General features: G+C 47.2%; 31 protein-coding genes and 1 riboswitch. Of the genes, 28 read left to right on the top strand and 3 right to left on the bottom strand.

Features of this window, described 5'->3' with window-relative positions:
- Positions 1–406 precede the first annotated feature (406 nt).
- The 5 genes from IEX62_RS22600 (at position 407) to IEX62_RS22580 (ending at position 7,680) form a co-directional block, all read left to right on the top strand.
- Entirely contained in the window at positions 407–1,393 is a 987-nt protein-coding gene (locus tag IEX62_RS22600; protein WP_188778555.1) for a LacI family DNA-binding transcriptional regulator, read from the top strand.
- 504 nt (positions 1,394–1,897) lie between these two features.
- Positions 1,898–3,403, top strand: coding sequence for a glycoside hydrolase family 32 protein (locus tag IEX62_RS22595; protein WP_188778553.1), 1,506 nt, complete (start codon positions 1,898–1,900; stop codon positions 3,401–3,403).
- A gap of 46 nt (positions 3,404–3,449) precedes the next feature.
- Entirely contained in the window at positions 3,450–4,862 is a 1,413-nt protein-coding gene (locus IEX62_RS22590) for a sucrose-specific PTS transporter subunit IIBC (protein ID WP_188778551.1), read from the top strand.
- Between the two features lie 477 nt (positions 4,863–5,339).
- Positions 5,340–6,953 carry a maltose/glucose-specific PTS transporter subunit IIC gene (locus IEX62_RS22585; RefSeq protein ID WP_188778549.1) on the top strand — a complete coding sequence of 538 codons (1,614 nt, stop codon included), beginning with the start codon at positions 5,340–5,342 and terminating at the stop codon, positions 6,951–6,953.
- Positions 6,954–6,960: 7 nt separating this feature from the next.
- Positions 6,961–7,680, top strand: a complete 720-nt coding sequence (locus IEX62_RS22580) for an N-acetylmannosamine-6-phosphate 2-epimerase (protein WP_188778547.1) — start codon at positions 6,961–6,963, stop codon at positions 7,678–7,680.
- A gap of 162 nt (positions 7,681–7,842) precedes the next feature.
- On the opposite strand, the gene IEX62_RS22575 is transcribed toward IEX62_RS22580, so the two are convergent.
- On the bottom strand, positions 7,843–8,652 hold the full coding sequence (locus IEX62_RS22575; protein ID WP_188778545.1) for a MurR/RpiR family transcriptional regulator: 810 nt from the start codon (positions 8,650–8,652) through the stop codon (positions 7,843–7,845).
- 303 nt (positions 8,653–8,955) lie between these two features.
- Between IEX62_RS22575 and IEX62_RS22570 the strand changes: the two genes are divergently transcribed.
- Both IEX62_RS22570 and IEX62_RS22565 read left to right on the top strand, forming a co-directional pair.
- A complete protein-coding gene (locus IEX62_RS22570) occupies positions 8,956–11,154 on the top strand; it encodes an alpha-galactosidase (protein WP_188778543.1) in 2,199 nt (732 codons plus the stop codon).
- 284 nt (positions 11,155–11,438) lie between these two features.
- Positions 11,439–11,726, top strand: coding sequence for a DUF1294 domain-containing protein (locus tag IEX62_RS22565; protein ID WP_188778541.1), 288 nt, complete (start codon positions 11,439–11,441; stop codon positions 11,724–11,726).
- A gap of 232 nt (positions 11,727–11,958) precedes the next feature.
- On the opposite strand, the gene IEX62_RS22560 is transcribed toward IEX62_RS22565, so the two are convergent.
- Positions 11,959–12,948: an AraC family transcriptional regulator gene (locus IEX62_RS22560; RefSeq protein ID WP_188778539.1), complete on the bottom strand. Its 990-nt coding sequence runs from the start codon at positions 12,946–12,948 to the stop codon at positions 11,959–11,961.
- A 486-nt stretch (positions 12,949–13,434) separates the two neighbouring features.
- On the opposite strand from IEX62_RS22560, the gene IEX62_RS22555 reads away from it, so the two are divergent.
- The 10 genes from IEX62_RS22555 to purF all read left to right on the top strand — a co-directional run bounded on the left by IEX62_RS22555 (position 13,435) and on the right by purF (position 25,055).
- Positions 13,435–13,875, top strand: coding sequence for a universal stress protein (locus IEX62_RS22555; RefSeq protein ID WP_188778537.1), 441 nt, complete (start codon positions 13,435–13,437; stop codon positions 13,873–13,875).
- 315 nt (positions 13,876–14,190) lie between these two features.
- Positions 14,191–15,624: a phosphopantetheine-binding protein gene (locus IEX62_RS22550; protein WP_188778535.1), complete on the top strand. Its 1,434-nt coding sequence runs from the start codon at positions 14,191–14,193 to the stop codon at positions 15,622–15,624.
- A 334-nt stretch (positions 15,625–15,958) separates the two neighbouring features.
- Positions 15,959–16,060, top strand: a riboswitch (purine riboswitch).
- 305 nt (positions 16,061–16,365) lie between these two features.
- Positions 16,366–16,863, top strand: a complete 498-nt coding sequence (gene purE / locus IEX62_RS22545; protein WP_188778533.1) for a 5-(carboxyamino)imidazole ribonucleotide mutase — start codon at positions 16,366–16,368, stop codon at positions 16,861–16,863.
- Positions 16,860–18,053 (top strand): 5-(carboxyamino)imidazole ribonucleotide synthase, encoded by a 1,194-nt coding sequence (purK, locus tag IEX62_RS22540; RefSeq protein WP_373289183.1) that lies wholly within the window; start codon positions 16,860–16,862, stop codon positions 18,051–18,053. Before purE ends, purK begins: the two co-directional genes overlap by 4 nt.
- Positions 18,046–19,341 carry an adenylosuccinate lyase gene (gene purB, locus IEX62_RS22535; RefSeq protein WP_188778531.1) on the top strand — a complete coding sequence of 432 codons (1,296 nt, stop codon included), beginning with the start codon at positions 18,046–18,048 and terminating at the stop codon, positions 19,339–19,341. The genes purK and purB overlap by 8 nt, the downstream gene beginning before the upstream one ends.
- A 69-nt stretch (positions 19,342–19,410) precedes the next feature.
- Complete coding sequence (locus tag IEX62_RS22530) at positions 19,411–20,304, top strand: phosphoribosylaminoimidazolesuccinocarboxamide synthase (RefSeq protein WP_188778529.1); 894 nt, start codon at positions 19,411–19,413, stop codon at positions 20,302–20,304.
- Positions 20,305–20,422: 118 nt separating this feature from the next.
- Complete coding sequence (gene purS, locus IEX62_RS22525) at positions 20,423–20,668, top strand: phosphoribosylformylglycinamidine synthase subunit PurS (protein ID WP_188778527.1); 246 nt, start codon at positions 20,423–20,425, stop codon at positions 20,666–20,668.
- A 4-nt stretch (positions 20,669–20,672) separates the two neighbouring features.
- Positions 20,673–21,362, top strand: coding sequence for a phosphoribosylformylglycinamidine synthase subunit PurQ (gene purQ / locus IEX62_RS22520; protein WP_188778525.1), 690 nt, complete (start codon positions 20,673–20,675; stop codon positions 21,360–21,362).
- Positions 21,340–23,589 (top strand): phosphoribosylformylglycinamidine synthase subunit PurL, encoded by a 2,250-nt coding sequence (gene purL, locus IEX62_RS22515; protein WP_188778523.1) that lies wholly within the window; start codon positions 21,340–21,342, stop codon positions 23,587–23,589. The genes purQ and purL overlap by 23 nt, the downstream gene beginning before the upstream one ends.
- Positions 23,574–25,055 carry an amidophosphoribosyltransferase gene (purF, locus tag IEX62_RS22510; protein ID WP_188778520.1) on the top strand — a complete coding sequence of 494 codons (1,482 nt, stop codon included), beginning with the start codon at positions 23,574–23,576 and terminating at the stop codon, positions 25,053–25,055. Before purL ends, purF begins: the two co-directional genes overlap by 16 nt.
- Positions 25,056–25,803: 748 nt before the next feature.
- Here the strand turns inward: purF and IEX62_RS22505 are convergent.
- On the bottom strand, positions 25,804–25,944 hold the full coding sequence (locus IEX62_RS22505) for a hypothetical protein (protein WP_188778518.1): 141 nt from the start codon (positions 25,942–25,944) through the stop codon (positions 25,804–25,806).
- 65 nt (positions 25,945–26,009) lie between these two features.
- On the opposite strand from IEX62_RS22505, the gene purM reads away from it, so the two are divergent.
- From purM to IEX62_RS22450, 11 genes are all read left to right on the top strand, one after another.
- Entirely contained in the window at positions 26,010–27,053 is a 1,044-nt protein-coding gene (gene purM / locus IEX62_RS22500; RefSeq protein WP_188778556.1) for a phosphoribosylformylglycinamidine cyclo-ligase, read from the top strand.
- Entirely contained in the window at positions 27,053–27,673 is a 621-nt protein-coding gene (gene purN / locus IEX62_RS22495; RefSeq protein WP_188778516.1) for a phosphoribosylglycinamide formyltransferase, read from the top strand. The genes purM and purN overlap by 1 nt, the downstream gene beginning before the upstream one ends.
- Before the next feature lie 349 nt (positions 27,674–28,022).
- A complete protein-coding gene (purH, locus tag IEX62_RS22490) occupies positions 28,023–29,570 on the top strand; it encodes a bifunctional phosphoribosylaminoimidazolecarboxamide formyltransferase/IMP cyclohydrolase (protein WP_188778515.1) in 1,548 nt (515 codons plus the stop codon).
- 95 nt (positions 29,571–29,665) lie between these two features.
- Positions 29,666–30,943, top strand: coding sequence for a phosphoribosylamine--glycine ligase (gene purD, locus IEX62_RS22485; RefSeq protein WP_188778513.1), 1,278 nt, complete (start codon positions 29,666–29,668; stop codon positions 30,941–30,943).
- A 919-nt stretch (positions 30,944–31,862) separates the two neighbouring features.
- On the top strand, positions 31,863–32,636 hold the full coding sequence (locus IEX62_RS22480; protein WP_188778511.1) for an RHS repeat domain-containing protein: 774 nt from the start codon (positions 31,863–31,865) through the stop codon (positions 32,634–32,636).
- Positions 32,633–41,161: a polymorphic toxin-type HINT domain-containing protein gene (locus tag IEX62_RS22475; RefSeq protein WP_188778509.1), complete on the top strand. Its 8,529-nt coding sequence runs from the start codon at positions 32,633–32,635 to the stop codon at positions 41,159–41,161. The genes IEX62_RS22480 and IEX62_RS22475 overlap by 4 nt, the downstream gene beginning before the upstream one ends.
- 2 nt (positions 41,162–41,163) lie before the next feature.
- Positions 41,164–41,643, top strand: coding sequence for a DUF2247 family protein (locus IEX62_RS22470; protein WP_188778507.1), 480 nt, complete (start codon positions 41,164–41,166; stop codon positions 41,641–41,643).
- 200 nt (positions 41,644–41,843) lie between these two features.
- Positions 41,844–42,260 (top strand): hypothetical protein, encoded by a 417-nt coding sequence (locus IEX62_RS22465; protein WP_188778505.1) that lies wholly within the window; start codon positions 41,844–41,846, stop codon positions 42,258–42,260.
- Positions 42,261–42,366: 106 nt separating this feature from the next.
- Entirely contained in the window at positions 42,367–42,612 is a 246-nt protein-coding gene (locus tag IEX62_RS22460) for a hypothetical protein (RefSeq protein WP_188778503.1), read from the top strand.
- Positions 42,613–42,626: 14 nt separating this feature from the next.
- Positions 42,627–42,830 (top strand): hypothetical protein, encoded by a 204-nt coding sequence (locus tag IEX62_RS22455; RefSeq protein WP_188778501.1) that lies wholly within the window; start codon positions 42,627–42,629, stop codon positions 42,828–42,830.
- Between the two features lie 103 nt (positions 42,831–42,933).
- The coding region (locus IEX62_RS22450; protein WP_188778499.1) for a helix-turn-helix domain-containing protein at positions 42,934–43,042 on the top strand (109 nt) is incomplete at its 3' end.

Genomic DNA, 43,042 nt, shown 5'->3' with positions numbered 1-43,042 from the left:
GGAGAACCGCTCACGAATCCTTTTCAGAGGAACTGTCGCACTTGGCTTGACAATCCGTCACAGAAAAATGTTCATTTATAGCTAGTATTGCTTGCCTATGCAAGTAGAAGCTTTGATTCAGGCAGGGATTTGACGATAAAAGTCGTATATATAAGCATCAGGGAAATGGAAATTCATTGGAGGGGATAGGGTACTGGATAGCCTATAGCTGAACAGTTGCTTCTCTGAGATGAGTTGTAGTTTGAATACAATGGTAATACCCGTAATTAGGAGTATTAATTCCTGTAGTTTAGAAGCATTAATTTAAAATAATTGGAAGATGGAATTCTAATTTCTGGATGATTCATAACAGGCGAATAGCCGATCACACGGGCGCTTCACATGGAGCGTCCTTATGGAGGTTAACATGAGCAAGACAATTGCAGATATTGCCCGAATTGCCGGTGTGGCGAAAAGTACTGTGTCGCGCTATTTGAACGGTGGCTCGGTCAGTGTCGCCACACGGAATAAAATTGAGCAGGTGATCAAGGAAACAGGCTATGTACCGAACACGTTTGCGCAGAGCCTGAAAGCTAAAACAGCCAATATTATCGGCACGATCGTTCCTCGTCTGGATTCATTTGCGACCTCGCATACCTTAATGGGAATCGATGATCAGCTGCGTAATCAAGGTTGCCGTATGCTCATTACGAATACGAGTCAGGATATGAACCGGGAAATTGAAGCGATCTATGAGCTGGCTCGTCAGAAAATATCCGGTATTATTTTATTAGCTGCGCGTATTACAGAGGAGCATCTGGAGGCGATTCAGACTACGGATATTCCGGTACTGCTTGTCGGACAGCAGCATGAGCAGATTCACAGCCTGATCCATAATGATTATGATGCAGGCTATGAGCTGGGACGCTATGTACTGGATCGTGGGCATCGTCGTCTTGCATATCTGGGTGTAACCGAGCAGGATATTGCAGTAGGGGTACGCCGGAAGCAGGGCTTTGCACGGGCGGTAGAGGAAACGGGAGAATGCACTGTAGCTTATTATGAAACAAGCTTTCGGATGTCGGATGCACGTCAATATGCGCTACAGCTATTACAGGAGCCGCTGGATGCTACAATTATCGTATGTGCAACCGACAATATTGCGCTTGGGGTGATGAAGGCGGCGCATGAGCTTGGAATCGATATCCCTGCACAGCTATCGATAACTGGATTCGGTGGCTATGATGTGACTGAGGTCGTTCATCCAGCCCTAACAACGATTCGGTATCCCTATCAAGAAGCTGGTAAAATTGCTGCTCAGGACATCGTGAAGCTGGTGCATCGTCAGCATGTGCAAATGGTTACCGTGATGGACTACGAATTATTACAGCGAGAAAGCGTTGACAAATGCTGATAGCGGTTTTATAATAACTTTGGAATCGGTTCCAAAAACTGCAACCGGATACAAAATCGGATTTGAGGATGTATACGATCAGCAGAGTTGGAAGCTATTCTAAGAATGTTCAATAAATACTTTTGAATATATGTTAAATATACATGATGATCAACAGCTGATCTCCAATAGGAATCAGTTGTTATTTCAAACATTTTGGAACCGGTTCCTAAATAGAATGTATACCTAATGTGCTTTCCCGTGTAATCGTGATTGAAGCATAGTGTGGAAAGAACAGAAAGAACGGCTGAATTGTAATAGGATTAGATCGTAGCATTTTACACGTAATACATTTCAGTCTGATGCATAAATTGAAGTGTAAGGGACGAAGCTATGCGTCAGTCTGGAGCATAGATTGAAGTATAAAGTATAGCGGACGGCATGATAGATCAGGCTGTATCTAAACTGACAGGTATTATTTTTTTAATCAAATTGGAACCGGTTCCTTTAATATGGAGAATACGAATGAAAATGACGAGAGAACAGAAATATCGACTACTAGAGAACGTTTCGCCGCAGGAGATTGAACAGCTACTACAGCAGAGTGAGTCTTCTCCGTGGCGTCAGCAGTATCATATTCAGCCCACGATGGGGCTGCTCAATGATCCGAATGGATTTGCTTATTATGACGGGTATTACCATTTATTTTATCAATGGTTCCCACTCGGTACGGATCATGGCATGAAATACTGGTATCACCTAAAATCAACCGATCTGGTGAATTGGATCGATTGTGGCATCGGTGTGAAGCCGGGGGATTGGTTTGATTCTCATGGGGCATATTCCGGTAGCGGCATAGAGCATGAGGGCAAGCTATACCTGATGTATACGGGCAATACACGGGACAGCGAATGGCAGCGGCATCCTTATCAGTGCATGGCGATCATGGATGAGGAGGGTCATATCCATAAGCTGGAACAGCCGGTTATTGCTAGCGTACCTGCTGGCTATACAGAGCATTTTCGTGATCCAAAGGTATGGAAGGATGGCGACTGGTTCTACTGTGTGATCGGCGCACAGCGAGATGATCTGACTGGCGCGATCGTGATGTATCGTTCACACAATATGCTGGACTGGGAGTTACTGGGCGAATTGCAGACAGCGCTTCCGCAGTTTGGATACATGTGGGAATGCCCGGATTATTTTGAAATGAACGGGCAGGCGGTACTGTTGTTCTGTCCCCAGGGAGTTGCTGCTGAGGGAGAACAGTATCGCAATATTTACCAGTCTGGCTATATCAGTGCTGCCCCACTTCCATTACCTGAGCTACAGCTGGAGCATGGGCCATTTCGCGAATTGGATCATGGATTTGACTTCTATGCTCCGCAGACTGCGATTGGCCCGAAGGGTAGACGCATTCTAGTAGGCTGGATGGGCTTACCCGATACGGTGTATCCAACCGACAGTCATGGATGGGCGCATTGCCTGACCTTACCACGCGAGCTGGAGCTGCGCGAGGATGGCGTGTTATTGCAACGACCGGTACAGGAGCTAGCATTGCGGCGTGGGGAAAAGGCAATGTTTGCAGGTATTCTACCCGAAGGGCGCAGCAGCTATGTCGGCTTCGACGGTGTAGCGTACGAGCTGGATTGTCGCTTTGACCGGGCTTCTAATGAGATTGGCGCAGCGGCGAAAGTCTTTGGCATCGAACTACGAGTAGGAGAGCAGCAGCGTACGACCATTCGCTATGAAGCAGAGCATCGGCGTATCATACTGGATCGTTCCGAAGCAGGACAGCCGCTCGCCGAGGATTATGGTACGACACGCAGCTATGAGCTGGAGCGTCCGCTGGAGCGATTGCAGATTTTTGTAGATGTATCATCGGTAGAGATTTTTGCAAATGATGGAGAGGCTGTATTTACGAGCCGGATTTTCCCAGAGCCAGAGAGTCGGGGCATTGTATTTTTCGCAGAGGCTGGACAGGTGAAGCTTCATGCTGAAAAATGGGAGTATCCCTCCAGGCAGCAGTAATACATGTGCCGTAATGGCAGATATGGATATGAGAGGATGAATCAAGATGGCGCAAAATCATGAAATTGCCAATGAAGTACTGGAGGCTGTAGGAGGAAGGGACAATATCGCTTCCTTCGCGCATTGTGCTACCCGACTTCGTATTATGGTCAATGACAAGGAAAAAATCGATCAGAACAAGGTCGAAAATATAGAGAAGGTCAAAGGAGCGTTTTTCAACTCCGGACAATATCAGATCATCTTCGGCACAGGCACGGTGAATCAGATCTATGAGGAAATGGAAAAGATGGGTCTGGACGGCTCTACCAAGGAGGAAGTGAAAAACCAGGCGAAAAAGCAGGGAGGAAGCTTCCAGCGTGCGATTCGTACATTTGGCGATGTGTTCGTACCGATCATTCCAGTACTCGTTGCGACAGGCTTATTCATGGGTCTACGTGGCTTGCTGACACAGCCTGAAATTCTAGCGCTGTTCGGTATGACCAAGGAGACGATCTCGCCGAACTTCCTGCTATATACGCAGGTACTGACAGATACAGCCTTCGCCTTCTTACCAGCGCTGGTAGCATGGTCGGCGTTCCGCGTATTTGGCGGCAGTCCGGTGCTTGGGATTATTCTCGGTCTGATGCTGGTGAACCCGGCGTTACCGAATGCATATTCCGTCGCAGATGGTTCAGCGCAAGCGCTTCGCTTCTTTGATTTTATTCCGGTTGTTGGTTATCAGGGTTCAGTGATTCCGGCATTCGTCGTGGGTCTGCTCGGTGCGAAGCTAGAACGCTTTTTACGTAAGCGCATTCCGGAAGCGCTTGATCTGATTTTGACACCGTTCCTAACGCTACTTATTATGATCACACTGGGTCTATTTGCGATTGGCCCGATCTTCCACTCGCTGGAAGAGGTTGTGTTAAATGCAACAACGGCTGTACTGAATCTGCCATATGGTATTGCGGGGATCGTGATCGGTGGTCTGCATCAGATCGTCGTGGTTACCGGCGTGCATCATATCTTCAACCTACTGGAAATTCAGCTACTGGAGCGCACTGGAGCCAATCCGTTTAACGCGATTATTACCTGTGCGATGGCTGCTCAAGCCGCTGCTTGTCTGGCAGTAGGTCTGAAAACAAAGGACAAAAAGCTCAAAGCACTCGCACTGCCATCGTCACTGTCTGCATTCCTCGGTATTACTGAGCCAGCGATCTTCGGTGTGAATCTGCGCTATATGAAGCCATTCGTGATGGGACTGATCGGTGGAGCGGCAGGTGGATTCCTGGCTTCGCTGTTCCATCTTGCGGGTACAGGTATGGCGATTACGGTGTTGCCAGGTACGCTACTGTACCTGAATTCGCAGCTGCCGATGTACATTTTGTGTAATGGTGTAGCGATTGCAGTTGGTTTTGTACTGACCTGGTTGTTCGGGTTCAGTGATAAAATGCTGAACGATATGAAAATCTCAGGTAAATAAGAGTTTTCGTTTAGCTATGCAGGATAGCGCTCTATTTCTTGTAAAGCATGGATGGAATGATGCAGTACTGGAATAATGCAGTATATGATGGGGATAGCTATATAATAGTTCTACGCTATGCCGTATGTTTAAATCTATTGTAGTGTAATATCGGGTGATCATGAATCGTATAATCATGAAAGATGTATAATTGTGGATCGAAAAAGCAGGTAGCCATGGAATCGAGGGCTACCTGCTTTTTGATGTGAATTTTTGCTATAGTAGGCATACAAACTACGATATGGAATCGGGATCACTCACATCGCTTGTTGAAGTAGCCTGTTATAGAGCCGTTACATAGTGAGCATTCACTGTAAAGATGTCATCCTAAAATTAAATCGTATAAAAAAGAAAATAAGAATATATACCATATCCATTGACGAAAATGGTTTTCTTAATATATGTTTAAAAGAAAATATTTTCAGGTGGTGGGCACAGATGAAAACGTTTTTCGAAAAGGCACAGCGATTTGGCAAATCGTTTATGTTACCGATTGCTGTATTGCCAGCGGCAGGATTGTTACTCGGTATTGGTGGGGCATTATCCAATCCAAACACGGTAAGCACGTATCCGTTACTGCAAATCGAATGGCTACAGCATATTTTCAAGGTGATGAGTAGTGCGGGTAGTATTGCCTTTGACAATCTGGCGTTGATCTTTGCGATTGGTGTGGCTGTAGGGCTGGCACGTTCAGATAAAGGAACCGCAGGTCTGGCGGCGGCGCTGGCATATCTCGTCATGAACGCGTCCATGAATGCGATGCTGATTAATGCAGGCAAACTGGCTGAGGATAATCCGGCAGCGGTAGGGCAGGGCATGATTCTCGGTATTCAGTCGCTGCAAACGGGTGTGCTGGGCGGGATTATTATCGGTCTAGTTACAGCGGCGCTGCATAATCGCTACAATAAGATCGAATTGCCCCAGTTTCTGGGCTTTTTCGGAGGGTCGCGTTTTATTCCCATCATCTCCTCCTTTGCTGCGATCTTCGTCGGGCTGCTGCTCTTTCTAGTGTGGCCAACGATTCAGCTAGGTATTACTAAGCTGGGTGGGATTGTGGATGCTACTGGATATGTAGGAACACTGTTTTATGGATTTTTCCTGCGGATGCTGGGTCCGCTCGGTCTGCACCATATTTTTTATTTACCATTCTGGCAAACCGGGCTTGGCGGAACGTTGGAAGTATCTGGTAAGATATATGAAGGTACACAAAATATTTTCTTTGCTCAGCTAGGCGATCCGAGTACACAAAAGTTCTTTATTGGCACCTCGCGCTTTATGTCCGGTCGCTTCATTACGATGATGTTCGGGCTGCTCGGTGCAGCGCTGGCGATCTATCATACAGCGCGTCCAGAGCGGAAAAAGATCGTTGGCGGTCTGATGCTGTCCGCGGCATTAACATCATTCCTGACGGGCATTACTGAGCCGCTGGAGTTCTCGTTCCTGTTCGTAGCTCCACTGCTGTATGTGATGCATGCGGCATTTGACGGGTTGGCATTTATGCTGGCGCATATGTTCCAGATTACGATTGGGCAGACCTTTTCCGGTGGTCTGATCGACTTTATCCTGTTCGGTATTTTACAGGGCAATGCGAAAACGAACTGGGTGATCGTGCCGATCATCGGAGTCGTGTGGTTTTGCCTGTATTACTTTACCTTCCGCTTCCTGATCGTGAAGTTTAACTTCAAAACGCCGGGACGTGAGGATGAGGGTGGAGGAGTCGCAGATGGTGCAACTGGCGCAGTGAAAAGCTCAGATGGCGAGGATGGTATAGCAGCGACAACGATGTCCACGTCCACAGCACCTGCTTTACAGGCATCGCGCTCGGAGATCATTCTGCATGCCCTTGGTGGAACGAACAATATTAAAGATCTGGATTGCTGTGCGACAAGGCTGCGTGTATCGGTGTATGATCCCGGTCAGGTGAACAAGGAGGCTTTCCCAGCGACTGGCGCGAAAGGTGTGCTGGTGAATGGCAATGGCGTACAGGTCATCTATGGGCCACAGGTGAGCGTGATTAAAAACGAAATCGAAGAATATATGGAAGGTGAGTGATTGACGAATGGAGCTGGATTCCCTCGGACTACAACACAAACTGATCGTATCCTGTCAGGCGCTTCCCGACGAACCCCTGCACAGTTCATGGATTATGGGAAAAATGGCTCTGGCTGCCAAGCAAGGCGGCGCAGCAGGCGTTCGTGCCAATTCGGTCGATGATATTATGGAGATTCGCAAGCAGGTCGAGCTGCCAGTGATCGGTATTATTAAACGGAATTATGGTGAGCATCCAGTATTTATCACCCCGACGCTGCGAGAGATCGACGAGCTGGCGACGACAGGCTGTGAGATTGTGGCGCTGGATGCGACGAGTCGCCCACGCCCAGATGGCATGGAGCTAGCGGAGCTGGTACGGCAAATTCGGCTACGTTATCCGCAACTGCTATTGATGGCAGATGTATCGACGGTGGAGGAAGGAGTCGAGGCGCAGCGGCTAGGCTTTGATCTGGTGTCTGCTACACTGGTCGGGTATACCGAATATACGCAGGGACAGAAGGTATATGCAGATGATTTTGCTATTTTAAAAGAAATGGTTCGGCAGATTCGTACACCGATCGTGGCAGAGGGGAATATTCTGACACCGGAGATGGCGGCGCGCTGTCTGGAAATTGGCGTGTATAGCGTCGTTGTAGGTGGGGCGATTACGCGTCCGCAGCAGATTACAGGGCGGTTCGTGGAGCAGATGAATGGGGTGCAGTCGGCTTCGGTGACGGGACAGGAGTAGAAGGCTTAATAAATTTTTGGGGAATTGCTGAAAAACTAAAATTAAAAGCTTATATCCAAAATAGAACGGTTCTGTTTAAAACACAAATGGAAAAAAGTGGCATATGGACAGAAATAAAACTGACATTTAGCTGAATAGCAGTGTCAGTTTTATTTCTATTTACTATTCCTGCTCCATCCGATATAACGCATCCAGCGTCTGTTGCCGCGCCGCCTTCATCCCCTCATCCTCCAGCAGTAGCATCGAAATCATATCCAGCACATAAATAATCGCCAGCTGGCTATTCACAAACTGTACATCACCGACTCGCTGTAATCCCGGTGTGAACAGGCACAGATCAGTCGTCTCTGTAAAAGGAGTATGATCAAAGTTCGTAATCCCGATAATATAAGCACCGCGGCTGCGAGCGGTTGTCAGCGCGGTCGTCACTTCATCGGTATGGCCGGAATTGGATAATCCGATCACGACATCCTGCTCATCTGTTAGCGCTGCATTCATCAGCATCATATGCGAGTCACTGATCGCATCAATCGTAATATTCATGCGCATCAGCCGATATTTGAATTCCAGTGCGGACAGCCCGGAGCTGCCAATACCGTATACATATACGCGCCTTGCCTTCATGATCTGCCTTACGACCTGCTGTACCAGCTCAGGCTGGATCATCTCAGCAGTCGCGCTAATCATCTCATTATAAATATGCTGTGTCTGGGCAAACACATTCATATTATCGCGTGGCTGAGCTGCTTCGCGGTTCAGATTGATTTTAAAATCTACAAAGCTGGAAAAGCCGACCTTTCGGCAAAAGCGCGTAATCGTCGACATGGATGCCTGCGTTAAGGTGGACAGATCGCGAATATTGATGTTTTGAATCGAGCTTCGATGACGGATCACATAGTCTGCGATTTCCTTTTCCTTGGCGGACAGTTGCTGGTATTTCAACTGGAGCTCGTCTAGCACACTGAGAGCCATGGTCTTTCCTCCTTTTGCTTTCTCTGTATGTAACATTATACGGACATGAATGAACGCAAGGAACCATGAAAATCATGGATCATGCCATTTTTTTTTGACGGCAATCGTCCTACAATTAGAATGTAAGCGTTATAGTAGAAATCGGACAGTATCGCCCTGATGTCATTGTAGCAGATATGGAGCTATCATATGGCATCATTCAATATGCATGCCAGGCTTCTGGTAGTGGTTATGAATAGCCTTCCTGCATAATCCTATGAAGGCGGCATACTGTACAGGTCATGATTTGGGAGGAAGAGAAACATGCCAATTTTATTCGATAAACAACAACAGCTTTTCCATTTGCAAACGAATGCGACGAGCTATGTGATTCAGCTTGTTCATGACCGTCATCCTGCACATCTATACTGGGGCCCGCGTTTGCGTCAGTCTTCGGTTAGTAGTCTGCTCTACCAGGTAGAGCGTTGCTCGTTCAGCCCGAACTATCATGCAGAGGATCGGACATTTGCTTTTGATACATTGCCTCAAGAATATCCAGGCTATGGACGCGGTGATTATCGCGAGCCAGCCTTTGAAATTGCTCTGCCTAACGGATCGACGATCAGCGATCTGCACTATGTGAGCCACCGAATTACGTCAGGTAAGCCGAAGCTGGAAGGTCTGCCCGCGACCTATGTGGAGCAGGATGCAGAAGCCGATACACTGGAGATCGTACTCAAGGATGAGCTGACTGGCATGGAAGCGGTCATGCAGTATTCGGTCTTCAACGAGCTGAATGCGATTACGCGTGCAGTGCGTTTCACGAATCAGGGTACAGCAGCGTTATCGATCGAGCGTGCACTGAGCAGTAGCGTGGACTTTGGCGGCGATCAATTCGAGATGCTGCATCTGTCCGGTGCATGGGTGCGTGAGCGTCATATGCATTACCGTAAGCTGGCACCTGGCTTACAGCGTGTCGAAAGTAAGCGCGGCTCCAGTAGCCACCAGCATAATCCATTTATTGCGCTGCTGGAAAAGGGAGCAAATGAGGAGCATGGCGGTGTGTACGGTATGAGCCTTGTGTATAGCGGTAACTTTGTTGCACAGGTAGAAGTTGAGCAATTCGGTACAACTCGAATGCAGATCGGAATGTCGCCATTTGATTTTAACTGGAAGCTGGAGCCAGGCGCATCGTTCCATACACCGGAGGCTGTGCTCGTGTATTCGCATAACGGTCTGGGCGAATTGTCACGTACGTATCACCGGCTGTATCGTACACGTCTGAGTCGTGGTGAGCATCGCGATCGTGTACGTCCAATTCTGATCAACAACTGGGAAGCGACCTATTTTGATTTTGACGCGCCTAAGATTAAAAATATTGCCGCAGCAGGCAAAGAGCTGGGCATCGAGCTATTCGTACTGGATGATGGCTGGTTCGGTCATCGGGATAACGATCGTTCTTCACTCGGCGACTGGGTAGAGGATCGCCGCAAGCTACCAGAAGGTCTGGGCAAGCTAGCACAGGATATCGTAGATACGGGCATGCAGTTTGGACTCTGGTTCGAGCCAGAAATGATCTCGCCGGATAGCGATCTGTATCGTGCGCATCCAGACTGGTGTCTGCATGTACCGGATCGTAGCCGTACAATGGGACGTGAACAGCTTATTCTCGATCTGTCACGCGAGGATGTGTGTGATTACATCGTGGATTCGGTGAGCAAGGTACTGTCTTCTGCACCGATCACCTATGTAAAATGGGATATGAACCGTAATATGACAGAGATCGGCTCAGCCTTGCTGCCTGCGGAGCGCCAGCGTGAAACGGCACACCGTTATATGCTGGGTCTGTACAATGTGCTGGAGCGCATCACGACTGCCTTCCCGCATGTACTGTTTGAAAGCTGCTCTGGTGGCGGTGGACGCTTTGATCCGGGTATGCTCTACTATATGCCACAAACGTGGACAAGTGATGATACCGATGCGATCGAGCGCCTGAAAATCCAATACGGCACAAGTGTCGTTTACCCAGCGAGTGCAATGGGCTCGCACGTATCGGCAGTGCCAAATCATCAGGTGGGACGCATTACCTCGATTGCCACACGCGGTCATGTAGCGATGTCGGGTAACTTTGGTTATGAACTGGATTTGACTCGTCTGACCGATGAGGAGAAGCAGGAGGTTCGCGATCAGGTTAAGCAGTATAAGGAGCTGCGTGAGCTGATTCAGTTTGGTGACTTCTATCGTCTGCTCAGTCCATTTGAAGGCGATCAGACGGCATGGATGTTTGTATCGGGTGATCGCAGTGAAGCATTTGCTGGTTATTTCAAAGTGCTGGCTGAGCCGAACCCGCCGCTACGCAGATTGAAGCTGCAAGGACTTGATCCAGAGCGTCAATATCGGATGAGCATCAACGGGACTGCTGAAGGGCTATATTATGGCGATGAGCTGATGTATCATGGCATTGCATTGCCAGAACGCTATGGTGACTTCCAGAGCACACTGTTTTCGTTTCGTGCAGAGTAATTGAGGTTGGCATGACAGATAGCTATGATGAACATAAACGATGGATCGCGCATAGCAATGAATTACAGGAGTGCTTATCGAAATGCAGACTATGATCCATCCTAAAACCGATCCTATCGTTAAAAAGAACATCAACAAAGAGAACGCCATCACAGGCGTTCTCTTTGTTTGTCGTGTCATCTTTTGCAGGGTATACTGTTCATAGTTCTGTTGCCTGTACTGGTTAACTGGTGAGGGCTTTCGATAGTAAGGACGAGTATATGTGCTGGAATGAGGGATTAATTATGATCGAGCTGATTCTCGGCATCTGGCTGATAATCATTAATGGGATTGCTTATGGCACGATGGCATTGGATAAAAGTCGGGCTGTACGTGGACGCAGTCGTCAACGTATTCCTGAAAAGACATTATTTACGTTAGCCGCTATCGGCGGTGCGGCGGGCGTTTGGCTGGCGATGATCAGCCGCCGTCACAAAACAAAGCATCGTTCCTTTGTGCTTGGCGTGCCTGCGCTGCTGGTACTAAATGTACTGGTATACGGGTATATTTTCTACCGTTTACGGATGGGATAAAATTAAAATAGGAGCAACGCTATCGTTATGGATACCGCATCGATAGCATGCACACAGCAAAGAACCGGAACAACGCTAATGATGTGCGTTCTTCCGGTTCTTTGCTGTGTGCAGTCTATTTTGATATATGCATTTGATATGGGTGGGAAATGTGGCGCTGTTTTCGTACCTGTAGGAGTTATCCAGCTGGCATGCTGCTTGCACCTAAGCGAAATGGCGGTTTACCCGTATATTAACTACGCATATGCTGACGATAGCTGCTCGGCGTCGATCCAAAATACTCCTTGAATTTTTTATGAAAAAAGGACGGGCTGGAATAGCCAACCTCCTCAGCAATCGCGGGAATGGGCATCTCGGAGTTGGTCAGAAATAAGGCTGCTTTGTTCAGACGTTCCATTTGCAGTAAATCCATGAAGGAGTGTCCGGTTTCCTTTTTCAAAAAGGCAGAGACATAGTTCGGATGATAGCCGAATTGCTCAGCAAGCTCGACCAGATTGCAATCACGATAATGCTCACGTATATAACGCAGCATCTCCAGCACCATCCGATCACGAGGCTCGTGCTGTTCCTGCTGACTGCCTGTGCTGCTATGACGTACAAGCTCAGTGAACAAAATAAAGCAATACGAATCAATCAGCTCTGCCGAGCAGAAATCCCGATCAAAGTATTCGCACATCATGCGCACTAGTGTATCGCGAATCGTCATCGCTGGCTTAGCTTCAAAATACAGATAGCTATTCATCTGGCGGCTATCGAGTAACGAATGGATAAGGAACTGACTCGTCGTGTTCATACTGGCAAAGCGGCTTAAAAAGCTGGAAGACAGATAATCGCGTTTGAGCTTCACATCGATAATAATATCCTCGTTCCCCGTCTCGTTCACGGTATGTGGTGTCTGCTTATCAATCAAAATGATATCGCCCTCGTTCATCATGATCTGCTGATTCAGTAGCGAGATCGTACATTGTCCACGATAGACATAGATCAGCTCGATATATTGATGCATATGAAATGGAATATATGCGCCGGGCAGCTGCTGAGAGATCGCAATACTATCCTCGATCGGCACAGGGGTCATATTCAGACTGAGATCGAACAGATAGACCTGCTGTCCCTGTACGATCACAGATGGAGGCTGATCATCCTCGATAATTTGTTGCCAGTCTGGCTTAGGACGCTGATTGTTTTCGAGCAGAAAGGTATCCAGCTGATTCTGATTCATCGGCGTACTCCTTTCATCAGAATTGATATGTGAGAGGAAGTCATGAAAATGGAAAGCTTCTACTGTGTAAACGTCATATCTATATGGTTATTATACAGCCCGTTCATGAATAAAAAATGAATAGCAGTTAAATATAAGACTATCATTCAGTGAAGTAATGCGAATCCAGTGTAAAGCCTATGCTGTCAAAGTATGCCCACACCAGAATCTGCTTGCTGAGTAGTTACGCATGCTTCTCTCGTTTCAGCAGGAAAGTGTTGCGGGTAATTCATTGTACAGGCATCGAATAGCATCTGTAGCTGCGTATTGCTTGAGTAGAAAAAGGGTTTGGTCTATCGCTAGATGCTGTTCATATGTTAACAGTGATATAATAGGGATGTGCCAGAGAATTGCCCGAACCTGTACATAACCGTCTGCGGCACGAATAATCGGGCAGCGGCTATCATTTTGAAGTCAGCATCACGCTGAGAAGAGAGGGGAACAAACATGCTATTTTCTAACATTTTGCTTGCTTATGATGGTTCTAAGGCTTCTAATAAGGCACTTAATCGTGCTATTGAGCTAGCTCAGGCGAATCCAGAGGCACATATCGACGCGATCCATGTGTTTGATTTTCCACGTTACTTTATGGGCGAGGGCATTGTACCGGTGCCAACGACGTCGAATGAAGAGCTGTACGAGATGGCGATGCAGACCGCGAAGGAAGCGAAGCGTCGCCTGGATGAGTCAGGTATTACAAACAAATATGATGTGGAAATGATTCAAGGCTCTGCTGCACAGAGCATTCTTGAATTCGCTGACAGCCATAACTCTGATGTGATCATCATCGGTAGCCGCGGACTGGGCAGCATTCGTGAATTTGTACTTGGTAGTGTGAGCCACAATGTGGTGCAGCACGCTCGTATCCCGGTATTGATCGTAAAATAAAGCAACCTACTACAATAGCATCAAGCAGTCGGATAGCCAGTACGCTTCCTAGGAAGTGTACTGGCTATTTTTTGTATAATCCTACCAAATTACTACAAATAAAATAGCGGAAACAGCCGATAACATCTATACGTTGTGTATTGTGTTTAAGAAAATGAACAGATTTAGCTTGATCCAAAAGTATCATTTATTCGTTAAACAGGTTAATAACTAAGATGTACGGAACGATTACTGAGCTCATCATTTACTTTTAAATTCTGAAGGTATGGCTCTGATAACAATAAGATGATGCAATAGAGAAGGGAGCAATAATAGATGGAAATACAGCTGCAAGTATCTGAATCGATGTTAGGCAAGCTCGACCTGCTCATGGAGCGCATTCCCTATCTAGCCGAAACGATTACAGGCGTTACCTATATGGAAACGGATCACACCGTTGTCGTCGCTCTGGATACAGAGGAGAGTGCGGAAGCAGAGGAGCTGCGCGAAGACTATGCTGCCCTGTGTGATAGCCTGATGCAAACCCGTGTCATTAGTAAAACCGTCGTGCGCAGCAATCAATCGGACTCGGATCGGTCAGTGATGTCATCTCCATCGGTATCCAGTGAAGCGTCGGTATCTGCTCCCTATCTGGATGAAACGGATATTACGTTACTGGAGCAGCTGGATCGTTCCTTTATCGAGATTGCGCGACGTCATGGCGCTGTTCTTCGTGAGTATCCTTCTACATTTACCAAAGCCAATATGGCACGCAACCAGTACCATATTAATTTCCCACAAAATATTGTCGGTGTGGCAACTGTGCCGCATCAATTTAAAACGATTAATCGTTTCCGCGAGCAAGCGGCTTCGCATTCGCATCATCAATCACTTGTTCCAACCGGTGAAATTTTGCAGCCTTGTATTTGCTATCATTGCTATGAGGAGCAGCAGGGTAGTCGTTCAGGCAGTCGTCGCATTATGACAGCGAAAGGGAAATGCTTCCGTAACGAGATCGCCTGGCGCAAGGATGAATTCCGTCGCACTGAATTCATGATGCGCGAGATTGTATTCGTCGGTGATCAGCAGTGGGTTATGGATACACGCAATGCGATTATGGATGAGGTGTGGGAGCTATTTACGGGGCTTGGCTTAACAGGCAAAATTGAAACAGCGACAGACCCGTTCTTTTTCAGCCAGGATGTGAAAACAAAGGGCGCCTATCAAATGGTCAGCAATGCGAAGTATGAGCTTGCAGCCATGCGCAATAATGGGCAGGAAAGCTCGATTGCTTCGTTTAACTATTGTGAGGATGTACTGTGCGGCAAATATGATATTCGCGATGAGGACGGCAATGGAATGTACTCAGGCTGTGTTGCATTTGGTATGGATCGCTGGAAGGAAGCCTTTCTGGAGCGCTATGGACGCGATCAGAGCCAGTGGCCGACCTTTACGATTCAAGCGCCAAAGCAAGAGCAGATGGTAGCCGTAGCTGCTACTCCTGTCGCACATAGAGGCTGTAGCGAGGACGCAGAGCAAGCTATCATGCACGTATTACACGATATTTTCCAGACCGAAGTAAACCTGGAGCCAGATGAAGACCTGAATCAAGCAGGGCTCGACTCGATCACCACGATTGATCTGATTGTCGGTCTCGAAGAACGGCTCGGTATTCGCATTCAGGATCAAGACCTGACCGTAGCGAATCTATCCTCGATTCGTACGATTACGGAGATGTTGAACAATAAATACTGTGCAGTGGTCGGTTAAGCACCATCTATCTCATCGTAGATTCCTGTGTCCTCCCCATGCTAAAGGATATCCGCTGATTTCTTCAGCAAGGGGATAAAGCCGTAGGGATTCGGCTACATGTAATCCCCTTTTCTAAACGAAGACGCACTGTTATCACCAGACTCTCTGTCATCCAAAGGGTCTAAGGCGATAACGATGCGTTTTTTTTGCTGTTTTCAAGCTTTACAGCAGTTATGTAGTGAAATAAACCATCAAAATACGAACAATGAAAAATGTGAACTTTTTAACGTTCGCCTTTTAAGTTGACATACCATGGAACTCATTGGTACACTGTGTAACGAAGCTTATAAATAACGTGAATTGTGATTTGACTCGTATAACGCTGGGAATAAGGCCCGGAAGTATCTACCCGAAAACCGTAAATTTTCGGACTACGAGAGCAGGGAATGAACAGGTAGTACAGCCATCAGGCTGTCTACATGCTGTTGCTACATCCGGTACGATCCTCCATGCAAGCGAGGAAGCCGGCGTGTCAGGCACCCGCATTTCATCCGTTCGGTGCTCGGTAGTCCGGAAATCCTGGAAAACAACTGTTTTCTCATGGGTTTGCGGATTTTTTTCTGACTGGAAATCGAAACGTCGATAAATAGTCATTCATTTCCAGTCGCTAACATTGCGCGAACAAGCGAATGCTATGCTTGATAGATAGAGTAGCTAGACTATTGAACCTTTATCCTTTCACAGAAAGTAGGTAATGTCATGTCAGTACAGATCGCTGTCGTGATGGGCAGCAAGTCAGATTGGGAAACGATGCAGCATGCCTGTCAGGTGCTGGACGAGCTGAGCATCCCTTATGAAAAGCAGGTTGTGTCTGCACATCGCACACCAGATTTGATGTTTCGTTTTGCCGAAGAAGCACAGGATCGCGGCATTAAGGTAATTATCGCTGGTGCCGGAGGCGCAGCGCATCTGCCGGGAATGATCGCTTCCAAAACATTGCTTCCCGTTATTGGCGTACCGGTCAAATCGGCTGCGCTGAACGGACTCGATTCTCTGCTGTCGATCGTACAAATGCCAGGCGGCATTCCGGTTGCTACCGTAGCGATTGGTAAAGCGGGCGCGATTAACGCTGGACTGCTAGCAGGTCAGATGCTCGGTGCATTTGATCGTTCCATTCTAGAGCGCCTGAACGAGCGCCGTGAGCGCATTAAGCAGGAAGTGCTGGAATCCAGCGAGACACTGGGAGCTGATGAATGATGAACCCATCTGTACAGGGACGCAAGGGTCGTATCATTGAGCCAGGCTCGACGATTGGGATACTTGGCGGTGGACAGCTTGGACGGATGATGGTGCTACAGGGTGCGCCGCTTGGCTACCGTTTCGTTACACTGGATCCGGCAGACAACGCACCGTGCGGACAGGTGAGCAGCCAGATCGTTGCGCATTATGATGATGTGGAAGCGGCCAAGCAGCTTGCAGAGCAAGCGGATGTGATCACGTATGAATTTGAAAATGTGGATGCTGGTGTTGCCGCATTGCTGGAAGATCAGTCCTACGTGCCGCAGGGCAGTAAGCTACTCTACACCACACAGCATCGTTTGCGTGAGAAACGAGCGATTGAGGCAGCAGGCGCAACCGTTGCCCCGTATGCTGAGGTGAAAAGTGCAGAGCAGACGCTGGAGGCGGTACGCCGTTTTGGTACACCGTGTGTGATGAAGACAGCAACCGGCGGCTATGATGGCAAAGGGCAATTCGTCATTCGGAGTGAGGAGCAGGCTGCACAGGCATACGAGGAGCTTAGCGCAGCAGGAACCGATCTGGTCGTAGAGCAATTTATCGACTTCGCGTGTGAGCTGTCTGTCGTCGCTGCTCGTAGCAGCAATGGGGAGATCAAGACTTTCCCGGTCGCTGAAAATATTCATATCGATAATATTTTACATCTGTCGATTGTGCCTGCACGTGTAGCGGATGAGGTACAGCGCCGTGCAGAGCAGATGGCAGCAGCGATTGCCGAATCGATGGATGCGGTCGGCTTGCTGGCAGTAGAGCTATTTTGCACAGCGGGTGGCGAGCTATATGTGAATGAATTAGCACCAAGACCGCATAATTCGGGACATTATACAATGGAAGCCTGCGCGACCTCACAGTTTGAGCAGCATGTACGAGCGATTTGCGGCTTGCCACTTGGTAGTACAAAGCTGCATATGCCCGTCGTGATGGTGAACATTCTTGGCGAGCATGTGCCGGAGGTACAGCAGCGTATGCTGGTGGCAGATACGGAAGCAGAGCGATTGAATGTCATACCGAAGTACCATTTATATGGTAAAGAAGAGGCCAAACACAAACGTAAGATGGGACATATCAATGTGCTGTGTCATAATAGTGAAGACGCTCTGAATTGGATAGAGCAAACCAACATATGGAGGACGAGAACATATCATGATTGAACGTTATAGCAGACCGGAGATGCGCAACATCTGGAGTGAGGAAAACAAATTCAAGGCATGGCTTGAAGTGGAAATTTGCGCATGTGAAGCATGGGCAGATCTGGGTGTGATTCCGAAGGAAGACGTAGAGAAGCTGCGTGCGAATGCAAGCTTTGATATCGACCGCATTTATGAGATTGAGCAGGAGACACGTCATGATGTGATCGCCTTTACACGTGCCGTATCCGAAAGTCTGGGCGAGGAACGTAAATGGGTGCATTATGGTCTGACTTCTACCGATGTGGTGGATACTGCACTCGGTTACCTGCTGCGTCAGGCGAATGAAATTTTGGAACGCGATATTATCAATTTTATTGAAATTTTGAAGGAAAAAGCACTGGCTTACAAAAATACGCCGATGATGGGACGTACTCATGGCGTACACGCGGAGCCAACGACATTCGGTCTGAAAATGGCGCTGTGGCATGAGGAAATGAAGCGTAATCTGGAGCGTTTCCGTCATGCGGCTGACAATGTGCAGTACGGTAAAATTTCCGGTGCGGTCGGTACATATGCCAACATCGATCCAGCGGTAGAAGAATTCGTATGTAACAAGCTGGGTACGAAGGCGGCGCCGATCTCCACGCAAACTTTGCAGCGTGATCGTCATGCCGAGTATATGGCCACACTGGCACTGGTAGCAACATCGCTCGACAAATTTGCAACCGAGATTCGCGCCCTGCAAAAGAGCGAATTCCGCGAGGTGGAAGAAGCATTTGCTAAGGGTCAAAAAGGCTCGTCTGCGATGCCACACAAGCGTAACCCGATCGGCTCGGAGAACATTTCCGGTCTATCGCGTGTGATCCGTGGTCATATGGTGTCCGCGTATGAAAATGTAACGCTGTGGCATGAGCGCGATATCTCGCACTCATCCGTAGAGCGTATCATTTTGCCAGATGCGACGATGCTGCTGAACTACATGCTGAACCGTTTTGGCAATATCGTGAAAAACCTGACTGTATTCCCAGAAAATATGCAGCGTAACATCCAGCGCACGTATGGCGTACCGTTCTCCGGTCGTGTGATGACCAAGCTGATCGACAAAGGCATGAGCCGTGAGCAAGCATACGATACGGTACAGCCGCGTGCGATGCAGGCGTGGGAAGAACAGCGTTCGTTTAAAGATATTATTTCGGAGACACCGGAGATCACCTCGCAGCTGAGCAGTGAAGAGATCGAGGATGCGTTTAATCCAGCATGGCATCTGAAGCATGTAGATACGATTTTCAAAAAGCTCGGTCTGGACTGAGATAACGGAAGATCAGATCAACCAGAAGGCATACATGTATATACCAACCTGAGGGAGAGGGAACGCAATATGGCAGCACAGGCATTAGCTACGGCAGCGGATCTGATCGATGCGCCGCTCATTTATAAAGGTAAGGTACGAGAGCTCTACGATCTGGGCGAGCATTTTCTGATCGTTGTGACGGATCGTATCTCGGCATTCGACTATGTGCTTGATCCGCCTGTACCACATAAGGGTGAGGTGCTGAATCGTCTGAGCGCCTACTGGTTTGGCGAGACCAAGCATCTGATCGACAATCATGTGGTGCATATCGATGTGGATCAGCTCGGTGATATCGTGCGTGATCGTGAAGCGCTGCGTAACCGGATCATGGTGACACGCAAGGCGGAGCGGATCGATATGGAATGTGTCGTACGCGGCTATATTACCGGTGGCGGCTGGCGTCAATATGAGCAGACAGGCGAGGTCAATGGTATCGCCCTGCCGCAGGGCTTGCGCAAAAATGGTGAGTTCCCTCAACCTATTTTTACACCGGCAGCGAAAAATGATGTCGGACATGATGAGGATATTTCATTCGAGCAGATGAAGCAGCAGGTTGGCGAGGAGCTCGCCGTTCAGTTGCGCGACAAAAGCATTGAGCTGTATGAGTTCGCACGCAAGCAGTGCTTGCAGCACGATATTATTTTAGCGGATTGCAAATTTGAATTTGGACTCATCGATGGCAAGCTGATTCTGATCGATGAAATTTTCACCCCGGATTCCTCGCGCTTCTGGGCCAAATCGAATTATGCCCTCGATATTGAGATTGACAGTATGGATAAGGAGCCCGTGCGTACGTATCTGGCAGGCACCGACTGGGATAAAAACAGTCAGCCCGATCCCCTTCCAGCTGAGGTTGTACAGGCGACAGCGGATCGTTATCTGGCGATTTACGAAAAGCTTACCGGTTCCAAACTTTCGTAATGCCACCGCTAGCTATCGACTCGTTTCATTGATTGGTTAGGTAATACGAATGATTTTGCAGGTGCTATACGATATGAAATGCAAGCTATTCACCATTCCAAGGAGGAACAATGAACCCATGATCAAAGCGACTGTCCATGTGACCATTAAAGAAAGCGTACTTGACCCACAAGGAGCAACTGTACAAGGAGCACTGCATTCTCTCGGATTCAATGAAGTAGAGAGTCTGCGCATCGGCAAATTTATGGAGATTGAGCTGGATACCGACAACCGTGAGGAAGCGGAGCAGCGCCTGAAAGTAATGTGTGAGAAACTACTGGCTAATACGGTGGTTGAAGACTATCGATTCGAACTGGAGGGTTAATTCCATGAAATTTGCAGTACTCGTATTTCCTGGCTCCAACTGTGATATCGACTGCTTCAAGGCAGTAGAGGAAACACTGGGCGAGCCGGTTGATTATGTATGGCACACGGCAACCGACCTGTCGGCTTATGATTGTATTCTTGTACCTGGTGGCTTCTCCTATGGTGACTACCTGCGCTGTGGCGCGATTTCCCGCTTCGCACCTGTAATGAATGAGGTTGTCAAAGCAGCAGAGCAAGGCAAATACGTACTTGGCATTTGCAATGGATTCCAGATTCTGACGGAAGCGCGTCTGCTGCCTGGAGCCTTGCTACGTAACGAATCGATGAAGTTCCGTTGTCATGATACGGTACTCACCGTAACGAATAATGAAACGCCGTTCACACTGGATTATGCAAAGGATGAAGAGATCGTGATCCCGATTGCGCATGGTGAAGGCAATTACTACTGTGATGAAGCGACACTGGAGCAGCTGAAGGCGAATAACCAGATCGTGTTCCAATATGGTGACAATCCGAACGGCTCGCTGCACGATATTGCAGGCATCTGTAATGAGCGTGGTAATGTAGTTGGCATGATGCCACACCCTGAGCGTGCGGTGAATGAACTGCTCGGCAGCACAGACGGCAAGAAAATGTTCACATCTATTTTGAAAGCCTGGAGGGATCAACATGACGCAGCAAACATCCGTTAAGGAACCGACGGCGGAGCAAGTCGCAGAACAGAAATTGTATCAGCAAATGGGCGTATCGGATACCGAATTCGACCTGATCTGCGGTTTCCTCGGACGTAAACCAAACTACACGGAAATCGGCGTATTCAGCGTAATGTGGTCGGAGCATTGTGCCTACAAAAACTCCAAGCCACTGCTGAGACGCTTTCCGACGGATGGCCCGCGCGTATTGATGGGCCCGGGTGAAGGCGCTGGTATCGTAGATATCGGCGACAACCAGGCGGTTGTATTCAAAATTGAAAGTCATAACCATCCATCTGCGGTTGAGCCGTATCAGGGCGCAGCTACCGGTGTGGGCGGGATCATTCGTGACATTTTCTCGATGGGCGCACGCCCAATCGCATCGCTGAACTCTCTGCGCTTCGGTAAGCTGGAGAGCGAGCGTGTGAAGTATTTGTTTGAGCATGTGGTTGCTGGTATTGCAGGCTACGGCAACTGTATCGGTATTCCGACGGTTGGCGGCGAAGTGATGTTTGATGAGAGCTATGAAGGCAATCCACTCGTCAATGCGATGTGTGTCGGTCTGATCGATCACGATAAAATTCAGCGTGGTGTGGCGAAAGGTGTAGGGAATCCGGTATTTTACGTGGGCCCTCCAACTGGACGCGATGGTATCCACGGTGCTACTTTCGCATCCGAGGAGCTGACAGAAGAATCCGAAGCACGCAAAACAGCGGTACAGGTGGGCGATCCATTTATGGAGAAGCTCGTCATGGAATCGTGTCTGGAACTGATCGATAGCGGCATCGTGCTCGGGATTCAGGATATGGGCGCAGCCGGTCTGACCTGCTCCAGCTCGGAGATGGCAAGTAAAGCAGGTAACGGTCTGGAGCTGTATCTGGATCAGGTGCCACAACGTGAATCCGGTATGACTCCTTATGAAATGATGCTGTCGGAATCCCAGGAGCGTATGCTGTTCGTGGTCGAGCCGAAGGATGAAGCACAAGCGATGGAGATTTTCGAGCGCTGGGGCGTTATCTGTGCCAAGGTGGGTAAAGTTACGGACGATGGTCGTCTGAAGCTGTTCCATCACGGCGAGCTGGTTGGCGATATGCCGGTGCACGCTCTCGTTGATGAATGTCCGGTATATAACAAGCCATCCGCAGTGCCTGCTTATTACGAGCAAATGGAAGGCGTAGATACAACTGGATATAACGAAGTAACCGATCTGTCTGGCGCTCTCAAATCCGTACTCGCTTCTCCGACGGTAGCGAGCAAGGCATGGGTATACGATCAGTACGATTACATGGTACGTACGAGTACAGCGGTTCGCCCGGGCTCAGATGCAGCAGTCGTTACCGTGCCAGGTACACGTAAGGCGCTGGCCATGACGACGGACTGTAACTCACGCTTCGTCTATCTTGATCCAGAAGTGGGAGGCAAAATTGCAGTCAGCGAAGCGGCACGCAATATCGTGTGCTCCGGTGCAGAGCCACTGGCGATTACGGATAACCTGAACTTCGGTAGTCCGGAAAAGCCAGAGATTTTCTGGCAAATGGAAAAATCGGTTGACGGTATGGCAACAGCTTGCCGTGCGCTGGAAACACCGGTTATCGGCGGTAACGTCAGCCTTTACAATGAAAATGCACGTGGTTCGATCTATCCGACACCGGTTGTTGGTATGGTGGGTCTCGTTCACGATACAGATCACATCACGACACAGGCATTCAAGCAAGCAGGCGATGTACTGTTCCTGCTGGGTGAAACGAAGGCTGAGCTGGGCGGTAGCGAATTCCAATATATCGTACACGGCAAAACCGAAGGACGTCCCCCTGCACTGGATCTCGTTATTGAAAAGCAATTGCTGGATGGCGTGCTAGGCGCGATTCAAGGCGGTCTGGTACAATCTGCACATGATCTGTCCGAGGGTGGTCTGGCTGTGGCGCTGGCAGAATCCTGCATTAGCGGCAAGCTAGGCGCAGATGTTGAGCTAGCATCGAATGGTCTGCGTAATGATCTGCTGCTGTTCAGCGAATCGCAATCGCGTATTCTATTGTCGGCAACAGCAGACAATGCCGATGCACTCGCGAGTAAGCTGGAAGCAGCAGGCGTACCGGTAACACGAATCGGACAGGTGGCAGCAACAAAAAATCTTACTATTCAAGTGGACGGCAAGCAAGTCCTGGCAGAAGAGGTAGACGCACTTCGCCAGGTCTGGGAGGATGCGATTCCATGTCTGATGAATTAAATGGATTACAGCTTTGGACTGGTGACTATTACAATCAGGGAACCGGACCGAATGATATTTTCGATACGTTAAAGGAGGAATGCGGCGTTTTCGGTGTCTACGGACACTCGGGGGCCGCTTCCCTGTCTTATTACGGGCTGCACGCCCTTCAGCATCGCGGCGAGGAAAGCTGCGGAATTTGTGTGAGTGATCGCAACCAGTTCAACTATCATCGTGGGATGGGTCTGGTGAAGGAAGTATTCGATAAGGATATTATGAGCACACTTAACGGTGATATCTCGGTAGGGCATGTACGCTATTCGACGAGCGGTAGCAGTCATCTCGGTAATGCACAGCCGCTCGTATTCCGCTATCGTGCAGGTGAACTGGCGCTGGCGACCAATGGCAATATCGTGAACGCACCGCAAATTCGGCGTGAGCTGGAGGAAGCAGGTTCGATTTTCCAGACGACCAGTGATACAGAGGTTGTCGCGCATCTGATCGCACGCTCATCCAAGCCGCTGGTGGAAGCGGTGAAGGATGCGTTTCGCCGTATTGTCGGTGGATTTGCCTTTCTCGTGATGACGAACGAGCAACTGATCGTAGCCAGTGATCCGAACGGTCTGCGTCCGCTTACGATGGGACGCCTTGGCGATGCGTACATCTTCACATCAGAAACCTGTGCGCTGGAAACGATCGGCGCGGAAGCGATTCGTGATGTGAAGCCAGGCGAGCTGCTCGTACTGGATGAGAATGGACTGCATGAAGATTCGTATGTAGATGAGCCACAGCGCAAGGCGCTATGCTCGATGGAATATATTTATTTTGCCCGCCCGGATAGCGATATGAACGGTTCTAATCTGCATTCAGCACGTAAACGGATGGGCTCGGTCATGGCGCGCGAAGCGTTCGTCGATGCCGATCTCGTCACTGGCGTACCGGATTCCAGTATCTCAGCAGCGATCGGTTACGCTGAGCAGACCGGTATCCCTTACGAACTCGGTATGATCAAAAACAAATACACCGGACGTACCTTCATCCAGCCGAGTCAGGAGCTGCGTGAGCAGGGTGTGAAAATGAAGCTGAGTGCTGTACGCCGTGTAGTTGAGGGTAAACGCGTCGTCATGATCGACGACTCCATCGTACGTGGTACAACCTCACGCCGAATCGTAAACATGCTACGCGATGCGGGTGCAACAGAAGTGCATGTACGCATCACATCGCCACCTTTTAAAAATCCATGCTTCTACGGCATCGATACACCAGATCGTCGTGACCTGATCGCTTCGTCCAAGTCGGTTGAAGAAATCCGCGAGGAGATCAACGCCGATTCACTGGCTTTTTTGAGTCATACTGGGTTGGTGGAAGCAGTCGCTGGGGATAACAAGCATGACTACAAGGGCGGCATGTGCATGGCGTGCTTCGACAACGACTATCCGACGCAGGTAGACTTCGGTGGCGAAGAACAATTCGGATGTGGGTGTTGAGAAATGGTTTTCTGGGTGGTGGAAAAGAGAATGTGGAGTGGTGCTGAGGACGCTCCGGGCGAGGAATAGGTCGCCGATCGCGGGTTGAACTCGGGTGCCTTGGATTGGGTAACCTCTTGTAGAGGTCGGCACCCGAGTTCAAAGGCGATCTTTGACCTATCTCCTCGCCCTCCGCTCCGCACACTCTCCATCCATTTTCCAACGGAGAAAAGCCCTTCTCGTGGGTAGTAGCAGGGAAGGATTAGAACTTTAAACATTAGATATTCAAACCTCAGACCTCAAACATTCGAGTATTAGGGCTTTGAGACTTTGATTTTTAAGACAAGACTTAGGTCGTTATAGCTCTGATTTTTGGAGTAGGCAGGTTTATGTTCTTTGGGAAATATTAATGTGGGTTAAGTGCGGTGACATCGTACATGTACGATGTGATTGGAGTAAGGGCAGGGCAAGGGCAATGAGGGCGTATAGGGATTGAATGCATGAGACACTCAATCTAAAAATAAAACAAAGCAAAAAAGAAAACAATACGACACACTATGTACAGTGACAGACTGCGTACAACAATCAATACGAATAACGATACAATACAACAAACAACTCAAAACATCTCAAAACATCTCAAAACATCTCAAAACATCTCCCAGCAATCAACACAGGATTCACCCTAATAACCCGACAATGTAGCAGTTACAGTGTTTATCCTGCTACTCCCCCTAATGAGGCGGGAATGGTTTTGGAGCGTAGGAGCTTACTGCACCAAGCGGAGGGGATGGAATCGATCGGGCGCAGCATTTGTAGCTGGCTTTTGACCGCTAAGCGGTCGTTCAAAAAAGCCAGCTACAACGGCGAAGCCCGACCGATCCATCCCCGCAGCGCCCGTAGCAGTCAAAGCACCCCCCCGCTCCACCCCCATCCCCGCCAAACATTTTAACATTTGAAAGAGGTGCGATGGCAGTGTCAGAAGCGTATAAAAAGGCCGGCGTCGATATCGCGGCAGGTAATGAAGCGGTCGAGCGAATGAAGAAGCATGTGAAAACTACGTTTCGTCCAGAGGTGATGACGGATCTGGGTGGTTTTGGTGCGTTGTTCGGTCTGAACAAGGATAAATACGAGGAGCCTGTACTCGTATCCGGTACGGACGGTGTAGGAACGAAGCTGAAGCTGGCTTTTGCGATGGATAAGCATGATACGATCGGGATCGATGCAGTAGCGATGTGCGTGAACGATATTGTGGTACAGGGCGCAGAACCGTTATTTTTCCTCGATTATCTAGCTTGTGATCGTGTTATTCCTGAAAAGATTGAAGCGATCGTGTCCGGTATCGCGGATGGCTGTCGCCAGGCAGGCTGTGCGTTGATCGGTGGCGAGACGGCGGAAATGCCGGGTATGTATTCGGAGGGTGAATATGATATCGCTGGTTTTACCGTTGGAATCGTAGATAAGCCTAAGGTGATCACAGGTAGTGAGATTGCGGCGGGTGACGTGGTGATCGGCCTAGCTTCTAGCGGCGTGCACAGTAACGGATTCTCTCTTGTGCGCAAGCTACTGCTGGAGGATGGTGGCTATGAGCTGACAGCGCAGGTTGCTGAGCTGGATCATGCCGTACTGGGTGATGTACTGCTGGAGCCAACACGTATTTATGTTAAGTCCTCGCTGGCACTGCAAGAGGTGGTACAGGTGAAGGGCATGGCGCATATTACAGGTGGCGGCTTTATCGAAAATATTCCACGTATGCTGCCAGAGAATGTGAATGTCGATATCGAATATGGTAGCTGGCCGATTCTGCCGATTTTCCAGCTGATGCAAGCAAAAGGTGCGATCAGCAATCGCGATATGTTTACAACATTTAATATGGGTATCGGTATGGTGATCGTCGTACCTGCGGAGCAAGCAGAACAGGCGCTTGCTGTATTGGAGCAGCATGGGGAGCAGGCGTATCGTATCGGTACGGTTACAGAAGGCGAGCGTATCGTTACCTTTACCGGAGCGGATGTATAATGAAGCCTGTAGCCATTGCCATATTTGCATCTGGACAGGGCAGTAACTTTCAGGCGATGGTCGATGCGCAGCGTAGTGGGCTGCTCGGTCTGGCTGAGGTTAAGCTGCTTGTGTGCGATAAGCCGAATGCGCCGGTGATTGAACGGGCGCAGCGTGCAGGTGTAGAAACATTTGTGTTCCAACCGAAAGAATATAGCAGCCGTGAGCAATACGAAATGGAGATTGTGAGCGAGCTACAGCAGCGAAGCATCGATTATGTGGTGCTGGCAGGCTATATGCGGCTACTCACACCAACGATGGTCAATCCTTACATGGGAAGGATGATCAATATTCATCCTTCCCTGCTGCCTGCATTTCCGGGTAAGGATGCGATTGGTCAGGCACTGGATTATGGTGTGAAGCTGACCGGAGTAACGGTTCATTTTGTCGATAATGGCATGGATACCGGGGCGATTATCGCACAGCAGCCTGCACCGATTCATCCTGATGACACCGCCGACACGCTGGCTGAACGTATTCATCATATTGAACAAACGCTGTATCCGCGCGTTGTTTCTCAGCTTGCTGCGGGCAAGATTCGTCTGGCAAATGATGGACGGCATGTTACAGTGGAGCAGTAACAGGGACGTTGTAGTATAGTTACGTTTATAAAAGTGTGGTCTTATATGAATCAGTGATAGGTGCAGTTCATGATTGCCTTATACGTGAACAGGTGTAGGCACATTAAATATTTCGGTTTGATTTGAGAAAAGGGAGTACCTTGATCAAGTTAAATTATAGATTTGATTGTGTACTGGCGTATTTGTAGCTCAGGATTTAAAGTTACACTCGGTCAATATCGTAGTAGATAGCGTAGAGTACCGATGTTGCTACGGGTATTGATGGTATTCATGGATGCCATGCTGTTTTGCCGATTACGTTACATGGATCTATTCAAGCTGTACCCATTTGAAGGAGGAATCCCTAATTATGAGTATCAAACGAGCGCTCGTCAGCGTATCCGATAAAACTGGTGTCGTCGATTTCTGTCGCGAGCTATCCGAGCTAGGCGTGGAGATCATTTCGACCGGAGGAACGAAAAATCTACTGGCAGATGCAGGTGTACCGGTTATCGGTATTTCCGACGTGACGGGCTTTCCAGAAATTCTGGATGGACGTGTAAAAACATTGCATCCTGCTGTACATAGCGGTTTGCTGGCGATTCGCGATAGTGAAGAGCATCAGAAGCAGATGGACGAGCTTGGACTTGGCTATATCGACCTGGTTGTCGTTAACCTGTACCCATTCCAGGAAACGGTAGCAAAACCGAATGTGGCATACGAGGATGCGATTGAAAATATCGATATCGGTGGCCCAACGATGCTGCGCAGTGCGGCGAAAAACCATGCTTTTGTAACGGTTGTTGTGGATGCAGACGATTATGCGAACGTACTGGACGAAGTGCGCTCAGGTGGCGATACGACACTGGCAACACGTAAAGGACTAGCTGCCAAGGTGTTCCGTCATACAGCAGCTTATGACTCTCTCATCTCTGACTATCTGGCAGGCGTACTGGAAACACCATATCCAGAGCGTTACACTGTAACCTATGAGAAAATTCAAGACCTGCGCTACGGAGAAAACCCGCACCAGACCGCAGCCTTTTATCGTAAGCCGCTGGCGCCAGCAGGCACGCTGACTACGGCTGAGCAGCTGCACGGCAAAGAGCTATCGTATAACAACATCAATGATGCGAACGCTGCGCTACAGATCGTGAAGGAATTTACGGAGCCAGCTGTTGTAGCGGTGAAGCATATGAATCCTTGCGGTGTAGGCGTAGGTGCAACGATTGCCGAAGCGTACAACAAGGCATATACCGCAGATCCAACATCGATCTTCGGCGGTATCGTAGCGGCTAACCGTGTGATCGATGCGGACACAGCGCAGCCGCTGAGCGAGATTTTCCTGGAGATCATTCTGGCACCAGACTTCACACCGGAAGCGCTGGACATTTTAACGAAAAAGAAAAATATCCGTCTGCTGAAAATGGGCGAGCTGGCTCCGACTGGTGAGCGTAAAGCACAGCCGATCGTAACAATGGTGGAAGGTGGCATGGTCGTACAGGATAGCGATGTACATGCGATCACCGAGGCTGATCTGAACATCGTTACCGATCGTGCACCGTCTGCTGAAGAAATGAAGCAGCTTCTGTTCGGATGGAAAGTCGTGAAGCATGTCAAATCGAACGCGATTGTACTTGCCGCAGACGATATGACTGTTGGCGTAGGCGCTGGACAGATGAACCGTGTAGGTGCAGCCAAAATTGCGATCGAGCAAGCAGCAGACAAAGCCAAAGGTGCGATTCTCGCCTCCGATGCCTTTTTCCCAATGGGCGATACCGTCGAAGCCGCTGCCAAAGCAGGCATTACGGCGATCATTCAGCCGGGTGGCTCGGTCAAAGATGAGGAATCGATCAAAGCAGCCAACGAGCATGGTATCGCAATGGTATTTACCGGAGTGCGTCACTTCAAGCATTAAAAACATGTATAAACTTTCAACCTGCACAGATGCTGTATCGGATACAGCACTTCTGTTGCAGGTTGTATTCCATTTAAATGAACGGAGAGTGACCTATGGATATTCTCGTTATCGGCAGTGGCGGACGCGAGCACGCGATCATCTGGGCGCTAGCAAAAAGTCCACAAGCCGACCGCATCTACTGTGCACCTGGCAATGCAGGCATCGGACAGATTGCCGAATGTGTGCCAATTGCCGTACATGAATTTGAAAAGCTGGCAGACTTTGCGGCTGAGCGTAAGGTCGGTCTGGTCATGGTTGGCCCGGACGATCCACTGGCAGAGGGCATTGTGGATGTATTTGAAGCGCGTAACATTCCTGTATACGGCCCGCGCAAAAATGCCGCGATCATTGAAGGTAGCAAAACATTTATGAAAGACCTGCTACACAAATACAATATCCCAACAGCCGCCTATGCTAAATTCGATACGTACGAAGCAGCGCTGGATTACCTGCAACAGCAGCCGATTCCAGTCGTGATCAAGGCGGATGGACTTGCCGCTGGTAAAGGGGTCACCGTAGCGCGTAGTATGGATGAAGCGATCGATGCGTTGCAGGCGATTATGCAGGATAAAGTGTTTGGCGAGGCAGGTAGCCGCGTGATCATCGAGGAGTTCATGGAGGGACAGGAAATGTCCATTCTTGCCTTTGTCGATGGTGAAACGGTGCGTGCGATGCCAGCTGCACAGGATCATAAGCCAGTATACGATAATGATGAAGGCCCGAATACAGGCGGCATGGGGACGTATTCTCCGCTTCCGCATATCGATGAAGCGATCATCGACGAAGCAATGGAGACGATCGTCATTCCAACCGCTAAGGCGATGGTAGCAGAAGGTCGTCCTTTCCGCGGTGTACTATTCGCTGGTCTCATGATCACACCAGATGGTAAACCGAAAACGGTCGAGTTTAACGCCCGTTTTGGCGATCCAGAAACCCAGGTTGTCTTACCACGTCTCAAAACGGATCTGCTGGACATTTTTCTTGCCAGCGTAAACGGCACACTCGCTGAGCTGGAGATCGAATGGTCAGATGAAGCCGCTGTGTGCGTGATTCTGGCTTCCGGCGGTTATCCGGCTTCGTATCCGAAGGGAGTACCGATTCATGGTGTGGATGCTGTGGATCGCTCTAAGGCACTCGTATTCCACGCAGGCACAGGCACGAGCGCCACAGGCGAACTGGTGACTAACGGTGGTCGCGTTCTCGGCGTAGTCGGTCTGGGCGCAGACATTGCTTCTGCCCGTACAGCCGCTTATGCAGAAGCGGAGAAGATTACGTTTGAAGGTAAGCACCAGCGGAGTGATATTGCGGCGAAGGCGCTGGTTCGTGGGTAAGATCGGGCGAGCTGCTTGTAATGTTGGTTATACATTAATTTAGATAAATAAAGTAATACGAACTATATTGAATCCTCTATACTCTGATAAGATAAAGTATGGAGTAAAAGCATGTTATATTGCTTTTACTCTGTATTGAGGCTGAACAGTAGTATGGGGGATTTTTTGAGTTTGATCAAAGGCTTTGTTAAAGGACAATGTTGATATTATTAATAAATGAACTTTTGGACGCATTATCTTTTGCAGGATCACCGCATTCATAAACACACGATTCTGTATTGGGCGATGCTGGATGAAGAAGATATGAGCAATGTTTATGCGGTAACACCATTTATGAGAGAGATTGCTCATCTATTCAATTGATACATAAATAGACTGGCTACAATAGTAGCGATGAATATATTGAATCATTTAACACCAGCAAGCTATGATCGATTTCTGGTAATTGAATTGGATAAAAATAATATTTTTATATATTTTTCTATACGTTGAGCAATGCTTCCTTCTGGATATACGTAGTATTCAACTACCATTTACCAGAGGATAGATCTGATCAAATGTGTAGGATTTTTTGCGTTGTTTATTGCTCACATAATCATATGGAATGTTCTGCATGCAATAAAAAACTAGCTTGAATTTACTAAGAAAGTCTATAGCTTGTTAACATAAATGCAGGTAACATGCACTAAATTTATAGCCCTTATGGTTCATTTGCCTGTCAAACTACCAAAATTTAAAGATTGTTATCCGATATAAACAGAACGTTCTTCCAATAATCTATAAAAATAACGAAAGCTTCAAAATAAGGAGGGATCTGCAATAGCTTAAAATGGATAAAGCAATGTGTAGTTTTTGGGAATAAGGAAGTTGAAGCGATGTAGTTTTACATTAGCAAGAAAAGGATAAGGGAGCGAATGTAATGAATAGATTTACCGCTAGAACCGTCGCAGCTGTTCTACTATGTACTGCGATGTTTAGTCATGTAGCTATAACGAAAGCAGCAGATTATCAGTATGATGGACTGGATCGTGTAACCTCTGCACAACGAGGCGATCAAACAACGACCTATACGTATGATCACGGGGGGAACCTGCTCAGCGTAACCTCAACGAGTACGCCAGCTGTACAAAAGAGCAATATTATTCAAGGCTGGACCGCTTATATGACCAGAGGAATGAAGTCACACTACGAAACTGCAACGGCCAATGTATATAGCAATAACGATGCGCCTGTTCACTATTTCACCTCTTCTGTAGCGAATGATGTGTATAGCGATAACAGACCCGTAACGGTAACGGAGGAAGTGTACAGCTCACCAGAGCCCATGCTAACCGCACAATGGATTACACTGGATGCAAAACGAACCGGCGGCGCTAATATTTACCGAGATATTCCTGTACAAGGCGGCACCCTTTATACATATGAAGGTTGGGTCAAATCGGACGAAATGAAAGATGCGGTCGTGCAAGTAATCGTCAACTACTACGATAACAATAAGCGTCTAATTCGTTACGATAATCTACTGAATCTCAAGCAAAATACAGATTGGAAAAGCTATAATGCTAGACTGGTCGCCCCAGCTGGAGCGGTCAAGGCTAGAGTTCATTTACAGATTGTACTGCTCAAGGCTAACGGACATGCCAAGGCAGGCTTTGCCGACCGCACGTTTGAAAAGGCAGGTGGCGCACAGTGAGGCGATTCGCTATGTTTTTGCGCTGGAGTATGCTGGTCGCTGTACTGGTTGCGGTTGGATATGGATTGACAACGCATGTGGCCAAAGCGGCAGTATCCAATACATATAGTATTGCGCCAGGACAAACTATTACTTTTCAACACTATTATTCAAGTGGGGTAACTGTATTCTTAGAAGGTAATTCTTATGAGTATGCTATTTATAAATCGAATCGTGATGTATCTAGTTATGGCATGTATTCTGCTCGTAGGTCAATTAATCTGGCTCCAAGCAATATACTGGTTGTAGCTAATAGCTCCAGTACAACAATGATTGTCGATTCAAAGGCTAAAGTTCTTAATGTTGCTGATAGTGCATCTGGTTTAGTTGCGCTGCAACACTATACTGTCTCTCCAGGTGGCAGTGTATTGGTGTCTAATTACGATGATAATAATAGCCAAACAATTCAGGTTGGCGGAGTTAATGCCAATGTGAATATTAATGCGTCAGGACAATATAGTACATTTACATCTAAAAAATCTGGTGGAACAGAGACTCTAGTTAAAGGTGGCTCGGTTATTATTACAAATCGAGATACATCTTCTTATGATATTTATGGAGCTGCTCGAGTAATCGGAATTAATAGCTCATCTGTACCAGCTAACTTTTTGTACAATGTACAACCGAAACAAGCCGTTCAAGCTATTAATAAATCCGACCAAAGTGGCTATGTTTATATTGAGGGCGGCTCTTACGAATTTGTACTCTACGATGAAGATGACTCGATCGCCTCTTCAGGTAAAACAACATCAGCAACGAAGTATGTTCAATCGGGTCAACGCATCGTTATTACCAATCCCAATACTTCCAATCTGGTAGTAAGCGGCCCGTATCATATTTTTGCAGCTTCCGATCAGGTCGAGCCACCAACAGTGACCAAGACATTAGGCGCTGGGGCAAGTATCAAGGTGCATAACAGCTCTGCTGAACAGATCAAGCTACTCATGAACGGCACCTATGATTATGCCGAGTATGATGCTTCCGGCGATGTGGCAGACTATCGCAGTGGCAGCACATTATCGAATTATTTGTTGCCGATCGGACATACAGTGGTTTTCACCAATACTAGTAGTCCTAATCCAGTTACAGTAAAAATTCCAAAGGAACAATCTCAGATTTCCGATTCTGCTAATCCAGCGCTCTACCGCTATAACCTGCCTCCGGGCGGATCACTGGAAGCAAACAATCTGACGCACAATAATGCAACGATTCAGACGAATGGACGTTATGACTATGCGTTCTACGATAGTCTGGGCATTATGAAATATGGCACGTATGTGTCCAATAGCAGCTTCCTTTTACAAAATGGTCAACGTGTTGCCTTTACGAATGTAGGTGTGACGACAGATACGATCTATGCGCCGTATGAAGCATTCCGCTTCTCCTTCCGTTCGCAGCCGATTACATTCACACGTACACTCGAACCCGGGCAAACGATCAAAGCGCTCAATATATCGCGCTATAGCTTCCCTGTCCTAACCAATGGACAGCATCATTATGTAGTGTATGATCAAGCGGATAATCGTGTGGCGAGCTATGGTAATCCGATCAAGGCAGAGAATCATACAGTCACCAAGGATCAAAAGGCGATTATTACGAATAGCTACAATACACCGCTTACCGTTACAGGCCCTGCGGATGCTTTTGATTGGAGTAATCGTACAGAGCCTGCCCTGTATAAAGGCTATCTGAACGCAGGACAAAGTCTGAAGCTATCTAACACTAGCCCTGCTAACTTTAACCTGTATACCGAAGGAACCTATGATCAAGCGAGCTATAAGGCAGATCAATCGCTGCGTTCACTGGATCATAATCGTACGCAAACCAGTCTTCCTTTGTACACTGGAGAGCGCACAACAATCACCAATTCGGCAAGCACGCAGTTTGTACTGTTGACTCCATATGATGTGACAACTGTACAAGCCAGCGCGAATCCTGCATTGCTGATCAAGCAGCTCGCTATTAATCAGAGTATGGACTTTATTAATCGGGCACAGACAAGCGAAACGGTCTATTTTACAGGTCGTCACGATCTGATGGACTACACAGCCGCAGGTGCGCCTGATAACTATCTGTATCATACGACTACCACCTATCGCGCAACCGATGCAGGTCAGAGGTTAGGTGTAATGAATACCGATGAACAACCGATTGAAGCTTATGCTGCCTTTGAGTTGTTTACAGGAGCGGATCGTGAGCATCCTGTCACCTTCCATAAAGTATTAAATAACGGCCAAAGTCTGAACATGACCAATACAGCAGATAAGCTGTTTAATCTCTATTCAGTTGGCGACGTATACGACTATGTCGAGCGTAAGCCAGGTGGTGAAGTAAACGAATTAGAATTAATGCATGATGACAAGATTAATGCTATAACTGCTGGCTATAAGCTTGCTGTGACCGGTTCAGGAGCAGCGCCTTCGATCATAGAAGGGCCTTATGATGCCTTTGATATTCAGGCGAGAACGAATCCAGCCCTGATCAAGCGCACATTGAAGGCTGATGAATATGTGGATGCGGTTAATATCGAAGCTGTTGATTCGATCGTTCGCATTAAAGGAGATTATGGCTATGCTCGTTATGGAAATGACGGCACGCTGACGAATTATACTTACCGTGTGACGGCCGCAAGCAAGCAGGAGCTTCCATCGGGTGGACGAATCGGTATTCAAAATAGCGATGAGAGCGACATTATCGTCTATGCGCCGTTTGAGTCGTTCAAGCTACAGAACCGTCAGCATCCTGTAACGTTCAAAACGGTACTGTCATCTGACCAAACAATAGCGTATCAGCAAACGATTCTCAATCCAGCAACACTATATACAGAGGGAACGTATGACTATGCACGTTACAAGACCGATGGCAATCCTGAGGATTATGCAGTAAACGAAACGACTCGCGCTACGTATCTCTCTAAAACAGATCGCTATGTCATCTCTGCTGCGCCAAATCAACAGGTGACCGTATCCGGTTCCTACGATGCGTTTAACGCAACAACGGTACAGGGACGTCCTGTCACAACCAAAATGCTAGAGCCTGGCGAGAGCTATTCTGTTCGTAATATCTCACCGGGTAGCTTCAATCTAAAAGTAGAAGGTACACATGCCTACCAGATCTATAACGAGGATGGCACGCTAACCTCTAGCGGCGATAATAATACATGGAGTGCGCATACCGTATTGTCTGGAGCCCGTATTGTCATTACCAATGTAGATACCAAGCCAGCAACTGTATGGGCACCAGCAGAAGCAATTCGTGTTACGCAGGGTAACGATCTGCTGAACAAGTCTTTATCTAATGGACAGAGCATGAAAGCTATGAACACTTCTGGCGGTATTGCTCGTCTTACGATCAATGGCAAATACGATGTCACGGTGTACGATGCTTCACACGAAGCCACAACAACCTACGCACGACTCAGTACAGACACAACGGTAGCGATTCCAGCAGGTGGCTATGCGATCCTGACAGGTCGCCAGAGCGTCGCTACAACTATACGTGCTGACAAGGAGCATTTCTTTTTTACCGATGCCGAGCATGAAGCACTATCGATCTACAGTCTTGGTGCAGACAAGATGCTCAAGGCGCAGAATGTTAGCAATCAAAGTCATACGCTAACGCCAAGCGGTAGCTTTAGCTACTGGATTGAGCAAGCAGCTGAACAGAATGGCAATGGCCCTGTTGCGATCGGCGGTGGCAATACAGCCATCATTCGTAACACAAGTGGCAAAACAATAGAAGTTTACAGCCCATATGGCTTGTTCCGCTGGGAAGAAACAACGGATCCGGTCATTCCGGCACCCACACCACCATCTGGACAGCCAGTAAGCTCGCTTGACCCCTCTAGCTATGATCCGCAGACATTTTATGCGGACCCGATTGATACCTCGACCGGTGCACAGATCATCAACAAAACGATGCTGTCGGCACACGGAAGTGTAGATATTCCATTCCAGGCACAGTACTACTCGTTGTTGCAAGGTAGTGGAGCAATGGGCAAAGGCTGGAGCCATAACTATGCGATGCGCTTGCAAAAGAATGCTAAAGACGGAAGTGTCGATATCTACTGGAATGATTTCCGACATAACACCTTCACCCGTCAAGCAGATGGAACGTACGCATCCAGTCAGAAGTCTGTACGTAATGATCAGCTTCGTGCGAATAGTGACGGTAGCTATACACTGAGCCGCTATGATCGCACGAATCTGCAATTTGCAGCAGATGGTAAGCTGCAATCGATTGGCAATTCGGGTGGAATTACGCTCAATGCACAGTACAATACCAGTGGTAAATTGTCCGGTATCATCGAGCCATCTACCGGTGCGAAACTTGTATTGAACTATGATTCATCTGGTCGAATCAATGCGATAAGTGATCAAGCTGGACGTACTGCTCATTTTGACTATGACGCAACCGGACGCTTGATTACACTCACACGTCCGAATGGAATCAAGGATGAGTACACGTACAATAACAATCATCAGATTATAACAGGCAAATTGGACGGTACACAGGTATTCACCAATAGCTACGATAGCAAAGGACGTATTTTAAAACAGAGCGATGGTATAGCAGGTCATGAGACCCAGCTAGCATATAGCCAGGGCGAAGGTACGTTGACAACAACGATTACGGATCGCAACGGTAATGTACAGAAACGTATTCATGATGTCAATTATCAGCTCATCGGCGTACAGGATGCGCTTAATGGTAAAACAACCTACACCTACGATGAAAAGGGTAATCGAACCAGCATTACCAATGCGCTGAACCAAACGGCTCGTTTTGAATATGATGCAAAAGGAAATGTCGTTAAGGTAACCGATCCATCAGGTCAATCGTTGACAATGACCTACGATGGTCTGGGCAATCTGCTCAATGCAACTGGACCAGATGGTAGCAGCATGACCAGCACGTACGATAATCAGGGACGTTTGCTGTCTACAACGAATGGCGAAGGACAAAAGATCGCCTATACGTACAATGAGCAAGGTATGCTCATATCGGCAACCGATCCGCGTGGTGGTAATATCCAGTACGGATATGCCAACTCACGCTTGAATAAAGTGACACAGCCAACAGGCGAAGTGACATTGATCGGTTATGATGAAGCAGGTCGCATGACCAGTCAGACAGATGCAGACGGCAATACAGCCAGTCTTGTATACAATGATGATGATCAGCTAGCAGCAGTCGTCGATGAGCTGAATCATAAAATTAGCTACACATACGATGGTCATGACCAGCTGACCAGTGTGACCGATGCGAAAGGCAATGTAACTCGCTACGCTTACGATGCTAATGGTCAATTAACTGGAATGACCGATGCACTGGGTGGCAAAATCGGTATCCAGTACGATGCAGAAGGTCGCATGATCGGTGTTAGCGATCCGTTGGGACGCAAAACAAGCTTTGTGTACGATAAAGCAGGTCGTTTGCTAAGCGAGACAAATGCACAGGGCGCAAGCATTCGCTATGCGTACGATGCACTTGGTCGTCCGATCGAAGCAAGGGATGCACTGAGCAATAAGATCTATACGGTGGAATACGATACCGCTGGCAACCCGGTCAAAATGACGGATGCACTTGGTCATACGTACACAAGCACGTATAACCAGCTCAATCAGCTCACCCAATTCACCGATCCATTACAGCGCAAAACCAGCTATAGCTATGATAAGCTGGGACAGCTAACCAATGTTAGCGATGCGATCGAGGGTCATACCTCGCAAGCACTGGATGCATTTGGTCAGATTACGAAGATGCTGGATGCGAATGGCAACGCGACAGGGTATGAATATGATGCGCTCGGTCGTCTGATTCAAGAAAAAGACGCAACAGGCAGCAGCCATACGTACCAATATAACAAGATTGGACTGCTTAGCCAGGAAACCGATAAAAACGGACGCAATACCGACTATACGTACGATGCCGCTGGTAACGTAATGCGCTTTGCAGATGAAGCAGGCAATGTATCGTACAAGTATGATGAGAATGGCAATATTTTATCTGTTACAGGTAGTGACGGTAAGGTGTTACGCCGTACGTTTGACGCGCTGAATCGAGTTGAAACGTATACCGATGGCGAGGGCCATACAATCGGCTACAGCTACGATGCGGCTGGACAGCTAATCACACTTACCTATCCAGATGGCAAAAAGGTTCATTACACGTATGATAGCGTAGGTCGGATGTCGACTGTTACCGATTGGAATGGTCACAAAACGAGCTATAGCTATGATGCAAACGGACGTCTAACCTCTATCAGTCATGCGAACGGTACAAAAGAAAATCGTTCATACAATGTAGCAGGACAGCTGACTACACTGACGCTATTGAATCCAGACGGTAGTACGATGGCAGAAACGAACTACACGTACGATGCCGCAGGCAATGTGATTCAAGAAGATGGTGGTGAGGTTCAAAATCCGCTGAACAGTGTGACCTACGATGTGTACGGTCCAGGTCTGTCACCTGATCTGAACGATGTTATGATCCAGAGTGGTATCGCTGGCGCAGCGACAGAGATGTCGGGAGATAGCAGCAGCGTGCAACAGGACGTATACAATCCGTCTGAAGCAAATCACTCGGTTGCGGAAGCAGATTACACAGATGCTGCAAATGCTAATGCGATGGACAATGCTAATGCAGCCACATCATCTACCACCGTCACCGAAGACACGTATGGTCTATACGGCGATCTGCAAATGACCTACACTGCAGATAACCGACTGGCGACCGTGAACGGTCAGCCTGTGCGTTATGACGCAGAAGGCAATATGCTGCACGGACCACTGAACGGCTCCATGCAGGACTATCGCTACGATGCACGCAACCGCCTGATCCAGGCTGGTGGTGTCAGCTATGGATACGATAATGAAAATAACCGTAATGCGATCACGGTAGATGGCAAAACGACCCGCTTCGTGATCAATCCACATGCGAACCTGTCTCAGGTGCTCATGGAAACCGATGCACAGGGATCGCCGCAAGCCTGGTATGTCTACGGACTTGGACTGATCAGCCGCGAAGACGCAGCCGGTAACGAACAGACGTATCATTATGATCTGCGCGGTAGCACCATCGCCTTGACCGATGCAAATGGTCAAATTACCGATACGTACACGTATGACACGTACGGCGAACAGCTGGAGCATATCGGCGATAGTCAACAACCTTTCCAGTACAACGGACGCGACGGCGTACAGACCGATCCGAATGGTCTATACCAGATGCGTGCACGTTATTACAACCCGGAGATCAAGCGCTTTGTGAACCGAGATGTGGTGACGGGGAGTATTGGAAATGGACTGACCATGAACCGCTACGCCTATGTGAATGGGAATCCGGTGTCGTATATTGATCCATTTGGATTGAGTGCAGATGGAGCGGAGTGGCTAAAGCAGGGCGGAAGCTTTTTGGCAGACGTTACTCCAGTTGTAGGCTCTGTAAAAGCATGGCAACAAGCCATTACTGGCGTCAACTATGTCACAGGTGAGCAACTTACAATAGGTGATCGTGTTTCAGATGCTGCTGGTGGATTAGTGGGCTTGATTCCTATACCTGGTTCTAAATATGCAGGGAAATATACGGTTAAAGGATTAATCTGGACAGGAGAGAAAGCCGCAGATTTATTTGGATGGGGTAAGAAGGCTGAAAAATCCGCCACTAAGTTAATAAATGAGTGTAATTGCTTTACAGTAGGTACAAAAGTAAAAACGGATCAAGGCGAAAAAAATATTGAAGATATACAAGTTGGCGATCTGGTTTTATCTCGAGATGAAGCTACAGATAAACAGGCTTATAAAAAAGTGACAGCTACTTTTAGTCATATGACAGATGAACTCTATGTCATTGAAGTTGGCGATCAAAAAATTGAATCTACGTATAATCATCCATTCTGGGTTGACGGTAAAGGCTGGATATTTGCCAAAGATCTACAAGTGGGAGATTTACTTGTAAAAGATGATGGTTCCATGCTAAATATTAAAAATATTCAGCATGAGAAAAGACAGGCAAGAGTCTATAATATGACTGTAGCTGACTTCCATACGTACTTTGTAAGTGATCTTGGTATTTGGGTGCACAATACAAATGATAATTGTGACATTAATAGTGTGGGTAAGGTTGTAAGTGAACTTAATCATCCAGTATTAGATAATACTCGAGTCGGCAGCGCATTAAAAAATGATTTTTATCATAATTTTGATAATATAATTGATAATTATGTAATGGATGCTCAAAGATTTGACTTACCAAATAAAAAAGGTCATATAGATTCGTTATACCAAATAGAAGGTTCCATGGTTAAATATGAAACTGAATATGTGAAAACGAAAAATAATGCTCCTGAAATGGTAAAGAACAAGAGAATAATAGATGGTGTCTTTGAGTGGGTAGTCGATCCTACTACTAATACAGTACCTCATAGAACATTTATACCTGGAGGCAAAGTTACAGGTAAAATAAATCAGTGGGGGAGATAAAAATGTATAAAATAGAATTGATAAAGAGTAATGGGTTTTCTTGCAATTGGTCTACACTTTTCGTAGGTAGAATACTCAAGTTGATTACTTCGTCAGACGTAATTCATTATGCTACGGAATATTTGAATGTTAATATGGATACGGATAATGAATATATTCTTGAGTTAGCATGGGGACATTCAGAGAAGCATGTAGACGAAATGCTTGAGAAGATAGTATCTACAGATTCTTCAATTCTTTTGGAGAAAGAATATCGCAAATGGTTGTACAGCATTTTAAAAGAAAAGCACAATAATTCATCTAGCGATGAATTATTTCAAGAGATTGAGAATTTGTTTTATCTTTTTGATACACCTGTATACATGCATGAATTTTTTAGAAAGGTTTCAGATGCCTACTATTATACGGATAGCCCAAAAGATACAATTGAACAACTTGTGGAAAAGTTTTTATGTGATCAGAAAAAGCTAATATTAGATTAATTGAAAAAAGAAGATCCAATGAGAATACTTCATGGATCTTCTTTTTTAATATGTAATATGATTCTATTAGAGTATGCCTGAAAACTCATTATTGAGTCCATTTGAAAATCGACATAACAAAATGTATATGATGTAAGTGTGAAAATGAAAAAAAATGGAAAATAATGGATGAAAATTAAATAAATATATAGAGGTATATTGTGATACAGTCGACTTTAAATCTTTTAAGAGAGAGTATCGCCAGCCAAAGTATTGATATTTTGGCTGGCGTACTAAAGCTTATACAAGCAACAATGATTCATACATTTACCGAAGACCAGTTTCAAGAGTTGGTTAGTTTGAAAGATTCGATCCCTACCGATTATAAAGCTTTATATATCGAACTGCTTGTTGAATATCCTTTCTTTTCAATTGATAAAGCTTGGTATTATGTGGAAAATTCTCAGACGCTTATTCAAGAAAAAAATCTTGATTCTAATGAAGTTGAAATATTGAAGGAGCTAGGGAAAGAATTCGAAAAAAATCATAGTCTACATCCAGTAAAAGCGAGTGAACTGTATAATTCATTTTTTAAAAAGGCGATCCCTATCGATGTGATGTTGACTTTGAATGAGTAGCGAAGTTTTCGAAATGAAAAATCTGAAATTGGAAGAGAAACGTTAAAATAATTAAAGATAAAAAATAGAAGTGAATTTATCTTATATGGATCCAGAGGAGAATATTTTGGGAGAAGCTTTTGGGAAAACGGCTATTGCATATGTCAGAAATATACAGCCTTTAAATCTTACCTCCCAGATTATTATTCATGAAGTAACTCATGCTGGATTAAATATAAAAGGAAGCCAACGTGCAGAAATTATTGCATTTATGAGAGGTACTAAACACAATAAAAATAATTTGGTAATCAGCGAAATACAAGAAATTATCAATATGGTCAAAGATAATTACCCTGAACTGCCCTATCGTTGAGAAAGGAGCACAATATGGAAAGAAGAAGTCATGAGGAAGTTTTGAAAGACATTGAGATGATGCAAACAATAAGAAAAAGAGTAATGAACGGAGATAATGTAAGTTGTCCTAAATGTGGTGAGCGCCTGATTTTTCTAGATAAAAATAGTGGTAAACATCCGGGTATATTTTGTCCAAATGGAGATTTTGAAATTCTTATTGAGTATGACGGATTGTAATATGAAGTGCGACACCTACTGGAATTAAATAAAAAACAGCCCATGGCCGGATTCGTGTAGAATGAAAGCTCTCACACAACCATTCACACAAGGAGAATCCACCATGAGCTATACACATCTTAGCATAGTCGAACGTAGCAAGCTAGAAATCTTCCACCAGCAGGGGAAAAGTACCCGAGCCATTGCCAGAGAACTCGGCAGACATCATGCTA

Source organism: Paenibacillus hunanensis, from assembly GCF_014645615.1.
Lineage (GTDB): Bacteria > Bacillota > Bacilli > Paenibacillales > Paenibacillaceae > Saccharibacillus > Saccharibacillus hunanensis.
Note: the sequence above shows the minus strand (reverse complement) of the source record. Positions and strands in the feature narration are given on the sequence as shown.

Excerpts from the sequence above, each read along its gene's own strand:
- purN (WP_188778516.1), top strand. The coding sequence starts at position 27,053 with ATGAAGCCTGTAGCCATTGCCATATTTGCATCTGGACAGGGCAGTAAC.
- purD (WP_188778513.1), top strand. The coding sequence starts at position 29,666 with ATGGATATTCTCGTTATCGGCAGTGGCGGACGCGAGCACGCGATCATC.
- IEX62_RS22550 (WP_188778535.1), top strand. The coding sequence starts at position 14,191 with ATGGAAATACAGCTGCAAGTATCTGAATCGATGTTAGGCAAGCTCGAC.
- IEX62_RS22470 (WP_188778507.1), top strand. The coding sequence starts at position 41,164 with ATGTATAAAATAGAATTGATAAAGAGTAATGGGTTTTCTTGCAATTGG.
- IEX62_RS22585 (WP_188778549.1), top strand. The coding sequence starts at position 5,340 with ATGAAAACGTTTTTCGAAAAGGCACAGCGATTTGGCAAATCGTTTATG.
- purS (WP_188778527.1), top strand. The coding sequence starts at position 20,423 with ATGATCAAAGCGACTGTCCATGTGACCATTAAAGAAAGCGTACTTGAC.
- IEX62_RS22555 (WP_188778537.1), top strand. The coding sequence starts at position 13,435 with ATGCTATTTTCTAACATTTTGCTTGCTTATGATGGTTCTAAGGCTTCT.
- IEX62_RS22595 (WP_188778553.1), top strand. The coding sequence starts at position 1,898 with ATGAAAATGACGAGAGAACAGAAATATCGACTACTAGAGAACGTTTCG.
- purH (WP_188778515.1), top strand. The coding sequence starts at position 28,023 with ATGAGTATCAAACGAGCGCTCGTCAGCGTATCCGATAAAACTGGTGTC.
- purK (WP_373289183.1), top strand. The coding sequence starts at position 16,860 with ATGATGAACCCATCTGTACAGGGACGCAAGGGTCGTATCATTGAGCCA.
- IEX62_RS22565 (WP_188778541.1), top strand. The coding sequence starts at position 11,439 with ATGATCGAGCTGATTCTCGGCATCTGGCTGATAATCATTAATGGGATT.
- IEX62_RS22600 (WP_188778555.1), top strand. The coding sequence starts at position 407 with ATGAGCAAGACAATTGCAGATATTGCCCGAATTGCCGGTGTGGCGAAA.
- IEX62_RS22575 (WP_188778545.1), bottom strand. The coding sequence starts at position 8,652 with ATGGCTCTCAGTGTGCTAGACGAGCTCCAGTTGAAATACCAGCAACTG.
- IEX62_RS22530 (WP_188778529.1), top strand. The coding sequence starts at position 19,411 with ATGGCAGCACAGGCATTAGCTACGGCAGCGGATCTGATCGATGCGCCG.
- purE (WP_188778533.1), top strand. The coding sequence starts at position 16,366 with ATGTCAGTACAGATCGCTGTCGTGATGGGCAGCAAGTCAGATTGGGAA.
- IEX62_RS22455 (WP_188778501.1), top strand. The coding sequence starts at position 42,627 with ATGGAAAGAAGAAGTCATGAGGAAGTTTTGAAAGACATTGAGATGATG.
- IEX62_RS22580 (WP_188778547.1), top strand. The coding sequence starts at position 6,961 with ATGGAGCTGGATTCCCTCGGACTACAACACAAACTGATCGTATCCTGT.
- purB (WP_188778531.1), top strand. The coding sequence starts at position 18,046 with ATGATTGAACGTTATAGCAGACCGGAGATGCGCAACATCTGGAGTGAG.
- IEX62_RS22590 (WP_188778551.1), top strand. The coding sequence starts at position 3,450 with ATGGCGCAAAATCATGAAATTGCCAATGAAGTACTGGAGGCTGTAGGA.
- purL (WP_188778523.1), top strand. The coding sequence starts at position 21,340 with ATGACGCAGCAAACATCCGTTAAGGAACCGACGGCGGAGCAAGTCGCA.
- IEX62_RS22560 (WP_188778539.1), bottom strand. The coding sequence starts at position 12,948 with ATGAATCAGAATCAGCTGGATACCTTTCTGCTCGAAAACAATCAGCGT.
- purQ (WP_188778525.1), top strand. The coding sequence starts at position 20,673 with ATGAAATTTGCAGTACTCGTATTTCCTGGCTCCAACTGTGATATCGAC.
- IEX62_RS22570 (WP_188778543.1), top strand. The coding sequence starts at position 8,956 with ATGCCAATTTTATTCGATAAACAACAACAGCTTTTCCATTTGCAAACG.
- IEX62_RS22480 (WP_188778511.1), top strand. The coding sequence starts at position 31,863 with ATGAATAGATTTACCGCTAGAACCGTCGCAGCTGTTCTACTATGTACT.
- purF (WP_188778520.1), top strand. The coding sequence starts at position 23,574 with ATGTCTGATGAATTAAATGGATTACAGCTTTGGACTGGTGACTATTAC.